The organism is Rahnella woolbedingensis (genome assembly GCF_003602095.1).
Taxonomy (GTDB): Bacteria; Pseudomonadota; Gammaproteobacteria; order Enterobacterales; family Enterobacteriaceae; genus Rahnella; species Rahnella woolbedingensis.
Genome location: NZ_RAHH01000003.1, coordinates 172,733 through 230,403 on the forward strand (window position 1 = coordinate 172,733; position 57,671 = coordinate 230,403).

Below are 57,671 nucleotides of genomic sequence, written 5' to 3' on the forward strand. Positions count from 1 at the left end.
GCCTTTTTGGGGTGGCATCAAATCGACTTCCTCGATGGACAGAGGTTGATTCGGGCCCCAGGCGACGGCCGCACGCGTTTTAATCATTTCCATTATGTAGCTCCAGTCAGGTGTTTTTAGCTAAATCAGATTCAGGTTAATAAGTCGGATGCAATGCCGGGTCATGTTCGCCGGCGAGCGGGTGTTTAAGTAACGGGATCACCCCGTCATTTTGTTCAATAATCAGTTCTTTCAGCGCCCGGACATTCGGGCTGAAGGCGTCCCTGCGCCAGATAAGCCAGGTGGCGGTATCGGCGAATTCATCCGGGATTTCGTGAATTTCTACCCGTTCGTGGCCGGGCAATTGTTCCAGCACCGAACGCGGGATCATCGCGATACCCGCACCGCTGGCGACGCAGGCCATCATCGAATGATAGGACTGAATCTCCATCGTATTGGCGACCGGCACACTCATATGCTTAATCCAGCCCTGCAAACGCTGGCGGTAGGAACAGCTTGGGCGGAACGCAAAAACGGTATGACCGCTGCGACCGGCGGGCACGTCGAGCGGTGATTCGCCCGGCGGACTAATGACCACCATGCGTTCGCGAAAAGAGATACAACCGTTGATATCGTCGAAATCTATCGGGCCATCGACCAGCGCTGCGGCGAGACGTCCGGCACGTACGCTGTCGATGGTTTCGCCGGAAGTGGCAGTCACCAGTGACAATGCCACCTGCGGAAATTTCTGATGATAGGCTGCCAGCAATGAAGGCAGGCGCGTGGCTGCCGTGCTTTCCATCGAGCCCAGTGCGAAATTCCCGGCAGGTTCTCCGGCATGCGTGATGCTCATGGCTTCGTCGCTCAGCGCCAGAATACGCTGGGCGTAATTAAGGAAGTTGTGACCCATCGCAGAAAGGCGGATGCGCTGTTTTTCACGGATGAATAAATCGGTGCCCAGTTCGAGTTCGAGCTGGCGCAGGCGGGTGGTCAGGTTTGATGGCACGCGGTGTAACTGCTCTGCCGCACGCGCCAGCGAACCGGTTTCCGCTACGCAGCAAAACATTCGTAACTGAGTCAGATCCATGAAAGGTCCCTATGTTCTCTTATCGTAAACAAGTTGGTTTGTATTATTCAGTTTTCGTGATTGTACCCATAAGGCATCATAGCGACAACTTTCAATTAACCTTCTTTTAAGAAATCTGCTGTTTTCATCCCCGGGCTTTGAGTATGTTTATTCATTGTTTCTAAGATGTTGCATCTCGGTTTCTTCAGACGGAGCAGTTATGGCTTTTCGTATTGCGCTAAGTGGTTTTCTGGCTTTTGTGGTCGCGATGGGGATTGGGCGCTTCGCTTTCACGCCTCAGGTTCCTTTAATGATAGCTGAACATCAGTTCAGCCTGACCGGCGCGGGACTGGTCGCCGCATTCAACTACCTCGGCTATCTGTGTGGCGCCTTCGACGGAATGCGTGCCGGCAAACATCTCGAACGCCGTCTGTGGCTGGGCGTGTGGGGCGGGGTGATCCTGACATTATTATCTGCGGTGATTTCCGGCGAAGTGCTGCACAGCATTGTGCGCTTTATGATCGGCTGGACCAGTGGCTGGGCGATGGTGATGGTGTCGGCGTGGTGTAACGAACGGCTGGCGCATTATGGCCGTCCGGCGCTGAGTGCTGCGGTATTCGCCGGGCCGGGCGCGGGGATTTTCCTCAGCGGCATGTTAGCGGTGGGCATCCACAGCTTACAGCTGACCTCGGCGCAGGCCTGGTGTGTATACGGCGTACTGGCGCTGATATTCGTGGCGATCATTACGCCGAACCTGCCGCGAAAAGGCGATTTGCACCGTTCCCATGTAGCGACGGGACCGCTGGTGATGACGCCGGCGCTCAAACGTCTGGTCTGGAGTTACAGTCTGGCGGGTTTTGGTTACATCCTTCCGGCGACGTTTTTGTCGCAGATGGCGAGTGCGCGTTTCCCTGACAGTCTGTTCGCGCAGTTCGTCTGGCCGGTGTTTGGCGGCGCAGCAGTCATCGGCATCGTTATCGGCATTCTGACCCGTCATTGTCTGACCACTCATAAACGTCTGGCGCTGACGTTATGGGCGCAGGGACTGGGAATTTTATGTGCGGAAGTGGTGCCGGGCGTGACCGGTCTGGTGCTCGGGGCATTGCTGACCGGCGGCGGTTTCTTAAGCGTGGTGCAGCTGGCCCTGCAGTGCAGTCGCGAACTGGCGCCAAATCACAGCCGTTACATGGCCGGATTGCTGACCACCGGTTATGCCGTCGGTCAGTTGTTCGGACCGGTTTTATCGGCGATTTCTACCGCGCTGACGCATCAGCTCGAACCTGCATTGTATGTCGCGCTGGCCGGTTTTATCATTGCGGGTGGATTAGTCTTCAGGCGTGATGCATAACTTGCAGCTATTTCATCCATCATGAAACACTATCACTGGATTATGAATCCGCACTCCACTACAGTAAGCCACCTCACTTTAGCGTGATCTGCGTCAAAGTGATTACATCTGCCGGAGAAAGAAAGAATGCCAACCCTGAGTAAAGAAGCCATTTTGGTTCACGAGGCCCTGTTAGCCCGTGGCCTGGAAACCCCTCTGCGTGAAGCTTTGCCGATCGACAATGAAACGCGCAAGCAGCGGATCCAGGAGCATATGACCGGTATTATGCAGCTTCTTAATCTGGATCTCTCCGATGACAGTCTGGCGGAAACGCCGCACCGTATTGCCAAGATGTATGTGGATGAAATCTTCTCCGGACTCGATTACGCCAACTTCCCGAAAATCACCGTCATCGAAAACAAGATGAAAGTGGATGAAATGGTCACTGTGCGCGATATCACTCTGACCAGCACCTGCGAACACCATTTCGTGACCATCGATGGCAAAGCGACCGTGGCGTATATTCCGAAAGACACTGTGATAGGCCTGTCGAAAATTAACCGTATCGTGCAGTTCTTCTCCCAGCGCCCGCAGGTTCAGGAACGTCTGACCCAGCAGATTCTGGTGGCATTGCAGACGCTGCTCGGCACCACCAACGTGGCCGTTTCTATTGATGCGGTGCACTACTGCGTGAAAGCGCGCGGTGTGCGTGATGCGACCAGCGCAACGACGACGACTTCTCTGGGCGGCCTGTTCAAGTCGAGCCAGAATACACGACAAGAATTCCTGCGCACGGTTCGCCATCCGTCGTAACTAAAGCCGTGGCGGCGTTCGCTGCCCTCGGAGACCCGAATCACTGACATCAGTCAGCTCATCGGGCTCTCCTTGCTGGCTGCTTTGCCGCAACTTCATTTACGCGGAGGGTGGTCACTCTGATTTTCTTCCCTTATTCTTAAATATCTCAATAATCTTTAAAAGGAATGTCAGGGTGCGCTCACGTATTGCCACGCTCGACTTTGCCCGTGGTCTTGCCATTTTTGGCATTCTTCTGCTCAATATCAGCGCCTTCGGTTTACCAAAAGCGGCCTACCTGAATCCGGCATTTGCCGGTACACCGTCGACTTCTGATACCTGGACCTGGGCGGTGCTTGACTCGCTGGCACAGGGCAAATTTCTGATGATGTTCGCCATGCTGTTTGGCGGCGGGCTGTATTTACTGCTGCCGCGTGGCAAACACTGGATCCAGGCGCGTCTTTCGATTCTGCTGTTGTGCGGATTTCTGCACGCGACTTTGCTGTGGGACGGCGATATTTTGCTGTCCTACGGGCTGATCGGTCTGGTGTGCTGGCGGATGGTGCGGGAAGGGCGCAGCAGTCAGTCGCTGATTTCCACCGGCATTATTTTGTATCTGATTGGCGTGGCGGTATTGGCGATGCTGGGCTTTATTACCTCGCCAAAACCCGGCAGCTACTGGCTTCCGGGACCGGCTGAAATTCAGTATGAGCAATACTGGCGGCTGAAAGGCGGCTGGGAAGCGATTCAGAACCGGCTCGATTTGCTGTCATCGAGTTTGCTGGCAATCGGCGCGCAATATGGCTGGGAACTGGCGGGTGCGATGCTTATCGGCTCCGGCCTGATGCGCAGCGGCTGGCTGAAAGGGGAGTTTCGCCCCTCGCATTACCGCAAAATTGCAGCGGTACTGTTACCGCTTTCATTGCTGATACAAATTCCGGCGATTTACCTGCAATACCGCACCGGCTGGGACTATCGCTGGAGCGGTTTTTTGTTGCAGGTGCCGCGTGAAATGGGCTCGCTGATGCAGGCCGTCAGCTATCTGGCCCTGTGCTATGGCTTCTGGCCGCAGATCTCCCGCTGGCGCCTGACACGCTGGGTATCACAGATTGGGCGCATGGCGCTGACCAACTATCTGTTACAGACTCTTATCTGCACCGCATTTTTCAACGTATTCGGCTTCTATCAGCATTTCGACCGCCTGCAACTGCTCGCGCTGGTGCCGCTGGTCTGGGCATGTAATTTGCTGGTGACGTTGCTCTGGCTGCGCTATTTCCGCCAGGGACCGGTGGAGTGGTTATGGCGTCTTCTTACGGCTAGAGCAGCCGGTGAAGAACTGAAAACTGCCTGAGCCTGACGTCAATACATCATCCTAAATGATAGATTTGGGATGAAGGTTGCAGAATTGTATGTAAACGTTTTCTTTCCTGTGACGAGATTCACGCAGGTGTTTTCACAAAATGATTAGGATAGCGGTCGTGCAACTCCGACGACCACTACACTAATAAAGGAAACGCCATGAGCACTTCACCTCGCTTCTCTTTGTCTGCATTTTTTACTTCCTGGGTCAAAAATTTCCGAATTCCTCCTTACCATTCTCTGGCAGATCATGGAGCGACGCATGGTCACCATTCGTGATGTCGCCCGGCTGGCGGGCGTTTCTGTCGCCACCGTTTCACGTGTTCTGAACAATCCGGCCATTGCCAGCAAAGAAGCGCGCGAACAGGTTTTACAGGCAGTCGCCACGCTGGGCTACCGGCCCAATGCCAACGCACAGGCGCTGGCCACACAAAGCAGCGACACCATCGGCGTGGTGGTGATGGACGTGTCCGATCCCTTTTTTGGCGCACTGGTTAAAGCGGTGGATACCGTCGCGCAGCAGCACCAGAAATACGTTTTGATAGGGAATAGCTATCATATTGCCGAAAAAGAAAGGCATGCCATTGAGGTTTTGATTCGTCAGCGGTGTAACGCACTGATTGTGCATTCCAAAGCACTGGGCGATGACGAACTTTCCCGCTTTATGGATCAGGTTTCCGGCATGGTGCTGATTAACCGGGTAATTCCGGGCTACGAACACCGCTGTGTCTGGCTTGATAACGTCAGCGGCGCGGAAATGGCGACCCGTTTGCTGCTTTCGCAGGGGCATCAGCGCATTGGTTATATCGGTTCCAGCCACGGGATCGAAGACGATTTGCAGCGCTATCAGGGTTACTCACAAGCAATGACGCAGGCAATGACGCAGTCACATCAGAGTGGTGATGCGCCACCTGCCGCATGGCGGGCACAAAGTTCGCCCGATTTGCAGGGCGGGGAAGCGGCAATGGTAGAACTGCTCGGCCGCAATTTACATCTGAGTGCGGTCTTTGCCTATAACGATTCGATGGCTGCGGGCGCGATGGCGGTGTTGAAAGAAAACGGAATTAACATTCCTGACGATTTTTCTTTGATTGGTTTTGATGATATTCCGATTGCCCGTTATACCAGTCCGAAGATGACGACGGTGCGATATCCGATCGTCTCTATGGCGACGCTGGCGACAGAACTGGCACTAAAAGGTGCGGCAGAACAGTTATCTACGGGCGTTTCGCATTGCTTTATGCCGACGCTGGTCAGACGCCATTCTGTATCACCGTGGCAAAATGTGGCACCCGTCACTTATTGATCAAATAACGCGATGTAACCGTTTTCAATCTGTGAGAACTTTCACAGTTTATTAACATCGCGCACATTATGATTCATTCGTTTTTAACATGATTCAATTTGGGTCCGCCTGGCGGACTTGTTTCACAGCGAGTCAGGACGTTATCAGTCAAGGATGGCAGGCACCCGCAAACATAGCGTGGAACTGTACTGCTCCCGCATGGATTTCCGGTGCCACATTCTGTAACACCCTACATAACCGGAGATACAAATGAATAAGAAGGTCTTCACCCTGGCGACTCTGGCTGCAAGCATGATGTTTGGTTTTGCCGCGCATGCTGCTGATACTAAAATCGGCGTCACTATCTATAAATATGATGACAACTTCATGTCAGAAGTTCGCAAAGCCATTGAGAAAGACGCAAAAGCTTCTCCAGATGTGCAACTGCTGATGAATGACTCGCAAAACAGCCAGTCCACCCAGAACGACCAGGTAGACGTTATGCTGGCGAAGGGTGTTAAAGCGTTGGCCATTAACCTGGTTGATCCGGCTGCGGCTCCGGTAATTATCGAGAAAGCCCGCGGTGCTGGCATTCCTGTTGTTTTCTATAACAAAGAACCTTCCCGTAAAGATTTAGACAGCTACGACAAAGCCTATTATGTCGGTACTGACTCTAAAGAATCCGGGGTTATCCAGGGTGAGCTGATTGCTAAACACTGGAAAGCTAACCCGGCCTGGGATCTGAACAAAGACGGCACCATCCAGTATGTGCTGATCAAAGGCGAACCAGGTCACCCGGATGCTGAAGCGCGTACCAAATACGTGATCAGCACTCTGAATGGCAAAGAAGGCCTGAAAACGGATCAGCTGCAACTCGACACCGCCATGTGGGATACCGCTCAGGCGAAAGATAAAATGGACGCATGGCTGTCCGGCCCTAACGCTAACAAAATCGAAGTGGTTATCGCCAACAACGATGCAATGGCAATGGGCGCTGTAGAAGCTCTGAAATCTCACAATAAATCCAGCATTCCGGTGTTCGGTGTGGATGCGTTGCCAGAAGCGCTGGCACTGGTTAAATCTGGCGCAATGGCCGGTACCGTGCTCAACGATGCAAACAACCAGGCTAAAGCAACATTTGAGCTGGCTAAAAATCTGGCTGAAGGTAAATCCGCAGCTGATGGCACCAACTGGAAAGTTGAAAATAAAGTCGTTCGTATTCCTTACGTCGCAGTAGATAAAGATAATCTGTCTACTTTCACGAAATAAGACTGACGCTTTAGTGTCTAAAGTAAGACCCGAAAGACTGACAGACAGCAATACAAAAACAAAGCTAAGCAGTGGCAATTAATATTGCGGTTAAGCCGTAAAAAACAAAGTAAGTGTTATAAGACGTTAATGCTTGTCTGACAGGATGTCATGCCATAATGCAGCCGGTAAGTTCGCTTGCCGGCTGCATTACTGATATCAGGTATTAATACATCCGTTTATTTTTATCTTTAGCCAGGTACAACTATGGCCGATATTTCGTTATCTGACACAAAAACAGAAAAGCCAGGTGAATTCCTGCTGGAAATGAGCGGCATTAATAAATCATTCCCAGGCGTTAAGGCATTAGATAATGTGAATTTAAAAGTGCGTCCGCATTCCATCCATGCCCTAATGGGTGAAAATGGCGCAGGTAAATCCACATTATTAAAATGTCTGTTCGGAATTTACAGCAAAGACTCCGGTACGATTCTTTTTCAGGGACAGGAAGTTAATTTTAAAAGCTCCAAAGAGGCGCTTGAAAAAGGTGTGTCGATGGTGCATCAGGAATTAAACCTGGTGTTACAGCGTACCGTCATGGACAACATGTGGCTGGGACGTTATCCGACCAAAGGCATTTTTGTCGATCAGGACAAAATGTACAAAGACACCAAAGCGATTTTTGATGAGCTGGATATTGATATCGACCCGCGTGATAAGGTCGGTAAATTATCTGTATCTCAGATGCAGATGATCGAAATCGCCAAAGCGTTTTCCTACAATGCCAAAATCGTCATTATGGACGAACCGACATCTTCCCTGACGGAAAAAGAAGTGAACCATCTGTTCACGATTATCCGTAAGCTGAAAGATCGCGGCTGTGGCATTGTGTATATCTCTCATAAGATGGAAGAAATTTTCCAGCTGTGCGATGAGATCACTATTTTGCGTGACGGACAGTGGATTATCACCCAACCGCTGGAAGGCCTCGACATGGATAAAATTATTTCCATGATGGTCGGCCGTTCACTGAGTCAGCGCTTCCCGGATCGTCAGAACGTGCCGGGTGAAGTGATCCTTGAAGTGCGTAATCTGACTTCACTACGTCAGCCTTCAATTCGTGATATTTCCTTTGATTTACACAAAGGGGAAATTCTCGGGATTGCCGGTCTGGTCGGCGCGAAGCGTACAGATATCGTCGAAACATTATTTGGCATCCGTGAGAAAGTTTCCGGCACCATTAAACTGCACGGCAAAAAAATTAATAATCACAGCGCCAATGAAGCCATTAACCATGGTTTTGCATTGGTGACTGAAGAGCGTCGTTCCACCGGTATTTATGCGTATCTGGATATCGGTTTTAACTCGCTGATTTCGAACATCCGTCAATATAAAAATAAAGCCGGATTGCTCGACACCACCCGTATGAAAAGTGATACCCAATGGGTTATCGATTCCATGCGCGTGAAAACACCGGGGCATAAAACCAGTATTGGCTCTTTGTCTGGCGGGAACCAGCAAAAGGTCATTATCGGGCGCTGGTTATTAACCAATCCTGAAATATTAATGCTGGATGAACCGACGCGCGGGATTGACGTTGGCGCTAAATTTGAAATTTACCAGTTAATCACCGAGTTGGCTAAAAAAGAGAAGGGGATCATTATTATCTCCTCTGAAATGCCTGAGTTGCTGGGTATTACTGACAGAATATTGGTTATGAGTAATGGACAGGTTGCGGGTATTGTTGAAACAAAAACGACTTCGCAGAATGAAATATTACGCCTGGCTTCCTTGCATCTCTAATTTTTAAGGGTTCTTATTATGAAAGCATTAAATAAGAAAAGTGTGCTCACTTATTTAAAAGAGGGCGGAATTTATGTGGTACTGCTGGTCTTACTGGCCATTATTATCATTCAGGATCCCAGCTTCCTCAGCCTGGTTAACTTAGGTAACATCCTTACTCAGTCTTCCGTACGCGTTATCATTGCGCTCGGTGTGGCAGGTCTGATTGTCACACAAGGTACTGACCTGTCAGCCGGTCGTCAGGTCGGTCTGGCAGCAGTCGTCGCGGCAACCATGCTGCAGGCGATGGATAACGTCAACAAGGTCTTCCCGCATCTGGACGTGGTACCGATCCCGCTGGTTATCCTGACCGTGTGTATCGTCGGTGCGCTGATCGGTCTGCTCAACGGGGTGATTATCGCTTACCTGAACGTGACGCCGTTTATCACCACGTTGGGTACCATGATTATCGTCTACGGGCTTAACTCCCTGTATTACGACTATGTGGGCTCCTCGCCGATTGCCGGTTTTGACCCGGGCTTCTCCAAGTTCGCACAGGGCTTCATCCACCTGGGTGGCCTGAAGCTTTCCTACATCACCTTCTATGCGGTGATTGCTATCGCCTTCGTCTGGGTGCTGTGGAACAAAACCCGCTTCGGTAAAAACATCTTCGCTATCGGCGGTAACCCGGAAGCGGCGAAAGTGTCAGGCGTTAACGTACCGTTAAACCTGATCATGATTTATGCGCTGTCAGGGGTGTTTTATGCCTTCGGTGGTTTGTTGGAAGCAGGGCGTATCGGCAGTGCGACCAACAACCTGGGCTTTATGTACGAACTTGATGCCATCGCAGCCTGTGTGGTCGGCGGCGTGTCATTCGCCGGTGGTGTGGGTTCTGTGGCAGGGGTGGTGACCGGTGTTCTGATCTTCACCGTAATCAACTACGGCCTGACCTACATCGGCGTTAACCCTTACTGGCAGTACATCATCAAAGGCAGCATCATCATTTTCGCGGTGGCGCTGGACTCTTTGAAGTACGCCAAGAAGAAATAAACTGCTCCGCAGTAAAACAAAAGGGCGCTTCGGCGCCCTTTTTGCGTAACTATGGCTTTCACAACTTCAATCTATAATTTATCAGGCGCGAATAAGATGAAAATAATGTCTTTTGAAAATGAAGGAGCATTCTGTAAATGAGTATAGAGATGGATATGAAAGTTCTGCGGGCGATACATTTACTCAGTACTTCCGGCAGCGTGACAAAAACTGCGGAAATCTTGCAAGTGACTCCGGGTGCGGTGAGTTATTTGATTAATAAAGCAAGAAAATCAACAGGATCTGCATTGTTTTTCCGCACACGCGACGGCATGAAACCCAATACTCTGGCTCTCGAACTCAGTCAGCGCTATCTGGGAGTGGCGGAACAATTCTCTGAAGGGAATATGCAAAAGTCCTTAAACGAAAGGACGATTGCCCTGAGTACTTACTCATTGTTCGAGTTGTTACTGTCGATCACTTTGCTGAATACGACCAAATTGAACTTCAGCAGGTCGTCTCATGATGATGCAGAACGCCTGATGAAGCTGCGCAATAAAGAGGTCGATATCGATATTGGTTCCCGGCTTGCCGTCGACAGTTCAATTGTTCAGCTAAAACTCTTTTCATCGGATTTAGGCGTGCTGGTCAGTAAAAATCATCCCACTATAAAAGAGACGTTCACCATGGATGACTGGCACCAGAACCGGCACATTATCTGGTCCCGTGGTATGCAATTTATCAGCGACAATATGGAACTGACGCACAGTTTTCGAGCGTTGTTCGACCAGCAGGAAATTGCTTTCGTAGCGAGCAGTTCGCTGAATGTGACTGCGCTGTGCGCGTACAGTGATCTGGTCATTCTTATACCTTTGCTTATCGGGAAAAAAGTTGAACCGCTTTTCCCGGTTAAAGCATTGCCGTTGCCTGCTGAGATGCGGATGAGTTTTGAATGTTATGTACACTATCATCACTCTTTTGCCAAAAATGAAAACTTCCATCAGCTGTTATCTGAGATCCAGAAAGTGACACAGAATCAAAATTAGTCCCGGGGATTAATCGACGTGGTAAAGGTCATTAGTTTGCGATGTGAGCTGTCGTGGCGGGCGTTAATTCTACGTAATCATTAATATTTTTCCATACGATATGGCATTGAGGAGCTAGCTGGTGGCACCAGGATGCCTCCCTGATGCTCCCGGGCGGCACAGTTCCTGCATTTTTATCTTGCGCCCGTTAATTTTCCGGGTTGAATAAATCAAGGCAGACGAAATACATGGCTGAAAGCTATGAAATCCTCTAACTTTTAAGTGAAAGAAAAAATGGCCCCGGCCAGGGGGCATGGTTTGCATTTAAATTTAAATGTATTTTTGAAATTAAATGAATAACCATCTCATTACTTTCAAATATTCCGATGGAGATACTGTTTCTGCGGTACGTCCCGGAGTTCATCTGCCACTCTGTTATTATCTCATTCATAAATTCTGTCTGAAATCGCTTTTTAGAATGAAAGTGATTCAACACTACGTGCGTTGCAGGTTTTTTATCTTTTTGATTGAAATTATGTGTATTCAATTATTTTAAATTAGCATTTGAGTTTTTCTGAAAGTACGCATAACCACATAAAATGAAAGGAGTTTAATATTTTAAATCACTATAAATGGTCTCTGGTTCCTGTGCAGGTATTTATATGCATTGTGAAAATCAATGGGTGGTATTATATTCATAGTATAAGTTTTTTTAAGCATTATGTTATGAGCTTACTTGATAATATTTTGTATGTGCAATCTCCAGGCTAAGCGAAGTTTATACCAATCCTTTCTGGGGTAATGCATGAGAAACAAAATCGAATTTAGGTTTTTAAAGATAATTAATATCCTCGTGATGACGGGAAGTGTCACGAAGACAGCACAGTTACTTAATCTTACACCTGGCGCGATAAGCTATTCACTGAAGATATTAAGAGGCATGACAGGTGAGCATCTTTTTATCAGAACGCGTCATGGAATGAAACCTGACACTACGGCTCTTGAATTAAGCCAGAGGTATGAGATATTCGCTGCAGGTAATGTGAAAAATGATAGTAAGTGGAATATGGAAACAAAAAGTGAGCTCAGGTTCATGACATTTTCATTAGTGGAAATGTTATTAGCTGATTCTGTATTTTGCTTAAAGAACATCGAGCCTCTGTATCGTTTCATTTTTTTGACTTACGCACCCGGTATCCATGATCGTATGAATCATCTTATAAACGGAACGGTTGATATCGATATCGGTGGTAGTTTGCCTCCGGACAGGCAGATCAGCCGGATAAAACTTTTCACCTCAAAGGTTTCATTGTTGGTGGGAGTGAATAACACATCATTACCTGATTTACTGACCGTTGATGATTTGCAAAAAACACGACATGCTATCTGGTCTGTTATGATGGATTATTATTCAGATAATATCTTGAGTTCAGTGAAAAATAATGAATATTTGCAAGGCCGGGATGTGGCTATTATTTCAGGTAGCATAGTTAATATGGTTGCATTTTGTGCGAGCACTCAATGTGTAATGCTGATCCCTGATATATTTGTCCCGATGCTGATAAAAAAATTCCCGGTTAAAAGGCTTTCACTGCCTGATGAACTTGATATTAATTACGACTGTTATATGCATTTCAATACAAGGCTTATCGATGATAATAAAGCAGCTCTCTATCTGAATGACATCGTGGAAGGATTGAAAGTATATAGCCATTCCTTCTAGTTGTTGTTGTGCCATAAGGTAGATTCGTAAGTTCTTTTTTGGTGATAAAATGAATGACATTAGTATAAAAAAACTTCAAGTGGTTAATGCATTGATTGAAAATGGCAGTGCAACGAATGCCGCAAAGATGTTAAATATATCCCCATCATCAATAAGCTACACATTAAAAAAGTTACAGGATCAGTTGGGCGTCCCTCTTTTTCGACGAGAGAAAGAAGGATTGAAACCGAATGTCGAGGCTTATTCACTTCAGGAGCAATACAATGAAGTGATGGGGCTGAATACCACCCGTAAAACCTTTATTATTACAACCTATGCTTTAGTTGAATTTCTGCTGGCTGATTACATTCATGACTTTATCCGCGAGAAAACGCTTCACTTCGTGCCAATGGATGTTTGTGAAAATGAGCGGTTGCGTAAACTGAAACACCGGGAAGTCGATATTGATATTGGCGGCAGGTTACCTGAAGATGTTTCCATCATATCAGAGCGGTACCTTTATTCTGATATGTGCATTCTTGTCAGGGAAAACCATCCTTCGATTAAAAATAAGTTTACGCTGGAAGACTGGCATCAAAATCAGCATCTTCGCTGGCAGCGTGACCGGGGCAGCATCAGCAATATGGTTGATGGCGTTGACGCTTCGGAGCGGTATTTTAATGAGCGTGACATTGCCTGGGAAAGCCCCAATTTACTGACATTGGCTTATTTATGTTCGGGGAGCGATCATATTATGATGGTTCCTGAGGTTTTTACCAAATCACTTATTTCTATGCTTCCACTTAAATCATTTGTACCACCGCCATCCTTCGAAATGAAATTCAAGTGTTATCTCCATTATCATCGTGCGCTTGAAAAGAAAATCAGTTCTCTGGGCCTTTATAATATTTTTAATACTCACTTAGATGACGTTTTAACTTAATTTCTTTGGTTATATATGCCCGGACAATGTTTCATTGGGCATTTTAACAGGAGCAGTGACCATGGCAAACATACTTATTTTTAGTCGAAACTTATTTCTCGCAAATGCACTAAACGCGCTTTGCTGCCAGATAAAAAACTCAGAGAGTTCGAATGTCATTATCTGTCACTCCTATAGAAAGATGATCTCTGAAATTAAAGATGTCGATTATCTGATCTACGATGATGAGGACGGTCTGTGGCTGACTATTAGAAAGTTTTTATTTATACGCGGCGTTAATCCTAACGTACGCTTGCTGTCAATGAAAAATGGTCTTGAATGTGACTTTCATCATTTATACCGAAGCGCAAAGTCGGATGGCAAAAATTTTAAAAAGATGGAAGTTGACGTTATTAAAGAACGACTGATAAGTGTGTTGTGGAGAAATAAGTCGGGTTGTCAGAAAGATGATTTCGTTTCAGATAATGAAATAGAATGGCTAACGGCAAGTGAAAATCGCGTCCTGAAATATATCCTAAAAGGATATAAGAATAATGAAATATCCAATCATTTATCAATAAATGAAAAGTCCGTCAGTTTACACAGGCGTAATATTTATAAAAAAACAAATGTGCGCAATGTTACCAGTCTGTGGAAAGTATTTATTCAAGCTGAATAATAATTATAAAGCACCAGTCCAGGGAATGTTGAGATTAATGTCATATGGCTATAACTTTTGCGGCAGTGAATATTCCCACTGCCGTTTTTAATATATTTATGTTGTCTGGATAAGAGGGGGCGTTGATTTTAATGATGTAACCTTTTCGACAGTTCACATGCTTTTACTTCTTTTTACACTTCTCTGACAGGGGATGATCACTTTCAGTTTATTTCAATTAGCATTTCAAAATTATGCAGATGTTTTCTGAGAAATATTCAGTGATAATGCTTCTGTAATATTGATAAATACAGCCATCCATTGGCGCGTAGGCTCCATTATCCGATTTGGCATCACATTCTCCTGTGTGATGCCTTTTTTTATGGTGTTTTTATGGTGTTTTTATGGTGTTTTTATGACTTTTTAGTATCCCATGTCATTTGAGAATTATTTTTTTGCTAAAAGGCTAATTTATTAAAGTGGATCTCAACGGATGAGTGGGCGCTTTGCAAAGCAGAGACCCTGCCGCATTGGATGTAGAAGAGCGGGGCGACGGTCGATAGAGGTATTTTGTTGCAGGGCGTTATTGTCGGAAAGGATTTTTGCCCACGGGTTTCGCGGGTTCAGGTGCCGGTGCGGCATCCTCGGTTTCAGCCTGAGCGGCTTCATTGGCTTCTTGTTCGGCTTTTAGCTTTGCGGCTTCTTCAGCGGCGGCTTTGTCCGCAGCCGCTTTGTCTGCTGCTGCTTTATCAGCCGCAGCTTTAGCGATAGCCGCTTTTTTCTCGGCTTCCAGCTGTTGTTGCAAAGCCAGTAACTGTTCCGGTGTCACTGCCGGATAGCCCTGAGCATCGTCGGGAATATTATGTACAGCAGGGATCGGGATCAGCGGTCCCAGGAAACGTGGTTCGCGTTTGAGCAGATACAAGTCCGTCAGCGCGCCCAGACGTGCAAAGATTTCGCGGCTGCGCACGCTGAGCATATTTTTCGGCGAAGGTACGGCAAAACATTGCGCCTGAATGCCCATGTGCAGCGCGATAAACAGCGCGCGTTCACAGTGGAAACGCTGGGTGATGATAATGAAATCGTTGGTGTCGAAAACTTTACGGGTACGCACGATGGAGTCGAGCGTGCGGAATCCGGCGTAGTCGAGCACGATATCGCTGGCAGGGATACCGGCGGCAATCAGATCACGTCGCATAGTGCTCGGTTCGTTGTAACTTTGCTGCGCATTATCGCCACTGAGCAGCAGGTATTTTACTTTGCCGCTGTTGTAGGCATTAATCGCGCCCTGAATGCGGTACAGATAATACTGGTTGATCACGCCGGTGCGATAATATTTTGCTGTGCCGAGTACCACGCCGACCTGACGGTGCGGCAGGGTTTGCACTTCGTCATAAATGTAGGGTTGGGTGCGTAAGCTGATCCATTGATCAAGCCCAATAGCGACCGCCAGCATCAGAATAATGATGCCGAAAACGCCAGCTATAAGTCGCTTAATCATAGGTATCCCTGTTATGACCGTATGGAAATCGGATCCAAGGCTACTTTACCTCTGCGGGGTTCGCAATACGTTGAACTCCGCTTCGACCGGCTTCGCGGGTTTTTTCAGCACTTTTCAGGTAATTACTTTCGGATCTGCGTAATGCGCTGCAATTTAGCCGAAAAAAAAGACCAATGCACAAGGCATTGGTCTGGATCATGGTCGGCCCGCTTTTGACAAAAATGCACTCAGAAAGAGGTGCGCTTATAGCTGCGGTACTGCGGTGCCCAGAAATTGTGTTCAATCGCTTTAGACAGCGTATCTTCCGATGTCACCATCGCTACCCCCTGTAACTGTGCGGCTTTACCGACTTCCAGCGCGATGCATTTGGACACGCCCTGAATATCGTCGACATCCGGCAGCAGGGAGCCTTTACCTTCGGTCGCCAGCGGAGAACATTCGGCCAGCGTACGGCTTGCGGCCATCAGCATGCCGTCGGTCACGCGTGTCGCGCCAGAGGCAATCACACCCAGACCGATGCCCGGGAAGATAAAGGAGTTGTTGCACTGGGCAATGGGATAGAGCTGACCTTTGTAGCTCACCGGTGCAAACGGGCTGCCGGTGGCAACCAGCGCTGCGCCGTCGGTCCAGTTCAGGATATCGGCAGGCGTTGCTTCAACGCGTGATGTCGGGTTACTCAGCGGCATCACCACCGGGCGGGCGCAATGCTTATGCATTTCACGAATGATTTCTTCGGTGAACAGGCCAGGCTGGCCGGATACGCCGATCAGCACGGTCGGTTTGGCGTGACGCACCACGTCCAGCAGGGAAATGCTGTCGTTAGTCATACCCCATCCGTTAAGTGAACTGCTTTTCTGCACCAGCCGGCTCTGGAAATCCAGCAGGTTAGGCAGTTTGTCGGTCAAAAGACCGAAGCGATCCACCATAAAGACTTTGGCGCGGGCTTCTTCTTCACTCAGGCCTTCAGATTTCATCTGCGCAACGATCTGCTCAGCGATGCCGCAACCGGCTGAACCGGCACCCAGGAAGGCGACTGTCTGGTCACTCAGCTTGCCACCGGCCGCCTTACTGGCGGCAATCAGGCTGCCCAGCGCCACGGAAGCGGTGCCCTGAATGTCATCGTTAAAGCAACACAGCTCGTCGCGATAACGTTCGAGGATCGGCATGGCGTTCTTCTGCGCGAAATCTTCAAACTGTAACAGCACGTTCGGCCAGCGGATTTTGACTGCCTGAATGAACTGATCCACAAAGGCTTCGTATTCTTCGCCGGTAATGCGCGGATGACGCCAGCCCATGTACAGCGGGTCATTGAGCAGTTGCGGATTGTTGGTGCCCGCATCCAGTACCACCGGCAGGGTGTACGCCGGGCTGATGCCGCCACAGGCGGTATACAACGACAGTTTACCGATAGGGATGCCCATGCCGCCGATGCCCTGATCGCCCAGACCGAGAATGCGTTCGCCGTCAGTCACAACCACGACTTTGACGTGTTGCTTGGTGGCGTTTTGCAGCATGTCATCAATGTGGGCACGGTTCGGGTAGGAAATAAACAGGCCACGGGCGCGGCGGTAGATATCGGAAAAGTGTTCGCAGGCTTCGCCGACGGTCGGGGTATAAATCACCGGCATCATTTCGCTGAGATGACCGTCCAGCAGGCGGTAGAACAGCGTTTCGTTGGTGTCCTGAATGTTTCTCAGATAGATGTGTTTATCGATATCGGTTTTGAAATTCTGAAACTGGCGGTATGCACGGTCGGCCTGTTCCTCGATGGTTTCAACCGCTTCGGGGAGCAATCCGTGGAGGTTGAAATTACTGCGTTCTTCTTCGGTGAACGCACTGCCTTTATTGAGCAGCGGGAATTCTAACAGGATCGGGCCAGCATGAGGGATGTACAGGGGACGTTTACTTTCGTATTCAAGTTCCATCGTTTTACTCTTCCGGGTTCAGAATGTTGTTTTTTATATTTCGGAGCGGTGAGGGTAACAGAGAGGAAATAAGGATTTCAAATGACAAATGTAATCACAATGTTATGTAACTAAAGACTCCGGAAACGGAGTCTTTAGTGTTAACCGGCTCACACTATCAGCAGGTCAGCGTGGTGACATCCTGGCATCCAAGCGCATTTAACGTGGCGCGAGTGGCATCGTTTTGGGTGATCAGTGCCTCTTTTTGCTCGACCAGCACTGCACGATGAACTTTCAGACAATCTTCCCCTGACATATTCAGCAGGATTAATGCTGCCTGTAACGGAGGAAGACTCGGGTTAAATGCCGCGTTTTCTGCGTACCGGCCAGCAAAGTGTTTACCGTTGGATGTTTCCAGCGCCACGCCGCTGTGGGATTTGCTGTAAGGCGCATGGCTCTGATTGCAGGCATCCAGCCCGAGCAATGCCAGCGCATCCGTGGTGTCGGTTTTGAAACCGTGATCCACTTTATCCATCAGCAGGGTGGTGATATCCAGATCCTTCGGCCCGAATGAATGCGGCAGATAATCACCCAGCGTGGCGACGTCTCTGTCCGGCAGATGGATATCCAGCGCTGTGCCGCTGGTCAGTTCATTCATAAACTGACGGCAATGACCACAAGGGGTGTAATTCACAGTGATAGACGCCAGACGGGTTTCGCCGCGCAGCCAGGCGTGGGTCACAGCGGATTGTTCGGCGTGAACCGTTTGTTGCATCGGTGCACCGGCGAATTCCATGTTGGCACCGAAATACAGATTGCCGGAAATACCGCGGGCAATAGCACCGACGTGGAAATGAGAAATTGGCGTAACGGAACAGGCGGCGGCTAGCGGCAGCAGAGCAAAGGCCAGCGCATCGTCATTTAATCCTGTCGCTTGTTTTATCTCTGCAACATCCGCCGCCGAGAACATTGCCGGAAAGTCGTCATGTCGCAGAAATGGCTCAAGTGCGGAGGATAAATTTTCAGGGAGTGCCGCAAAGGCGGTATGAAAACGTGCGTGCATAAACATTCGATCTCGACAGTGATTACGGTTAAACAGTGTAGAAGTCATCACATGAATGTAGTGTGACGAATATCACTTTTTTGATGTAATAAGTTTAGGCTTATTACATTTTTGAGAGATGTTACGCAGAACAGTCGCCTTTTTAGTCCGTTCCCCAGAATCTTTCGGGTTGAATCCAGGCGGCAACTGAGTGAACCCCCGGTCACATACATCAGTATGTGACCGGGGTGAGTGACCAATCTGCCGGGAGCAGATTGGAACGCTGCTTGCAGCGGCTCCTTTAGGAGCGAGGCCCATGGATGGGCCGAGTAACGCGGCCAACGCAGAGTCAGCTCGAAGGAAAAAGGGGAATCAGTGTGCCGGGAACCACTTGTCATTTATCTTCTGGAACTCGCCGTTGGCTTTGATGCCTTCAAGTGCCGTGTTCAGCCTGGTCAGGAGTGCCTTATTATCAGGACGCACCGCCATGCCTACGCCGGAACCAAAGTATTGCGGATCTTTAATCAGTTCGCCCACTTCACCGAGATTAGGATTGGATTTCAGCCAGCCGTTCAGCACCGCGGTATCCCCAAGCAGCCCGTCCAGACGACCACTTTTCAGGTCCAATATCGCATTCTGATAGCTGTCGTAACCGACGGTGGTGATTTCCGGATGCTTTTCCATCAGGTATTTCTGATGAGTGGTGCCGTTTTCCAGCCCGACACGTTTACCTTTCAGGTCAGCGATGGAAGCGAACTTGCCTTTCGGCCCGATGATCATCGCGGTATTGGCGTAGTAAGGCTGGGTAAAAGTGACCTGCTTGCTGCGCTCTTCGGTGATGTCCATGCCGGAAATAATCACATCAAAACGACGGAATTTCAGGGCCGGGATCAGACCGTCAAAAGGCTGATTAGTAAAGGTGCAGGTTTCCTGCATTTGCTTGCACAGCGCGTTCGCCAGGTCGATATCAAAACCAATAATCTGGTTATCCGCGCCGATCGATTCAAACGGTGGATAAGTGGCGGATGTGCCGAAACGGAGAGTATCCGCAGCGGTGGCAGCGAAAGCAGTGGCAGATAAGAGTGCGGCGAGGATCAGCTTTTTCATGCAATACATTCCTGTTTAAAAAATGACATTCCCTTCACGGTACAGTTTACTGATTTTATTCATGTAATCGGGTAACTGGCAGGAAGTGAGACCTGCAATTAAATTGCCATCAAATGAATTTGTATGCAATAAATTTGATTAAAAATTTATTAATTGGCATGATCGTGTTTTCTCAGGCATAAAAAAAGGGACGATTTCTCGTCCCTTCTGATATTTTCTTTTCAGTCAGTTGCGGCGTTCAAATGCCAGCGCACGGCGTTCAATCAGACGCATCATCAGGGTCAGTAATCCGTTCACACACAGATACACCAGACCGGCTGCGCCGAAGACCATCACGTCATACGTGCGGCCATACATCAGCTGGCTGTGGCCCATGACATCCATCAGTGTGATGGTGTAAGCCAGAGAGGTACTTTTAAACACCAGCACCACTTCGTTGGAATACGACGACAGCGCACGTTTAAAGGCATAGGGCAGCAGGATGCGCAGGGTCTGCGGTTTAGACATGCCCAGCGCTTCACAGGATTGCCACTGACCGGAAGGAATCGCGCGCACCGCACCGGTAAACAGCTGCGTGGTATACGCCGCGCTGTTCAGTGCCAGCGCAAACATCGCGCACAGCCACGGCTGCGACAGCACTTCCCATAACCACGGAATTTCACGAATCGACGGAAACTGACCCGGGCCGTAGTAAATCAGGAAGATTTGCACCAGCAACGGCGTGCCGGTAAACAGCGTGATGTAACCTTTCACAATATGGCTGGCGACCGGCACTTTCAGCGTCAGAATGACGGTGAAAATCATCGCCAGCAGCAGCGCCACAATCAGCGCCGCCACGGTCAGCGTCAGGCTGGTGTGCAATCCCTTGAGAACTTCAGGTAAATATTCCCACATCAGGAAGCACTCCGTTCAAAGCGGGTGGTACGCAGTTCGATGCGTTTAATCACGAACTGGCTGAACAGGGTGACAAGCAGATAAATGCAGGCGGCAATCACATACCAGGTAAACGGCTCCTGAGTACGGGTCGCAATGCTTTTGGTTTGCAGCATCAGGTCGTTCACGCTGATAAGCGACACCAGCGCGGTGTCTTTGAGCAGCACCAGCCACTGATTGCTCAGCCCCGGCAATGCATGACGCCACATTTGCGGCATGATCAGGCGAAAGAAAATCGCCGATTTTTTCATGCCCAACACCTGACCAGATTCCCACTGCCCTTGCGGCACGGCTTTGAGTGCGCCGCGCAGCGTCTGCGAGGCGTAAGCCGAATACAGCAGGGAAAGGGCGATCACGCCACAGACAAACGGGCTGACTTCGAAGTTCTCAATCGGCAGTTTTATCGGAATGGCAAACAAACCAAGGTTGAGACTAAAACCGTCGGCCAGCACCATCAGCAGCTGAGAAGAACCGAAATAGATGAACAGCACCACCAGAATTTCCGGCAGACCGCGCAGCACAGTGACCCACGCGGTGCCCAGCCAGCTAAGCGGCTTCCACGGCGCGGATTCCCAGACAGCGAAGATCATCGCCAGCACCAGGCCGAGGATCAGCGCACAAACGGCAAGGCCGACGGTCATCCCGGCGGCGCTTGCTAAAGGTTGGAATTCAGTCATTGATAGGCAAACTTATTGCTGGAACCATTTTGAATACAGCGTTTTGTAGGTGCCGTCTGCTTTCACTTTTGCCAGAGCATCATTCAGTTTAGTCAGCAATTCAGTATTGTTCTGACGAACTGCAACACCCAGACCGGTACCGAAGTATGTCGGGTCGGTGATTTTGTCACCCACGGCTGCCAGGTTTTTGTTCTGCTTCAGCCATTCGTTCACTACAGCGGTGTCACCGAATACGGCGTCAAGACGACCATTTTTCAGATCCAGCACGGCATTCTGATAGCTGTCGTAAGGTACGGCAGTGATTTCAGGATGCTTATCCATCAGGTATTTCTGATGAGTGGTACCGTTTTGCATACCGACACGTTTGCCTTTCAGCGCCGCAACGTCAGCGAACTGACCAGAATGCGCGATGAAGAGAGCGGAGTTGTCGTAGTAAGCGTTAGTGAAGGACACTTGTTTTTCACGTTCAGGCGTGATGTCCATACCGGAAATGACCGCGTCAAAACGACGGAATTTCAGGCTCGGGATCAGGCTGTCGAATGCCTGGTTCGTGAAGGTACAGGTCGCCTGCATCTCTTTACACATGGCATTAGCCAGGTCGACGTCAAAGCCCTGGATCTGATTGCTGGAGTCTACAAACTCAAACGGAGGATAAGACGCTTCCATCGCAAAACGGATGGTATCAGCAGCGCTGGCTGACAAACTGACGGTAGCCAGAACCGCGGCAATTACTAATTTTTTCATCGCTAACTCCGTAGAAAACATCAATCAATGTATTGGGAAAATACAGTTAATGGGAAAGATAGCTGGCAAACTCTTTGGTTTGCGGCTGGGCAAAAATAGAGGCATCACCTTGTTCAACGATGCGGCCATTTTCCATGTACACCACGCGGCTGGCGGTTTTACGCGCCACTTCAACCTCATGGGTCACGATAACCTGGGTAATCCCGGTGCCGGCCAGTTCGCGGATAATGCTGACGATCTGCGCGGTAATTTCCGGATCCAACGCCGCCGTCGGTTCATCAAACAGCAGAACCTGAGGCTCCATCATCAGCGCACGGGCAATCGCCACACGCTGTTGCTGGCCACCGGAAAGGTGCAGCGGAAAACGATCGGCATAATCGGTCAGACGCAGACGGGTCAGCAATTTCTGGGCACGTTGCATCGCGACATCTTTAGTCAGACCCAGAACACGTATCGGGGCTTCCAGTAAGTTGTCGAGCACGGTGCGGTGTGGCCACAGATTATATTGCTGGAAGACCATTCCGACATTCTGACGCAGTTCGCGAACGGCTTTTTCGTCCGGTTTGCGGGTGAAATCGAAGGTGTTACCGGCGATTTGCAAAGTGCCTGAACGCGGCATTTCCAGCAGGTTCAGAACGCGTAAAAGGGAGCTTTTACCTGCACCACTTGGCCCGAGTAAAACCAGAGTCTCACCGGCGGGGCAGTTAAGCTGAATGTCAAAAAGCGCCTGATGCACGCCGTAGAAGCAGTTGATGCTGTTTAGTTGAATACTCATGCGCAAATAGTGAATAGCCATTGATGCCGCAGATGGTAACTTCCACAGCATAGTTATGCAACGATCGCGGCTTAAAAATTATGTGTTGCCGCAGGAAGGCTAAAGTCTAGCACAACATATTGTTAACTATCTGTGACGGGAGTGTTGGTCAATGACGTTATTCATCACTGACCAACATTTTTTACGAGGTTTTTTTAAAACTGAGCAGGTTACTGGTTTTCTAAAACCTGGCGTAATGTGCCGCTGGAAGCGAAATCGAGATTGGCCATGTAGCGGACGTCATCGACGGTCCAGCATTTGCCTTCGCGAACCATCAACACTTCATCTTTCCAGCTGGTGGACGCGCTTTTGTCTTTCTCATGGGTGAACGTCACGCGCAGAGGAATATTGCGGGCGTCAGTGTTCGGAATGGTCGAGGCGCTGTCCACGGAAGCGGACGTTGGGGCATCAAACTGACTGGAGAAAAGATCGCCATCGCCTGCGCCAGTACCGGATTTTTCATTCGGTGTGGCCGCGATATCGACTTTCGGCTGGGTCTGCGCTTTGAGCAGGGCATTATACAGCGCGGTACTCAGGTAAGGGCGGTAAGCTGCCAGCTGGCTGGAGTTCGGTAAACCACTGCCACCTTGTTTGATGCGAAAATCATAGAATTGCTGAGCCACGCTGTCCGGGCCGCCGTCGACACAGGGCGCGGTACGGCTGCCAATGTCCTTGTATGCAGGTTCGACCGTGGTGCAGGCATTTAACATGAATACCAACGGGATTGCGGCGACAAGAGTTTTCTTTTTCATCGTATTCCTTACTGAAAGATTGAACATTTTCACCATGACTTTCTTTACCATACAGTATAAAACCGATTTGGCTTAATGCATGGCAAAGAGAAAATCAGTCACCGGCTGATACCTTGATCCCGCACGCATGGTTTATGCTGTAAATGAAATTAATGCCAGGCTCCGGACGACAACTGATAAGGAATACTCATGCAAGTTTCAACCACTCCGACCCTCGAAGGTTTCACTATCGCTGAATACTGTGGCGTGGTGACAGGCGAAGCGATTTTAGGCGCGAACATTTTTCGCGATTTCTTTGCCGGTGTCCGCGATATCGTTGGCGGGCGTTCAGGCGCGTATGAAAAAGAGCTGCGTAAAGCGCGCGAAATTGCCTTCCGTGAACTGGAAGAACAGGCGAAAGAGCGCGGCGCGAATGCCGTTGTAGGCATCGATATCGATTATGAAACTGTGGGCAAAGACAGCAGCATGCTGATGGTGAGCGTCTCCGGCACGGCTGTCATTGTGCATCGCAAATGATCGGCAAGCCGGTCAGACAAGGATTGTTAACCGCCGCATTATTACTGCTGGCGGGATGTCAGGGCGCCAGCCATCCGGCCACAGACCCGGCTTTCCGCTTAGAAACTACGCGACAGGCCCAGGGGGCGGATCAGCGGATCCGTTTTCTGGTCATTCACTACACCGCTGAAGATTTCCACAACGCATTAAATACGCTAACTGATGAACACGTCAGCGCGCATTACCTGATCCCGGCGATACCGCCACTTGAAAACGGTAAACCGGTGGCGTGGCAACTGGTACCGGAAAGCATGCGGGCGTGGCATGCGGGCGCCAGCGGCTGGCGCGGCCGCAACAATCTCAACGATACGTCGGTAGGGATTGAGCTGGAAAACAAAGGCTACAGCCATTATTTACTGGGCAAAAAGTTCTATCCGTTCCCGCCTGCGCAAATTGATTTACTGGCAAATCTGAGCAAAGAGATTGTGGAGCGTTATCAGATTGAGCCACGTAATGTCGTGGGGCACAGCGATATTGCGCCGCAGCGCAAGGACGATCCGGGGCCGTTATTTCCGTGGCAGGAAATGGCGGAGCGCGGCGTGGGTGCCTGGCCGGATGCGAATTTAGTGAAACAGTATCTGGCAGGTCGCAATCCGCAGGAGCCGGTTGAGCAGGCGCAGCTATTGGCGTTGCTGAAAGCGTACGGATATTCAGTGGACGATAATATGACGGCGCAACAACAAAAGCGGGTGATTGCGGCGTTCCAGATGCATTTCCGGCAGAGTGATTATCGCGGGAACGCAGATGCCCAGACTGAAGCGATTGTCCGGGCGCTGTTGCAACAGTTCCCCGACAAAAACGACTGAAATCAGCGACTGACCATGGCGGTCAGTCGCGTTTCGGACCGATGCCGTGCAGCCCCTGAAGTTTACCGTGATCGCGCAGCCAGTCGGCAGTGCGGATAATCCCCTGATCAAGCGAAATTACCGGCACATAGCCGAGTTCTTTCTGCGCGCGTTGGGTATCCAGCGTCAGGTCAAAATTCAGTTTTGCCACGCTGTAATGCGTCAGCACGGGTTCTTTATGTGAGCTTTTGCTAATGCGCTCCATGCCCCGCGCCATCATATCCAGCAAAGGATAGGGCACCGAACGGATGCGATATTTGATATCCAGATTTTCCATCAGCTGTTTGACCAGCGTGCGCAGCGGGCGCGGTTGCTGATTAGTGATATTGAACGCGCGGCCAGATTCTGTCGCCTGCGACTGCGTTGCCAGCCACATCGCATGGACGGCGTTTTCGACGTACGTCATGTCCACCAGCGCATCACCGCCACGCGGCAGCATCAGCGTGCCGCCATATTTCAGCATTTGCAGCAGGCGCGGCAACAGCACGTTATCGTGCGGGCCGAAAATACCCTGCGGTCGCAAAATGGTGAAATGGGTTTGTGGATTTGACAGCGCCAGCGTGTGGATCACCTGCTCACCGGCGGCTTTGCTGCGTGCAAAAGAGTTGGCAAAACGGTGCGGACGGAAGTCTTCCTGAATATCCCGATGATGATGAAAATCGAAATAGATGGCCGGTGAGGAAATATGGACAAAGTTTTCTACGCCATATGCAGCAGACCACTCACCCAGGCGTCGCGTCGCGCGCACATTCGCCAGTTCGAATTCCTGTTCACTGCCCCACGGCGACATCAGCCCCGAACAGTGCCAGACAGTATCGATATCGGCCAGCAGAGCTTTTGCCTGCGAGGAGATAAGCGTGGTGAGATCGGCATGTATAAATTCTGCGCCCATTTTCTGCAAAAGTGAGCCCATAGCGGCATTACGGCCTGTCGCTCTGACTTTAATACCTTTATTTCGCAGAAACTCGACGGCGTTACGACCTAAACCGCTGCTCGCGCCGGTAACCAAAACCTTCATATACAGGCCAATGCCTTCATAAATAGAGAAAAAATGTTTTCAGCGTCCGAGGTCTGGCACCCCTGAGCAATAAGGGTGCCATTCTTTCGTGAAATTGTGCAGGTTGCAATGAGAATGGGTGCAAGCTGCGTGCGAAAGCGGATTAATTAACCCTCTTAGCGTCCGCAACGGTCTTTCTGACGGGCCAGACTGGCGATACGCTTTGCCATGCCACGAAAAATAAACTGATGAGCGGGCATCATACTGAACCAGTACAGCAAACCGCTGAATCCTGCCGGATGCCACCACGCGCGCACATCCAGACTACGGCTTTCACCGTTATCGGTGATAGTGAAGGTCAGACGCCCTAAACCTGGCGCTTTCATGCCAAACAGCAGCGCCAGTTCGCGCTGAGGTTTCAGGCCGATAACCTTCCAGCCATCAATTTTATCGCCGATTTTCAGGAAGTCCCGATCCGGACGGCCATATGTCACGCCGCCGCCGAGTAAATCGTCAATGCGCGCACGGGTTTTCCATAATCCGTTGGCATAAAAATAGCCTTCCTGACCGCCAAGTTGCTGCACGACTTTCCACAGCGAGGCTTTGGTTGCCGAGGTTTCCAGCGTGAAACCGGCTTGCTTCGGGTAATAACCATAGCCGGGACGCCAGCGCGCACGGGCATCCGGGTCGTATCCCCAGTCCGGCGAATCCATCACCTGTTGTTGTTCTTTTGCAAGCGTGCTGCGTATCGCGTCATCAATTGAAATCAGGTCCTGCGGAATTAATCTTTGCAGCTCCGCGCTGTCGGCGGGAAGGTCATGATTCAGTCCCTGAATCAGTGCCTTGGCCAGCGACGTCGGTACCGAAGTGATCAGACTGAGGAAATACACCGAAACAAAAGAAGTCGGCAGGGGAATGGGGATCAGCCAGCGGCGCTTTCCGCTCATAGCGACGAAGCGTTCAAACAGGGTCTGATAGCTGATGTACTCCGGTCCGGCAGCTTCCAGGATACGGTTCTCTGTGGCCGGTAACGTCACCAGCCCCTGTAAATAATTGAGCAGATTTTCCAGCGCGACCGGTGAGGATTTCGAGCGCACCCAGCGTGGCGGTGTCAGCACCGGCAGATTATACACCATGTCCCGCATCACTTCGAAAGCAGCTGATCCTGCGCCAATGACAATGCCAGTGCGCAGTTCGGTCACCGGAATGTTACTCATGCGCAGCAAATCGCCGGTCAGTTTTCTGGCCTGTAAATGTGGAGAGTGATTATCTTCCGGCTGCATCGAACCGAGATAAATGATGTGCTTTATCGGGGAGTCTTTGAGCGCGAGAAGGGTGTGTTGCGCGGCCTGCCGCTCTTTTTCCAGCAGGTCGTCATCTTCGGTCATGGCATGAACCAGATACACCAGCACGTCAGCGTTTTCAAAGGCAGCGGCCAGGGTTTTACTCTGATAGACATCGGCAAAGCAGCAACGGACATGCGGCCATTTTTGCTGTTGCAGCCACTCTATACGGCGCGCAGCTGCCGTCACCTGGAAACCGTTACGGCTCAGGTGGGCGGTGAGATGTTGCCCGATATATCCGCTGGCACCGAGAATGACGACCCGGCCGGTTTGTGTCGAGATTGGCATTTCCATTTGCTCAGTCAGTAGAGAGGGGGATGTAGAAAGCACGGCGATATTGTGCAGACTATCGCCGTGAGCAGGTCTGGCTATCAGGCGTGCTGGTGCAGGAATTCCTGCCACAGCGTGACAACTTTCTGCAGATCTTCGCGGCTGATGTTGATGTGCGTCAGCACGCGGGTCACGGCTCCTGCACTGATGATCACACCGCGCTCGCGCATCCACGGGCCCATTTTAGCCGCCAGTTCCGCGCTCTGTTTGATATACAGCACGTTGGTCTGTGCGCCGGGCTCCGCGATTTCCACCCCGATTTTGCTCAGTTCTTCTGCCAGCCACTGCGCATTGTCGTGGTCATCTTTCAGACGCGCCACGTTATTTTCCAGGGCATAAATTGCCGCCGCCGCCAGAATACCTGACTGGCGCATACCGCCGCCGGTCATTTTACGCCAGCGGTTCGCACGCTGAATGTACTCTTTGCTGCCGACCAGCAGGGAACCAATTGGCGCACCCAGACCTTTCGACAGACAAATGGTCAGCGTGTCGCAATACTGTGTAATCTCACGCAGTTCAACGTTCTGCGCCACGACCGCATTCATGATGCGTGCGCCGTCGATATGCAGCGCCAGTCCTTTCTCGCGGGTGAAAGCGTAGGCCTTTTGCAGATAATCCAGCGGAAGCACTTTGCCGCTGTGGGTGTTTTCCAGGCTCAGCAGGCGGGTGCGGGCGAAATGGATATCATCGGGTTTGATGGCTGCCGCCACTTTATCCAGCGGGATAGAGCCGTCGGCATCCATGTCCAAAGGTTGTGGCTGAATGCTGCCAAGTACCGCAGCGCCGCCCGCTTCATACATATAGTTGTGGGCTTTCTGGCCGACGATATATTCTTCCCCACGCTGACAATGTGTCAGCAGTGCGACCAGATTAGCCTGCGTGCCGGTCGGTAAAAACAGTGCCGCTTCTTTGCCACACATTTTTGCCGCCATATCCTGCAAGGCATTTACCGTTGGGTCATCGCCGTAGACATCATCGCCGACTTCAGCGCGGGCCATGGCCTGACGCATAGCTTCACTGGGGCGGGTTACGGTATCACTGCGTAAATCGATCAACGTAGGCTTCCTCTTCTGTGGGATTATTTTGAGATGCAGATCAGGCGAGCCAATCGCCCGCCTGATTCACCACTATAGCCTTGTCGGGGTTATCGCAGCCAGTTGGTTTTTGCCAGATCGACCACTTCGTCGCCGCGGCCGCTGATCACCGCGCGCAGCATGTAGAGACTGAAGCCTTTTGCCTGCTCGAATTTGATCTGCGGCGGCATCGCCAGTTCTTCGGTGGCGGTGATCACGTCAATCAGCACCGGCCCTTCGTAGGCGAAAGCGTCCTGCAAGGCGGTGTCGATATCAGACGCCTTTTCCACGCGGATCCCTTTGATACCTGCGGCTTCAGCAATGGCGGCAAAATCCGGATTTTTCAGCTCGGTGCCGTCGGTCAGATAACCGCCGGATTTCATTTCCATCGCCACAAACCCCAGCACACTGTTGTTGAAAATGATGATTTTCACCGGCAGTTTTTGCTGCGCCAGCGTCAGGAAATCGCCCATCAGCATGGCGAAACCGCCGTCGCCGCACAGCGCCACCACCTGGCGCGAACGGTCGATGGCCTGCGCGCCAATCGCCTGTGGCATGGCATTCGCCATCGAGCCGTGGTTGAAGGAACCGAGCAAACGCCGCTGACCGTTCATTTGCAGATAACGACAGGCCCACACGGTCGGCGTACCGACATCGCAGGTAAAAATAGCATCGGCAGCAGCAAAGCGGCTGATCTGTTGCGCCAGATATTGCGGATGAATGGCCTGTTTGTCGTTGGGCGTCGCCAGCCCGTCAAGATCTTTACGCGCTTCTTCGTAATGCCTGAGCGCTTTATCGAGGAACTTGCGCTCGGTTTTCACCTGCAACTGCGGCAGAAGGGCGGTCAGGGTAGAGTTGATATCGCCGACCAGCGCCATATCCACGTGACAATGCGCGCCGATGCTGCCCGGATTAATATCAATCTGAATGATTTTGGCATCGGTCGGATAAAACGCGCGATACGGGAATTGCGTGCCGAGCAGGATCAGCGTATCGGCATTGAGCATAGCGTGATAACCGGAAGAAAAACCAATAAGCCCGGTCATCCCGACGCTGTACGGATTATCCCATTCGATATGTTCTTTGCCACGCAGCGCATGGACGACCGGAGCTTTCAGCGTTTCAGCCAGCTTAATCACTTCGTCGTGCGCACCCGCACAACCGCTACCACACATCATCGTAATGTTGGTTGAACCGTTCAGCAGTTCTGCCAGTTTTTGCAGTTCGGTTGGCTGTGGCGTCACTTTAGGCAACACCGGCGGATACCAGCTGACTTTGGCGTCTTCCGGCGCAGGCTTGAGTGCCACATCACCCGGCAACACAATTACCGACACGCCACGGTTGAGAATGGCTTTGCGCATGGCGATGGCCAGCACCTGCGGAAGTTGCTCAGGGTTACTGATCATCTCACAGTAGTGGCTGCATTCGCGGAATAATTCGGTCGGATGGGTTTCCTGAAAATAGCCGCTGCCGATTTCGCTCGACGGAATATGCGCGGCAATGGCAACAACCGGAACGTGATTGCGATGACAATCGAACAGGCCGTTGATCAGATGCAGGTTGCCGGGCCCGCAGGAACCGGCGCATACCGCCAGTTCGCCGGTGATTTGTGCTTCGGCACCGGCGGCAAAGGCCGCCACTTCTTCATGGCGCGTGCCCAGCCATTCGATGGTGCCCATGCGGTTTAGGCTGTCGCTTAGCCCGTTCAGGGAATCGCCGGTGACGCCCCAGATCCTTTTAACGCCTGCGGCTTCAAGGGTTTTCGCCAAGTATGACGCTACACTTTGTTTCATTATTGAATCCCTCCGGTAGATGCTGAAAAAATAACTGCGTTAAGCATAGTCCACTGATTACATCCTTGAATGTTCAGCCTTAGACCATACAAAAATACGCGAAGGAGGGGAGTGAAGATTTGTAAAGCTGCCCGTGCAGACTGTAAAAAGTCATGTGCGGGCAGGGCGTTAACGCGGGGGTCAGGCGAGGGTGACGTCGCCCTGAAGCTGACAGCTACAGGCCAGTACATAACCTTGAGCGACTTCCTCATCGGTGAGCGTCATGCGGCTGGTGGTCTGGTAATCACCCGAAATAACGCGGGTTTTGCAACTGCCGCACACACCTGCACGGCAGGCCGCCGCCACCGGTAACTTGTGCTGTTCCATGGCGGCCAGCAAAGTAGCACCGACCGGTACGCGGTAATTCTGCAACGGCGTCAGGCGGGTCAGTGTCAGGTGCTGCCCGGCAGAAACTTCTGAAGGCGTGGCCTGGAACTGCTCTTTAATGATGTCAGCCGCTGTCACGCCCAGCTCTTTCGCCCAGTCGCCCGCCAGATGCATGTACGGCGCAGGGCCGCAAATCATCACGCGTCGGGCCCAAATATCCGGCACCCTGCTTTGCAGTAAATCCTGACTCAGACGACCGGCGATATGCACCGGTTGTGCATCATTTTCAGCAAGAAGGGTCAGATTCAGTTGCGGATATCGCGCCGCCAGTTGCTGCCATTCATCGGCAAAAATGATGTCCTGCGGGCTGCGCACGCTGTAAAACACCTGCACGCTTTGCGCAGGATGATTCGCCAGAATATCGCGGGTGATGGACATCACCGGTGTTACGCCACAGCCCGCGGCCAGCAATAATAACGGCTGCGCGCTTTCGCAGGTAAATTCGCCCTGCGCGTCGCTCAGCCACAGATAATCACCAGGTTTTACCTGCTCCGTCAGCCATTGCGAGCCTTCGCCCCCTTCGATACGGCGCACCGTCAGCTGGATAAAACGGCTCTGACCCGGCGTGGAAGACAGCGTATAAGCGCGCTGAATGTCACCGCTCTGGCCGATATTGACCAGCGCAAACTGGCCGGGACGATACGGATAGAAGTCGTGATTAATCAGTGACAGCGTGCGGACATCAGGTGTTTCCTGCGTGACGGAATACACCTGCATGCGGTTCTGGCAAAGCGTGGTCGGCTGATCGGGAAATAAAGGAAAATTCATTTCAGCTTACTCCGCCAGCATGGTTTGCAAGTCCTGCTCAACCGACGTGATTGCGCGCAGGCCAAATTTCTCATTGAGGATCGCCAGCAGATTATCGGTCAGGAATGCCGGTGCGGTCGGGCCGGTGGCGATATTTTTCACGCCGAGCGACAGCAGGGTCAGCAGGATCACAATGGCTTTCTGTTCGAACCATGACAGCACCAGACTCAGTGGTAAATCATTCACGCCGCAGCCTAATTTTTCGGCCAGATTCACCGCAAGGATAATGGCGGAGTACGCGTCGTTACACTGACCGACGTCCAGCAGGCGCGGCAGGCCTTCGATCGTACCAAAATCCAGTTTATTGAAGCGGTATTTACCGCAGGCCAGCGTCAGGATCAGGCAATCCTGCGGCACGCTGCGCGCCAGATCGGTGAAGTAGCTGCGTTCGCCACGGCTGCCGTCACAGCCGCCAATCAGGAAGATGTGACGCAGTTTTTTAGCGGCGACGAGATCAATCACCGTATCCGCGGCGCCGAGCAGAGTCTGGCGGCCAAAGCCGACCGTGATTTCCTGTTCAATCTCGCTGTAAGGGAAGCCCGGCTGCTGCAACGCCTGCACAATGACCGGGGCAAAATCTTCGCCTTCCAGATGTTGTACGCCCGGCCAGCCGACGATGCTGCGCGTCCAGATGCGGTCGCCATAGTTGCCGACATTCGGGTCAATGATGCAGTTGGAGGTCATCACCACCGGCCCCGGGAATTTGGCGAATTCCACCTGCTGATTCTGCCAGCCGCTGCCGTAGTTTCCGGCCAGATGCGGGAATTTTTTCAGTTCCGGATAACCATGCGCCGGCAGCATTTCGCCGTGGGTATAAATGTTGATACCGGTACCGGCGGTTTGCTCGAGCAGCATCTGCAAATCTTTCAGGTCGTGACCGGAAATCAGAATCGCTTTGCCCGCCAGCGGACGGACATTGACGTTGGTCGGCAGCGGATGGCCGTAGGCATCGGTTTCGCCTTTATCCAGGATCGCCATCACGCCAAAGTTCATTTTGCCAATCGCCATCGCGTTTTCGAGCAGCTCGCCCATGTCGGCAGGCTGTGTGCCGAGCCACGCCATCAGACGATGATATTCGGCGTAAATGGCAGTATCCGACTGACCGAGAACGTGCGCATGTTCCATATATGCTGCCGCCCCTTTCAGACCGTACAAACACAGCATCCGCAGGCCATGAATGTCATCGCCGATCTGCGCTTTGTCACCGTTGAGCGCAAACTGCTGCGCCTGCTGTTGCAGCTCGATGAGGTTATCGCTGACCAGTTCCAGTGCGGCCAGCGGATGGCTGACGGTGATTTGCGGATCCATCAGCCGGCAGCGAACGGCCAGAGATTCACGGTGGATAATCGCTTCACGGGCGTAACCGACAATGCGGTCAGAATCGAAGTTCACATTGGTCAGGGTGGAGAAAAAGGCGCGGGGAGCGAAGCTGTCGATTTCTTCATCAACAATGCCGTAGCCGCGCGCGGTCAGCGCCCAGGCGGATAAGCCTTCCAGCACTGCGACCAGCAAGTCTTGTAAATCAGAGGTTTCTGCCGTTTTGCCACACATTCCCTGCGCGTAAGCGCAGCCATTGCCCGCCGGGGTACGGACTGTTTGTTCACATTGCACACAAAACATAATGAGGTCCTTTTAAAGTTGCATTTTAAATGCTTGTTTTAATGCAAGCCTAAAACTGGCAGGGAAAGAAATGAAGGTGTTTTTGAGTTAAGTGAAGCGGAGTTGATTTATCGCAAGTTTTACAGGGAAGTGCCCGCTGCCGGGAAGCAGCGGGATAGCAGACGTCAGGCGGAGAAGAAAGCCATCAGTACAGGGGCTATCAGGCTCAGCACAAAACCGTGCACCACGGCGGGCGGAACCATATCCAGGCCGCCGCTGCGCTGCAAAACCGGCAGGGTGAAGTCCATCGACGTGGCTCCGCACAGGCCAAGCGCCGTCGAACGGCTGGTGCGCACCAGCGTCGGGATCAGCATGATGGCGCACAGTTCGCGGGCCAGATCGTTAAAGAACGCGGCGCTGCCAATCACCGGCCCGAATGAATCGGTGAGCACAATCCCGGAAAGCGAATACCAGCCGTAGCCTGAGGCGAGCGCCAGACCGGTTTTCAGCGGCAGGCCGAGCAATAATGCGGCGAGTGCGCCACCGGCTAATGCGCTGACGGCAACCACCAGTCCGACCATCATTCCGCGGCGGTTGAGGATTATCTGGCGCAGCGTCATGCTGCTGTTGCGAAGCTGTATGCCGACCAGTGCCAGCAGGAATAACAATGCAATTTCGCTGGCCTGTGAGGCGAAAGTCAGCCAGTGCCATTGGGTCAGACCGAGGGCGAAACCGCCGATCACCACACCGCATAATTTCAGAGATTCCAGCGCCATGTGAATGCGCGACGGCAGTTTTTCCTGTTTGTGCTCCGTCTTCCACGGACGGCGGCGCTCAAGCAGCCACAGTGCGGCGTAGTTCATCACAAAAATACACAGGAAACAGACGGCAGCATATTTGAAAATCAGCAGCAAATTTGCGCTCAGATTGTCGAGAAACGCCAGACTGATGCCCATAATGAAAAGGATGACATAGACCATCCAGCTGAGCAGCTGATTAACAATATGCAGCAGGGGCCGGTTTTTGAGCGGAATAAGGTAGCCGGCAATCAGCGGCAGGAGAATAATTAACAGCCCGGAATACATGATGCAAAAGTCCCTGAAAAGTGAAATCCCAAGAGTGGAACGCGACGCAGAAAAGCTCGCCCGCCACGCTAACGAAAAGTTATCTGACTGTAAAGCAGCTTCGGTACGCAGAGATATCTTTGACTGCTTGACCTGAACCAATTTTTAACGCCATGCTCAGGAACGTTTTGAGCGCACAGGAGGCGTCTGATGTATCTGGAACGTGTTGATATTGTAGGTTTTCGCGGGATTAACCGCCTGTCTTTGACGCTGACGCAGCCCGCACAACGTGGCGCATCAATTACCGGAACCTCCCAACAGGGGCAGGGCGAGTCCGTCCTGACTAACACCGTACTCATTGGTGAGAACGCCTGGGGTAAATCCAGCCTGCTTGACGCATTAACTTTGCTGCTTTCTCCAGAACCCAAACTCTATTGTTTTAAAGAAGAGGATTTCTATTTCCCGGCGGGCGAGGAGGAATCCAAATCCCAGTATCTGCACGTGGTCTTTACCTTTTGTGAGAATCAGGCCGGACATCATATGTCGCCGCGCTTTAATTCGCTCTCACCGCTTTGGGTGAAATGCGCCGATAAGCTGAACCGTATTTATTACCGGCTGGAAGGTGAACTCGATGACGATGGCAGCGTAATGACGCTGCGCAGTTTCCTGTCATCTAACGGTCAGCCTTTAAATCTGACGACGATTGATCCGCTGGCGCAGGCACTTATCCGTCTGAGTCCGGTTCTGCGTTTACGCGATGCGCGTTTTATCCGCCGTCTGCGCAGCGAAACGCTGGCACCGCGCCTGGGCGTCAATAATGAAGAACTGGCGAAGCAGTTGGATGACCTGACACGGGAACTGGTCCACAGCCCGCAGACGCTGAAAAACAGTGAACTGCGCAGCGGCCTTTCAGCGATGCAGCAGTTGCTGGAACACTATTTTGCCGAGCAGGGCACGTCGAACAGTGCGCCGTGGCAGCAGAAACGTCATGGCCGCGCGGAGAGCCGCCGCGCATGGCGATCTCTCGATAACATCAACCGCATGATTGCCGAACCGAACAGCCGCAGTATGCGGGTAATGCTGCTCGGCATGTTCTCGACGTTATTGCAGGCCAAAGGTTCCGTGGTGTTGCACCCCGACGCCAGACCCCTGCTGCTTATTGAAGACCCCGAAACCCGTCTGCATCCGATCATGCTGTCTGTGGCTTGGGGATTACTGGATCAGCTGCCGTTGCAGCGGATCACCACCACCAATTCCGGCGATTTACTTTCTCTGGTACCGGTCGAACAAATTTGCCGTCTGGTGCGTGAGTCCGGGCGTGTGGCGGCTTACGGTATTGGCCCGGAAGGGCTGAGCATGGAAGACAGCCGCCGCATTGCGTTTCATATCCGCTTCAACCGGCCTTCTTCCCTGTTCGCCCGCTGCTGGCTGCTGGTGGAAGGGGAAACGGAAGTCTGGTTGCTGAACCAGCTGGCGCGACAATGTGGTTATCATTTTGAATCTGAGGGGATCAAGGTGATCGAGTTTGCGCAGTGCGGCCTGAAACCGTTGCTGCGTTTTGCCCGGCAAATGGGCATTGAGTGGCATGCGCTGGTCGATGGCGATGAGGCAGGGCGTAAATATGCGGCGACGGTGATGGCTAACGTGGAAAACCACGAAGATACTCTGCGTTACCGGCTGACCGCGTTACCTGCGCAGGATATTGAATACTTCCTGTATCGCGAGGGCTTTGAAGATGTTTATCGTAAGCATGCGGCGATACCGGAAAACGCGCCGATGTCGCCGAGGCGTATTATTGATAAAGCGATTCACCGCAGTTCGAAGCCGGATCTGGCGATTGACGTGGCAATGGCGGCATCTTTGCGGGGAACCTCATCGATTCCGCCCCTGTTGCGGCAGATGTTTTCCCGCGTGGCCTGGCTGGCACGCGGGAGAGCCGATTAAGCGGCCTGACTTTGGGCGACGGTGACTGGATTGCCATGTCCGCGGGTGAATGTCTGGCGGATCTGGCTTTCCAGGTCGTCTAACAGCAGATAACGGCGGCGGTACTCGGAACGGCGTTTGCTGGCGATCTCTTCCAGCGGACGGTGAGCTATCTGGCGCGGCAGATGGAAATATCCGTCTTCGCCCTGTCTGGCATCCAGCGTTTCCCAGAAGCTGTCGTAATCGGCAAACACCATCCCTTTGCGTTTTTTATAACGCGGATCCTCATAAATATGGGTGTGATTACCGACTGCAATCAGTTGCGTCATACCGGTCACATCCGCCAGCGTCGTCAGCGCCTCAATCACCAGACGTTTCGGGAACAAACCGTGACAGGCTTTGGTGGCCGACTGAATTTCCTGATGATCAACATGCGCGCGCGGCCCCTGCAATGCGCCGATAAACAGCGTCGGTTTCCCCTGATATTCAATAAAAGAGAACGTCACGATAGCAATCGGTTCGCCCTGCGGATTATTGAAAGACAGCGTGGCTTCGCCTTCTTTATCCAGACGGCTGACGGCGTTCAGGGTAATGGCGTAACGTTGTTCTTCTTTACCTGTCAGGGTGGCAATCGCCATCGGCTTTTTACTCAGATAGCCGTGATTAATGGCGTCCGGCAGGCAATGCTGAATCATGTCGTAATGATCGGTGATCCGTTTCAGAGCCTGCACCTGCGTGATATTGGCCGCCTGATAGGTGCGATGTAATTTCGCCGGCAGGGCGGGCATGGCGAACAAAATTTCATCACGCTGCGGGTGCTGCGCCAGATAATCGAGCAGCGCAAACGTTCTGCGCGGCTGCGTCAGGGTGCGGAAAAGGAATTTAAGGCGATAACGCGGTAATTTCCACGACGGTCCCGGCGTGATGCGGTTGGTGAGAAGTGCCTTCATCAACTGTAAGCCTGAAAGCGGGGCTTTTTCTACGCCAGGGTAGTGGAGAGTCGTCATGGTTTTTACCTGTTATTGACTGCCGGAATTTTGTTACCGACATTTCAACAGGAGATGGATAAACGACTGTGCAACGGGGGAAAATAGGGAGAAATTGAACGTGATTTGTTGAGATTGTGTTTAGATTTGATTTTATTTATGTCATGTCTTAGCAATCGGTGTCTAAAAAATGTACTTTATTTTCGTCAAGAGGACTTGAAGCCTGAGTCATTCTCCCCCATAAATAAAAATGCCAGTCAGTGAGTGACCGGCATTTGCAGTAGACGTGTTGTTTGATACGTGACGCTGAACCGGTCAGGCGACCGCTTCACTTTCCACTGGAATAATGAGACTGGCATGATCCCCCTTTGGGCCTTCATGAACGTCGAAATTGACCTGCTGGCCGGCTTTCAGAGTCCGGTAACCCTCCATCTGGATTGTGGAGTAGTGAGCGAAGATGTCTTCACCGCCATTTTGCGGGCAAATGAAGCCAAAGCCTTTAGCGTTATTGAACCATTTAACAGTACCCGTCTGCATGCTTCTTCATCCCTCTCATGACTAGTCTGGTAGTAAATAGATAAAGCCAGTTGAGTGAGCACGAAGGCCGAAACGTAGCGGATAAGCGCCTGTTCAGGCCGGACTAATCCCCGTTCTGCTCACGAATTTACACTCTAGTGGAATAGAGTTAGACGTCAAGGAATCGGCATTTGTCGCGGGGGAGCAGATAACCAAAGTTTGAAGCAGGTAACGCTATTGACATATTTTGTTAAATTTTCATCGGCGTTATCTGTTGCACGTAAGACATTTTGTGCAGCGGCAAGGTGAGGCCAGAGATGGTAAAATACGGTAATAACAACGTGAGGCTCTGCAGAAAGCTTTCATGTTGTGTCTCTGGCTTCCAATACGATCTTCACAGGTGATGAACAGGCAATGGGCAATAATCAAGACTGGCTAAATTTTGAGCATTTGGCGGCGGATAAGCAAAAGGATGAGGTAAAACCGCCATCTATGTATAAAGTTATATTAAACAACGACGATTACACTCCAATGGAATTTGTGATTGACGTTCTGCAAAAGTTCTTTTCTTATGATATTGAACGTGCAACGCAACTGATGCTCCAGGTGCACTATAGAGGCAAAGCGATATGCGGTGTTTATACAGCCGAAGTCGCGGAAACCAAGGTCGCACACGTAAATGAGTACGCCAAGGAGAATGAGCATCCGTTGCTGTGTACGCTGGAAAAAGCCTGATTAAGGCAATCTATTTGGGAGGTGCCTATGCTCAATCAAGAACTTGAACTCAGTCTCAACATGGCTTTCGCAAGAGCCCGTGAGCACCGGCATGAGTTTATGACCGTGGAGCACCTGTTGCTGGCGTTGCTCAGCAACCCTGCTGCCCGTGAAGCGCTTGAAGCTTGTACAGTCGATCTGGTGGCGTTACGCCAGGAGCTGGAAGCCTTCATCGAGCAAACCACACCCACCTTACCTGCCAGTGAAGAGGAACGTGACACCCAGCCTACGCTGAGTTTCCAGCGCGTTCTGCAACGTGCGGTATTCCACGTGCAATCTTCTGGCCGCAGCGAAGTGTCCGGCGCCAACGTTCTGGTCGCGATTTTCAGCGAACAGGAATCTCAGGCGGCCTATCTCCTGCGCAAACATGATGTCAGCCGCCTTGATGTGGTGAACTTTATTTCGCATGGCACCCGTAAAGATGAATCGGGCAGTCAGGCGCAAAACAATGCGGAAAACCCAGTTAACGAAGAGCAGTCGGCGGGGGAAGATCGTATGGAGAACTTCACCACTAATCTTAACCAATTAGCGCGTGTAGGTGGTATTGATCCGCTGATTGGCCGTGACAAAGAACTGGAGCGCGCCATTCAGGTGCTCTGCCGTCGCCGTAAGAACAACCCGCTGCTGGTGGGCGAATCCGGCGTAGGTAAAACCGCGATTGCCGAAGGTCTGGCATGGCGAATCGAGCAGGGCGATGTGCCGGAAGTGATGGCCGACTGCACCCTGTATTCTCTGGATATCGGTTCGTTGCTGGCAGGTACTAAATACCGCGGCGATTTTGAAAAACGTTTCAAATCTCTGCTTAAGCAACTGGAGCAGGATAAGAACAGCATCCTGTTTATTGATGAAATCCACACGATCATAGGTGCCGGTGCGGCATCGGGTGGTCAGGTGGATGCGGCAAACCTCATCAAACCATTGCTGTCGAGCGGGAAAATCCGCGTGATCGGTTCCACCACGTATCAAGAATTCAGCAATATCTTTGAGAAAGACCGTGCCCTGGCACGACGTTTCCAGAAAATTGATATTACTGAGCCAAGCGTGGAAGAAACGGTTCAGATCATTAACGGCCTGAAAACCAAATACGAAGCGCATCACGATGTGCGTTACACCGCCAAAGCGGTGCGTGCGGCGGTCGAGCTGTCGGTCAAATACATCAATGACCGTCATCTGCCGGACAAAGCCATCGACGTCATCGACGAAGCGGGCGCGCGCAGCCGGTTAATGCCGGTCAGCAAACGCAAGAAAACCGTTAACGTCAGCGATATCGAAAGCGTTGTGGCGCGTATTGCCCGCATTCCGGAAAAAACCGTGTCTGCGACTGACCGCGATGTGCTGAAAAATCTGGGCGACCGTCTGAAAATGCTGGTCTTCGGACAGGATCCTGCGATTGAAGCACTGACCGAGGCGATCAAAATGAGCCGCGCCGGTCTGGGTCAGGATCATAAGCCTGTCGGTTCGTTCCTGTTCGCCGGTCCGACCGGTGTGGGTAAAACGGAAGTCACGGTTCAACTGGCGAAAGCGCTGGATATCGAACTGCTGCGCTTTGATATGTCCGAATACATGGAGCGTCACACGGTCAGTCGCTTGATCGGCGCGCCTCCGGGATATGTCGGCTTTGATCAGGGGGGGTTGCTGACGGATGCGGTCCTTAAACATCCTCACGCCGTTGTGTTGCTCGATGAAATCGAGAAGGCGCACCCGGATGTCTTCAACCTGCTGTTGCAGGTGATGGATAACGGGACGCTGACCGATAACAACGGGCGCAAAGCGGACTTCCGTAACGTGATTCTGGTGATGACTACTAACGCCGGTGTGCGTGAAACGGAACGTAAATCGATTGGTCTGGTTCATCAGGATAACAGCCCTGATGCAATGGAAGAGATCAAACGTACCTTTACGCCGGAATTCCGTAACCGTCTGGACAACGTTATCTGGTTCAACCATCTGTCTACGGACGTTATCCAGCAGGTTGTCGATAAGTTTATCGTAGAACTGCAGGCGCAGCTGGATGCGAAAGGCGTTTCTCTGGAAGTCAGCGATGAAGCTCGCGACTGGCTGACCGTGAAAGGCTATGACCGTGCGATGGGTGCGCGTCCGATGACCCGTACCGTTCAGGAAAACCTGAAGAAACCCCTCGCCAACGAACTGCTGTTTGGTTCACTGGTAGACGGCGGTTCTGTCTCTGTGGCGCTGGATAAGGCGGCTGACAAGCTCACTTATCACTTCATGAGTGCGCAGAAGAAAAAACCGGAAGGTGCGGTGCATTAATTTTCATCTGTGATGAAAAAACAAAAGGCGATGTGAAAACATCGCCTTTTTTCTTTCTGAAACGCTTTATTAATTCAGGAATTAGTGGGGGATTTCAGAAAGGGTAGTGGAGCAAATAATAGAACAAAATGCCGGATTGCGGATACCACAAAACGCCCTTGCAACAGCAGGAAGGGCGAAGAGGGTATCCTCAGGTATCGCCAGAAAATCAGCGATGAGTGAGCCGCTTATTAACGGCTACGGAAGACAATGCGGCCTTTGCTCAGGTCGTACGGGGTCAGCTCAACAGTGACTTTGTCGCCCGTCAGGATGCGGATGTAGTTCTTACGCATTTTACCGGAGATGTGAGCGGTAACTACGTGTCCGTTTTCTAATTCTACGCGGAACATAGTGTTTGGCAGCGTATCAAGTACGGTGCCTTGCATTTCAATGTTGTCTTCTTTGGCCATCGAATCCTCTAGGTCTAACTACCATAGTTTTTAACCGGCAAGATAATGCCGAAAAACCCACATTATGTAAAGAAGTATGGTCCATGACCGCACCTATTCCCTATCCTTCGGGAACACCGGCAGGTCTTCATCATGTGGGGATAAGTCTTGTGGCAACCAGCAATCCGGCGCTAACGCGCGTTGCGAAAGTTCGGATAACTGCTGCAAAAATTGGCGGCGGGGGATCTCTCTCGCACCCAGCGACGCAGTGTGAGGGTTGAGCACCTGACAGTCAATCAGTTCTCCACCATTGCGGGAAAAATGTTGGCAAAAAACCATCAGTGCGGTCTTTGAGGCGTTTTCACGACGACTGAACATCGATTCCCCGCAAAACAATCCCCCCACTGATACACCGTATAATCCGCCAACCAGTTCATTACCTTCCCAGACTTCCACCGAATGCGCGCGTCCGGCTTCGTGTAATTCCTGATAACCGCGCTGAACCAGCGGGCCAATCCAGGTTCCGTCTTCACGCTGCATCGCACACGCACGGATCACCTTTTCAAACTGCTGGTTAAGCGTGAAACGAAAAGGCATTTTGCGCATAAACCGTTTCAGGCTCTTGCTGATATGGCGTTCTTCGGGAACTAAAATCGCGCGCGGATCAGGGGACCACCAGAGGATCATTTCGCCCGGTTCAAACCAAGGAAATACCCCATGCTGATATGCAGAAAGCAGCCGTGGAGCCGTCAGATCGCCCCCGATAGCCAGCAGGCCATTTGGATCCTGCAACGCAGTGTCAGGATCGGGGAAATGAACAGAATTGGCCTCAAGCTTAACTAACCGCATAGATCTCCTTATCCGGCGGCACGCTGGCCGCCGCTGAACTGGCAACTACGACGTCAGGTGCGTGACAAAAACCGCGCGTACCGGCCCTGTGCAGCAATTAACGACGTGTGATCACCTTGCTCCACAATCTGGCCTTCTTCCATGACGCAAATTCTGTCGAAAGTTTCCAGGCCGTGCAGCCGGTGCGTCACTAAGAGTAGCGTCTTATTCTGACAATGCTTGTGCAGCAGTGCCAAAATATGTTGTTCCGTTTCGGCATCCAGCCCTTCCGTCGGTTCGTCAAGCAGCCACAGCGGCGCGTTATGCAGCAAAGCACGCGCCAGCCCGATACGGCGCTGTTCGCCCCCGGAAAGCTGACGTCCGCCTTCACCCAGCCAGGCGTTCAGGCCTTCGTTTTCCAGCAGCACATGCAAATCCACTTGTCTCAGTGCGTCCGCGATTTGCTCATCGGTGCTTTGCGGCGCGGCCATGCGCAGGTTTTCGCGCAGCGTGGTGTTAAAGACGTGCGCGCGCTGGCTGACGACGGTGATCATCTTGCGCAGTGTCGCTTCGTCGTAATCGCCAATCGCCTGACCGTTGATTTCCAGCGTGCCGCTGCTGATATCCCAGCCGCGGGTCAGCAATTGCAGCAGGGTAGATTTACCACAACCGGTCTGGCCGAGCAGGGCGATATGTTCTCCGGCACGCACATCCAGTGTGATGTCTTTCAGCACCGGCAACGGTTGTCCCGGATAGGTGAAGTTCACATTTTGCAGCGACAGACTGACGTGTTCACCGGCAATCGGACCCTGCGCCGGGAAAGTCACATCGGCAGGCTGGTCGATAATCTGGCTGACGCGCTGAGCAGACGCGATGACTTGTCCCAGATGCTGGAATGCGGCAGCGACCGGCCCCAGCGCTTCGAAGGCGGCCAGAGGAGTAAACACGAACAAAGCAATCAGCGCGCCGGGTTGGGCAATGTTACCGATCCCGCCAGCGGCGAGCCACAGCATCAGCGTGACCGTCAGGCCGGCTGCTGCAATCACCATCGCCTGCGACAAACCGGTCAGTTTTGCCTGCTGCTGCTGGCGCAACATCCAGCGACGTTCGATATCGTTCATCTGCTGGCGGAACCGCTTCTGAGCGCCAAAGACCACCAGCTCGGACTGACCCTGTAACCAGGACGTCAGTTGCATGCGGTAATCACTGCGCAGCGCCGTCAGTTCACGGCCAGCGGGTTTACCTGCACGGTAGAAAATGACCGGCAGAAGCAGCATCAGCACCAGCATGATCGCGCCGAGCGTCAGCGCCAGTTTCACGTCGAGGAAACTCAGGCCAAACGTCACCAGCAGGATCACCACCAGCGCACTCACCAGCGGAGAAATCACCCGCAGGTATAAGTGATCCAGGGTATCGACATCAGCCACCAGTCGGTTCAGCAAATCGGCCTGACGAAAACGGGTAATACCACCCGGCGACAGCGGCATGATTTTGGTGAATGTAAATACGCGCAGATGCGCCAGCACGCGAAATGTCGCATCGTGGCTGACCAGACGCTCAGCGTACCGGCCTGCGGTACGAAATATCGCGGCCCCGCGTACACCCGCGGCAGGAAGCATGTAGTTGAAACTGTATAAACCGGCGGCACCTACAACGGCAGAGGCCGCCAGGAACCAGCCGGAAAGGGTCAGCAGCCCGATGCTTGCCAGTAAAGTGACGATAGCCAGAATGACACCGAGAGACAGGCGGAACCAGTGACGGCGATACAACGCGAGATAAGGCAGAAGAGTTTTCATGATTACAGCTCCTTATTTCGCTGAGAAAGCAGGCTGGCGAAGAGGCCCTTCTGAGCCACCAGCTGCGCGAAGGTTCCGCGCTCGGCGATCAGCCCTTTATCCATCACCCAGATTTCGTCGTAGTCTCGTGTATCTTCCAGCTGATGGGTCACCAGCAGGGATGTCTGCGCTTTTGAGGCGTCGCTCAGCGCACTCATCACCCGTTTTTCGCTGTGCGCATCGAGGCTGGCGGTCGGTTCATCGAGCAGTAATAAGCTGCACGGAGAGAGCAGGGCGCGGGCCACAGCGACACGCTGCGCCTGTCCGATAGATAACCGCGCCGCGCTGTCGCCCAGTTCGGTTTCCAGCCCCAGCGGTAACAGCGGCAGGAATTCATTCACATACGCCCGCTCAAGAGCAGACTGAAGCTGCTCATCGCTGACATCCGGGTGATTAAGCAAAATGTTGGTGCGTAAGGTCTGTTCAGGCAGATGTGGATTCTGGCCGACCCAGCTCAGTTGCTGACGCCATTGTTCGTTGCGCAATGATTTCAGTTCCATCCCGCTGGCGGTAACGGAGCCCTGATAAGGCAGGAAACCGAGCAGGACGTTCAGCAATGAACTTTTACCCGCACCGCTAAGTCCGACGATGGCGATTCGTTGTCCTGCCGGAATGCTGAAGGTCAGCGGGCCAGCCAGCGTTTTGCCTTGTGGCGACTGAACGATCAGGTCGCGGGCTTCCAGTTCGACGGTCTTTCCGGCCGGGAAATCCTGGTCACCGTCGCCCATATCGGCGCTTTCAGCGCTCAGGAACGTCACCAGACTTTCTGCTGCGCCGACAGCCTGCGCTTTGGCGTGATAAAACGCGCCCAGATCACGCAGAGGCTGGAAAAACTCCGGAGCCAGTATCAGTACCAGAAAACCGGCAAACAGGGTGACAGGTGTGCCGTAGCTGCCGAAATTGAGTTCGCCGAGATAGGAAAAACCAAAGTAAACCGCGACCACCGCGATTGAGATAGAGGCGAAGAATTCAAGTACCGCAGAAGATAAAAAGGCCAGCCGCAGGACGTCCATCGTGCGGGCACGAAAATGTTCCGTTGAGCGTTTAATCTGGCCAATTTCCGCTGTACCGCGATGAAACAGGCGAAGCGTATCCAGACCGCGCAGGCTGTCGAGGAAATTACCACTCAGGCGTGCCAGCGCCACAAAGTTACGACGGTTAGCATCGGCCGCACCCATACCGACCAGGGCCATGAACAGCGGAATAAGCGGCGCGGTAACGAGAAGAATCATTCCGGCAGCCCAGTTAATCGGGAAGATGCTGACCAGGATCAGCAGAGGAATAATACCGGCAAGGGCGATTTGGGGCAGATAGCGGGAATAGTAATCCTGCATATCTTCGATTTGTTCAAGAATGATGCTCGCCCAACTGCCCGCCGGTTTGCCCCGGATCCACGCAGGTCCGAGTTTTTCCAGACGATCCAGCACCAGTTTGCGCATTTCCTGACGGATAACGCGTCCGCAGATAAAGCCCACCTGTTCACGCAGCCAGGTGACGACAGCACGCAGCACAAATGTCAGTGCCATTAACAGGAAGCTTTGCAGCAGGGCATCACGCGGTGTGTGTTCAATGATCAGGCTGTGCAGTAATCCGGCCATCAGCCAGGCCTGTGCGAGGATCAGTAAACCAGAAAGCAGACCCAGCATCATAGACAGGCGGATCCAGCCTTTAGCGCGGGAGCTTTGTTGTTTTAACCAGCGGGTAAGTTCTTGTTGTCGTGTTTTATTCATCAGGCTTCAGTCTGTGCAGCAATCCGGATGGGAGGGCGCTCATGTTACATGCTCAGACCACAAACTGAAAATAAACTGAAAATAAGAAGAAGGCGGCCATTAAGCCGCCTCGTTTAAGGGCAATTTCCGCAGGGATGCTTATAGATCCGGGGCTTGCGATAAACCGTCCAGATAGCGTTCGGCATCCAGCGCGGCCATACAACCGGTTCCGGCAGAAGTGATCGCCTGACGGTAGATATGATCCATCACATCGCCCGCAGCGAAGACGCCCGGAATGCTGGTTTGTGTCGCATTGCCATGGGAACCGGACTGCACTTTGATGTAGCCGTCTTTCAGTTCCAGCTGACCGTCGAAAATGCCGGTATTCGGGCTGTGACCGATAGCGATGAACACACCGGCTACATCCACCTGAGATTTCTCGTCAGTACGAACATCCATCAGGCTGGCGCCGGTCACACCCATCTGATCGCCGACCACTTCGTTCAGGGTTTTGTGGGTATGCAGAACAATATTGCCGCTCGCCACTTTATCGTTCAGACGGTCTACCAGGATTTTTTCTGCACGGAAACTGTCGCGACGGTGGATCAGATGCACTTCAGAGGCAATGTTCGCCAGATAAAGCGCTTCTTCAACAGCAGTATTCCCGCCGCCTACGACTGCGACTTTCTGGTTACGGTAGAAGAAACCGTCACAGGTGGCGCAGGCTGACACGCCGCGACCCTTAAATGCTTCTTCTGAAGGCAGACCGATATAACGTGCGGATGCGCCGGTGGCGATGATCAGCGCGTCACAGGTGTATTCGCCGCTGTCACCGGTGAGGCGGAACGGACGGTTCTTCAGATCGACCTTGTTGATGTGGTCGAAAATAATCTCGGTATTAAATTTGGTCGCATGTTCGTGCATACGTTCCATCAGAGCCGGACCGGTCAGACCTTCAGGATCGCCTGGCCAGTTTTCGACTTCGGTGGTTGTGGTCAGCTGACCGCCTTTTTCCACACCCGTAATCAAAACCGGATTGAGGTTGGCGCGTGCTGCATAAACAGCTGCGGTATAACCCGCCGGACCCGAACCTAAAATCAATAATTTACTGTGTTTAACCGTACTCATGCGTAATTCATCTCCGCGGTAGCGACAAGCGATAGACCGATTGTAGGGAAAACGGCGCAGTAAAAAAAGCAAACTCAGATGTTGTTAACGATTTGTCTGATAGTTTTTACAGTGAAAGACGGGTAAAAAGGTTTCCGTCCCTGATTATCAGAGAGTTAACTGTTTGATGAACAGAGTGAAAAAACAACAGCGGGGGAGTTAGCCGCTGTGGAAGTTGTTTAACAGAGTGCGGACTTTTAGTCACATTTCACGGCAGGTTGTGGGGTTTTGACTGAAATATTTCGCGCACTGAGTTGTTATTGTTCATAGATAAAAGGTAGCTAAAAAGGGGGGTTCAGCTTTTCAGGCTGGCACGTTCTTCTGATTTTGCTTCTTTTACTTTGACAATCCGCTGTGCATTTGCGAAAACATCAGGGGAAGAAGAAATTAACTGCCTGTCTGCGACTTGAAATTATGCAATTGGCTGCTACCGGACCCGTTCTGGTGTCGCTTTTATGCGTTTTTGTTGCTGCAGGGTTTAGTGAATCTGGTTGGTTGTATGCAATCTATTAATTTCACAGGGTTATTTCTTTTGAGTATCCGTTTCATGGCCGTGTTCCTTTTGACAGGGGATCAACGCGGCTTTTGGATGCGTAAACCTTAATAATCGGGTCTTCGCTTGGGACAACCCTTAGACATTGAAGTTGGCTGGGGTATGGCAGGTGCAGGGAAGGACAGCAGAGAGACAATAATAATGGTAGACAACAAAAAGCGTCCGGGAAAAGATCTCGACCGTATTGACCGTAACATCCTCAACGAATTGCAAAAGGATGGCCGGATTTCAAACGTCGAGCTTTCCAAACGTGTGGGATTATCTCCAACTCCATGTCTGGAGCGCGTTCGTCGTCTGGAACGTCAGGGCTTCATCAATGGTTATACCGCATTGCTTAACCCGCATTATCTGGATGCCTCGTTGCTGGTGTTTGTTGAGATTACCCTCAACCGTGGCGCGCCGGATGTGTTTGAGCAATTTAACGCGGCAGTACAAAAACTCGAAGATATTCAGGAGTGTCACTTGGTTTCAGGGGACTTCGACTACTTATTGAAAACCCGCGTACCTGATATGTCCGCCTACCGTAAACTGTTAGGTGAGACTTTACTTCGTCTTCCAGGTGTTAACGACACCCGTACCTATGTGGTCATGGAAGAAGTAAAACAAACAAATCGCCTGGTCATCAAAACCCGGTAATTGTTCAGGTGCAAAACCTTGTAATTTTAGCTACACTCCTGTGTATCTATACAGCTATGGCGCCGGGGACTCTCGGCGCTGTTGCTTTTTCTCAGTTCACAGGAACCTGGAGAGCCTTTCTTGAGCCAGGAATATACAGAAGATAAAGAAGTTACCCTTAAAAAGCTGAGCAACAGTCGCCGTCTTCTGGAGGCTTTGCTGGTGGTGGTAGCGATTTTTGCTGCTTATTTAATGGCGGCATTAGTGAGTTTTAACCCCTCTGATCCAAGCTGGTCTCAGACCGCATGGCATGGGCCAATTCACAACTGGGGCGGTGGTGTGGGTGCCTGGATGGCCGACACGCTGTTCTTCATTTTTGGCGTATTTGGTTACGCTATTCCACCTATTATTCTGTGTCTTTGCTGGGCGGCGTTTCGTCAGCGAGACAATCAGGATTTCGTCGATTATTTTGCCCTTTCGCTGCGCCTTATCGGGACGCTGGCGCTCATTGTCACGTCTTGTGGTCTGGCATCAGTCAATATTGATGACCTTTACTACTTCGCTTCAGGCGGCGTGATCGGCAGTTTGTTAAGTACCGCAATGACGCCGTATTTTAACAATGTCGGTGCGACGCTGGTGCTGTTGTGCGTATGGGCGGCCGGACTGACTCTGTTTACCGGCTGGTCATGGCTGACGATCGCCGAGAAAATTGGTGGTGCCGTGCTCGGTGTTACCAATATCGTGACCAACCGCTCCCGTCGTGACGATGATTATGAGTACGACGAGCAGGATGATCCGTTACTGGAAGACGACGAAGCGAAACCGGTGGCTAAAGTGGCTCCGGCCGTCGCAGGCGCAGCGGCAACAGCAGCGATTCCTGCCGCCGCAGTGGCTGCTGAAACAGACGACGATGACGTGCTGTTCTCTGCGCCTTCTGTGAATGAACAACCGGTGGCACCTGTGCAATCGGCTACTGCTTCTGAACCGGCAGCGCCTGTCGCTGAACCCGCTGCGGTCGCGGATCCGGCGCCAGCAGCAGATCCTTACGCTGCACAACCGCCAGTGGCTGAGATTTCACCTTATCCGTCCACGCCGGTTTCAACTGCGCCGCCGCTCTACAACTTCGAAATCCCGGAAGAGACACCTGTGCCGCGCCATCCGCAGCCAGTGCAGCAATCGCCTTCTCCTGTGCCGGTTGAGCGTAATCAGGAAGATGGTCCGAGTCTCGGGAACTGGCAAACAGCGGTCGAACCTGGGCGTTCACCGTTTGATTTCAGTTCGCCGGTACCTGACGCCGCGCAGGCCGCCAGCGTCGCGGCTACGGCTGCACTTGCTACCGGTCTGGCTCAGGCCGGGCAGTCCGCGACATCTTCTGCTGCCAATACCTTTATGCCTGCTTTCAGCGCGGTGAGTGATGAAAACCCGCAGGTGAAAAAAGGCTTTGGTCCTGAATTGCCGCGTCCAAATCCGGTGCGTATTCCAACGCGTCGCGAACTGGCATCGTATGGCATTAAACTGCCGTCTCAGCGTATGGCTGAACAGCAGGAAAATACGCAGGCAACGGCACAGCAAAATACCGGACAGGAAACCTGGCATAACGATCCTCTGGCTCAGGCCGACGAAGAAGCTATGCAGGAAGCCGCATTGCAGCAGGCGTTTGCCGCTCAGCAGCAAGAGCGTTACGGCGATGCAGCGACTGAAAATGAACCGGATGCTGAAACCGCCTTGCAGGAAGCTGAATTACGCAATGCGTTCGCTGCCCGCGAGCAGGCGCGTTATCAGCAAGAGGTTGAACCGCAAAGTGGTCTGGTTCAGCATCATCATTCGCAGCAAAATCAGGAAGAAATTTCCCATTCTGCTGCCGATGACTTTGCTGCTGCCGCGATGAAACTCAGCCAGCACGATGCTTTCAGCTTCTCGCCAATGGCCGATTTGGTGGACGATACGCCTTCAGAGCCATTGTTCACGCTGCCAGCACAAGCGGAAGAAGAACCACAGCCTGCGGCATTTGCGCAGCAGCCTTATCAGCGCGCAGCGGCTTCTGAGCCGGTGCAACATGCGCAGGAATATACGGCACCTCGCCAGTCATCGCCATCGGCGCGGCCTGATATGGACAGCCTGATCCACCCGTTCCTGATGCGTAACGAACAGCCGCTGGTGAAACCGACCACGCCGCTGCCGTCGCTGGATTTGCTGACCTCGCCTCCGGCTGAAGCTGAGCCTGTGGACGAGTTCGCGCTGGAGCAGATGGGTAACCTGATTGAAGCCCGCCTGAACGATTACCGTATCAAAGCGGATGTCGTCGGGAAACTGCCTGGTCCGGTCATTACACGTTTCGAACTGGATCTGGCGCCGGGCGTTAAAGCCGCGCGTATTTCTAACCTTTCGCGAGACCTTGCACGTTCATTGTCTGCCGTTGCAGTTCGTGTTGTGGAAGTGATCCCAGGCAAGCCTTATGTCGGTCTGGAATTGCCAAACAAAAAGCGTCAGACCGTGTATCTGCGTGAAGTGCTGGACTGTGCGAAATTCAAAGAAAGCACGTCTCCGTTGACGATTGTGCTGGGTAAAGACATTTCAGGTGAGCCGGTTATCGCCGATTTGGCGAAAATGCCTCACTTGCTGGTGGCGGGTACAACCGGTTCAGGTAAGTCCGTCGGCGTGAACGCCATGATCCTGAGTATGCTGTATAAGTCCACGCCGGAAGATGTGCGCTTCATTATGATCGACCCGAAAATGCTCGAGTTGTCGGTATATGAAGGCATTCCGCATTTGCTGACGGAAGTCGTCACAGACATGAAAGATGCAGCCAATGCGCTGCGCTGGTGTGTCGGCGAGATGGAGCGTCGCTATAAACTGATGTCGGCGCTGGGCGTGCGTAATCTGGCGGGCTATAACGAGCGAATTCTGGAAGCGGAAGCGATGGGACGTCCAATCCCTGATCCGTTCTGGAAGCCGGGCGATGGCATGGCCGCAGAGCCGCCGTATCTGCAAAAAGAACCGTTTATCGTGGTGATGGTCGATGAGTTTGCCGACCTGATGATGACCGTCGGTAAAAAAGTTGAAGAACTGATCGCGCGTCTGGCCCAGAAAGCCCGTGCTGCCGGTATACACCTGGTGCTGGCGACGCAGCGTCCTTCTGTCGATGTCATTACCGGTCTGATTAAAGCAAACATCCCGACCCGTATTGCCTTTACGGTGTCGAGTAAAATCGACTCCCGTACCATTCTGGATCAGGGCGGCGCGGAATCGCTGTTGGGGATGGGTGACATGTTGTACATGGCGCCGAACTCCTCAATTCCGGTGCGTGTTCACGGGGCGTTTGTCCGTGACCAGGAAGTGCATGCGGTGGTTCAGGACTGGAAAGCACGCGGTCGTCCGAAATACATCGAAAGCATTGTTTCCGGTGGTGACGACGGTGAGGGTGGCGGTTTAGGTCTGGACGGCGATGAAGAACTTGATGCGCTGTTCGATCAGGCCGTCGCGTTCGTGGTCGATAAACGTCGTGCTTCGATTTCAGGCGTTCAGCGGCAGTTCCGTATCGGTTACAACCGCGCGGCGCGAATCGTTGAGCAAATGGAAGCGCAGGGCATTGTCAGCACACCGGGCCATAACGGCAACCGTGAAGTACTGGCACCTCCTTCGCACGAATAAATCGGTTCTGAAATGCCGGTATTTTGTTAAGAAGGGTCGCGAATGCGGCCCTTGTGCAAAGATGCGTAAAACTATTGTTTTTCAGATGATTGAGCTACCACCGGAGCGCTGCCTCGGATAGAGTTCGCACCATACGTCTTTTGCCTGTGTAAAAGGCATCGTCTGAAGTTTATGGATTTCTGAGGTAAGTATAAGAATGAAAAAATTGTTAATGGTAGGGTGTTTACTGACCGCATTTACCTCCGCTTCCGTATTAGCGGACGCCAGCAGTGATCTCAAATCCCGTCTGGGTAAACTCAATACTTTCCACGCCAGCTTCACGCAGACCGTCACCAGTGATGACGGTGCTGCCGTTCAGCAAGGCGAAGGTCAGCTGTGGGTAAAACGTCCGAACCTGTTTAACTGGCATATGACGACGCCGGATGAAAGCATTTTGGTTTCCGACGGTAAAACCCTGTGGTTCTACAACCCGTTCGTTGAACAGGTCACGGCGACCTGGTTGAAAAACGCAACCGGCAATACGCCGTTCATGCTGATCACCCGTAACGACAGCAGCGACTGGGCCAAATACAACGTGAAGCAAAAAGGCGATGACTTTGAATTAACGCCTAAAGCCGCGACCGGCAATCTGAAACAATTCGCGATCACAGTCACGCCAACCGGCACCATCAAAAGCTTTACTGCAGTTGAGCAGGATGGTCAGAAAAGTGCTTATACCCTCAAGGGTGAGCAAAACGCTGCTGTGGATGATGCTAAATTTAAATTTACTCCACCGAAGGGTGTGACGGTGGATGACCAGCGTCAGTGAGGTTAGTTTGAGTAATCTGTCACTCGATTTTTCCCAAAACGAATTTCAGCCACTGGCCGCCCGTATGCGGCCAGTTACCCTTGCAGAATATATCGGACAGCAGCATCTTTTAGCGCCGGGCAAACCATTGCCGCGGGCGATTGAAGCAGGCCAGTTGCATTCGATGATTTTGTGGGGACCGCCGGGCACCGGGAAAACGACGCTGGCAGAACTGATTGGCCGCTATGCTGACGCCGATGTTGAGCGTATCTCGGCGGTCACATCAGGCGTGAAAGATATTCGTGAAGCGATTGAACGCGCCCGGCAGAATCGTGATGCCGGGCGTCGTACGATTTTATTCGTCGACGAAGTCCATCGCTTCAACAAAAGTCAGCAGGACGCTTTCCTGCCGCATATCGAAGACGGCACTATTACGTTCATTGGTGCGACGACAGAAAACCCTTCGTTCGAACTCAATTCTGCATTGCTTTCCCGCGCCCGTGTTTATCTGCTGAAATCACTGACAGCGGAAGATATTGAGAAAGTGATTGATCAGGCACTGACCAACGCTGAGCGCGGTTATGCCAATGAAAAAATTCGTGTTCCGCCGGAAACCCGCCGCATGCTTTCAGAGCTGGTGAATGGTGACGCGCGCCGTGCGTTGAACAGTATTGAAATGATGGCCGATATGGCTGAAATCGACGCCAAAGGTTACCGGACATTAACGCCGGAATTGCTGACGGAAATTGCCGGTGAGCGCAGTGCGCGTTTCGATAATAAAGGCGACCGTTTTTACGATTTAATCTCTGCGTTGCATAAATCGGTACGGGGTTCATCGCCTGATGCGGCACTTTACTGGTACGCCAGAATTATCACCGCCGGTGGCGATCCGCTGTATGTGGCGCGCCGTTTGCTGGCGATTGCCTCCGAAGATGTCGGCAATGCAGATCCGCGTGGCATGCAGGTGGCGCTGGCTGCCTGGGATTGTTTTACCCGTGTTGGTCCGGCGGAAGGTGAGCGGGCGATTGCCCAGGCGATTGTGTATCTGGCATGTGCGCCGAAAAGTAATGCCGTATATACCGCGTTCAAATCGGCGATGCGCGATGCGCGCGAAATGGCCGATTTCGATGTACCAGAACATCTGCGCAATGCCCCGACAAAATTGATGAAAGAAATGGGGCTGGGTGCGGAGTACCGTTACGCGCATGACGAACCGAATGCCTATGCGGCGGGCGAAGACTATTTCCCACCTGAAATGGCCCGTACGCAGTATTATTACCCGACGTCACGCGGGCTTGAAGGTAAGATCGGCGAAAAGCTGGCCTGGCTTGCAGAACAAGATCAAAATAGCCCGACAAAACGCTACCGCTAACTTTATCGTTGCGGTAAGGTTACCCGTGATAACTCTTTGACACGCTGCCGTTTCAGTGAGCGTGCATCGTCAAAATAACATTCAATAAGACACGTACAGGATTAGCATGCTCGATCCCAATATGCTGCGTAATGAGCTAGACGCAGTTGCAGAAAAACTCGCTCGCAGAGGTTTTAAACTCGATGTGGAAACGCTGCGCTCTCAGGAAGAACGCCGCAAAGTCTTGCAGGTAGAAACGGAAACTCTCCAGGCTGAACGTAATGCACGATCGAAATCAATCGGTCAGGCAAAAGCCCGTGGCGAAGACATCGAACCCCTGCGTCTTGAAGTGAATACGCTGGGTGAGAAGCTGGATGCCGCAAAGGCTGAACTGGACGCATTGCAAAACGATATCCGTGATATTGCTTCTGCTATTCCGAACCTGCCAGATGATTCCGTGCCTGCCGGTAAAGACGAAAACGATAACCAGGAAGTAAGCCGCTGGGGTACGCCGCGTCAGTACGATTTCACTGTGCGTGATCACGTATCGCTGGGCGAAATGGCCGGTGGTCTTGATTTTGCCGCAGCCGTAAAACTGACAGGTGCGCGCTTTGTCGTGATGAAAGGGCAAATCGCTCGTATGCATCGCGCGCTGTCCCAGTTCATGCTGGACTTGCACACAGAAAAGCACGGCTATCTGGAAACGTACGTTCCGTATCTGGTCAATCAGGAAACGCTGTACGGTACCGGTCAGTTGCCTAAGTTTGGCGAAGATCTGTTCCATACCAAGCCGCTGGACGAAGAAGCGGGCAGCAGCAACTATGCGCTGATCCCGACGGCTGAAGTACCACTGACCAACCTGGCCCGTGATGAAATTCTTGAAGAAGAATCTCTGCCACTGAAGATGACGGCGCACACGCCGTGCTTCCGTTCAGAAGCCGGTTCTTATGGTCGTGATACCCGTGGTCTGATCCGTATGCACCAGTTCGACAAAGTCGAAATGGTACAGATCGTTCGTCCGGAAGAATCGATGGACGCGCTGGAAGAACTGACCGGTCATGCAGAAAAAGTACTTCAGTTGCTGAATCTACCATACCGTAAAGTGCTGCTGTGTACCGGTGACATGGGCTTTGGTTCATGCAAAACCTACGATCTGGAAGTCTGGCTGCCAGCGCAGGATACTTACCGCGAGATCTCCTCATGTTCAAACATGGGCGATTTCCAGGCTCGTCGTATGCAGGCACGTTGCCGCAGCAAAACCGACAAAAAACCGCGTCTGGTTCATACCCTGAACGGTTCTGGTCTGGCAGTGGGTCGTACGCTGGTGGCTGTGCTGGAAAACTATCAGCAAGCTGACGGCCGTATAGAAGTGCCGGAAGTATTACGTCCATATATGGGTGGTTTAGAATATATCGGCTAATCCCGCTATATATGCAGTAATATAACGAAAAAGCGCCTGCGGGCGCTTTTTTTATGCATAAAATCGTGCGTTGCGTTAAGAATTCCTCATTTGCCCCAATTCAACCCCTCCTTTATTGATAGCAGACAAAGTTTCCTACCTCCTTATTAGTAGTATCCATGCATTCTGAGTGGGTAACTACTTCATGACCGGAGCGGGAAAATGTCGGAAACAGAACCAGAAGTCATCACGATAAAAAGTGGTATCAGCCGCCGGACGCTGATGAAAACATCAACCCTGGCAGGGCTGGCCATTGCTGCGGGCGGCGTATCGCTGCCTTTTAGCCGTAAGGCACTGGCACAGGCCGTGGGGGATGCGAAAAACCCGGCAACTGAAGACAAAGTGGTCTGGGGAGCCTGTTCGGTCAACTGCGGCAGCCGCTGCGCACTGCGTTTGCATGTGCGTGATGACGAAGTTTATTGGGTTGAAACGGATAACACCGGACATGACGTCTACGGCGATCACCAGGTTCGCGCCTGTCTGCGTGGCCGCTCTATGCGTCGCCGCATGAACCATCCGGAGCGTTTGAATTACCCGATGAAGCGTGTCGGTAAACGGGGTGAAGGTAAATTCAAACGCATCAGCTGGGAAGAGGCCTTTGATGAAATCGCCAATAACCTGAAGCGTATTATCGCCAAATATGGCAACGAGGCCGTTTACATTAACTATACCTCCGGCGTCGTCGGCGGCAATATCACCCGTTCATCCCCTTACGCTTCGCTGGTTGCCCGCCTGATGAACTGCTACGGCGGCTTCCTCAGTCATTATGGTACTTACAGTACCGCGCAAATTTCCTGTGCGATGCCATACACTTACGGCAGCAATGACGGTAACAGCACGTCAGATATTGAAAACAGCAAGCTGGTGGTTCTTTTCGGTAATAATCCGGCTGAAACGCGTATGAGCGGCGGCGGGATCACTTATTACCTCGAGCAGGCGCGCCAGCGTTCTAACGCCCGTATGATCGTTATCGACCCACGTTATACCGATACCGCCGCCGGCCGTGAAGATGAATGGATCCCGATCCGTCCGGGTACCGATGCTGCGCTGGTCGCCGGTCTGGCGCACGTGCTGATCACCGAAAACATGGTCGACCAGCCGTTTCTCGATGCCTGTTGCGTGGGCTATGACGAGAAAACATTACCAGCGGATGCGCCTGCCAACAGCCATTACAAAGCGTACATTCTCGGACAGGGCGCAGATGCCACGGCTAAGACGCCGGAATGGGCATCGCGTATTACCGGTATTCCCGTGGATCGCATCATTAAACTGGCGCGGGAAATCGGGCAGGCAAAACCTGCTTATATCTCTCAGGGCTGGGGCCCGCAGCGCCAGGCCAATGGTGAACTGACCTCTCGCGCCATCGCCATGTTGCCAATTCTGACCGGCAACGTCGGGATTAATGGCGGCAACAGCGGCGCGCGTGAATCGACGTACACGATTACCATCGAACGCATGCCAGTGCTGGAAAACCCGGTGGAAACGCAGATTTCCTGTTTCAGCTGGACCGATGCAATTGCGCGCGGCCCGCAAATGACCGCCAAAGCCGACGGCGTTCGCGGTAAAGACAAGCTGGATGTGCCGATCAAGTTCATCTGGAACTATGCCGGTAACGCCATCACCAACCAGCATTCCGATATCAATAAAACCCACGACATTCTGCAGGATGACACTCAGTGCGAGATGATCGTCGTGCTGGAAAACTTCATGACTTCATCGGCGAAATACGCCGATATCCTGCTGCCGGATCTGATGACCGTCGAACAGGAAGACATTATCCCTAACGATTACGCCGGGAATATGGGGTACCTGATTTTCATTCAGCCGGCGACGTCTGCCAAATTTGAGCGCAAAGGCATTTACGAGATGATGAGCGAAGTGGCGCGTCGTCTTGGCCCGGATGTCTATAGCAAATTCACTGAAGGTCGTACGCAAAGTGAGTGGTTACAGTATCTCTACGCCAAAATGCTGGCGAAAGACCCGGCATTACCGGCTTACGAAGAACTGCGCAAAATGGGGATTTATAAACGTAAAGACCCGGCCGGGCATTTCGTGGCGTATAAAAAATTCCGCCAGGATCCTGCCGCCAATCCGCTGAAAACGCCTTCCGGAAAAATCGAAATTTACTCTTCCGCACTGGCGAAAATAGCCAGTGAATGGGAACTGCAAAAAGACGAAACCATCAGCCCGCTGCCGGTCTATGCCTCAACTTTCGAAGGTTGGGATGACCCAAAACGCAGCCAGTTTCCGCTCCAGATGTTCGGCTTCCACTACAAAGCCCGCACTCACTCTACCTACGGCAATATCGACATCTTACAGGCCGCCTGTCGCCAGGAAG

General features: G+C 52.0%; 47 protein-coding genes (2 of these 47 running past the window's edge). 22 read left to right on the forward strand and 25 right to left on the reverse strand.

From position 1 onward, the window contains the following. On the reverse strand, positions 1-93 hold the start of the coding sequence (locus D6C13_RS03220; RefSeq protein WP_120131399.1) for an S-(hydroxymethyl)glutathione dehydrogenase/class III alcohol dehydrogenase. Its footprint begins 1,032 nt before the window's first position; only the first 93 of its 1,125 coding nucleotides appear in the window; its start codon is at positions 91-93; its stop codon lies off the left edge, out of view. 43 nt (positions 94-136) lie between these two features. Then, positions 137-1,066 (reverse strand): putrescine utilization regulator PtrR, encoded by a 930-nt coding sequence (ptrR, locus tag D6C13_RS03225; protein WP_120131400.1) that lies wholly within the window; start codon positions 1,064-1,066, stop codon positions 137-139. Positions 1,067-1,265: 199 nt separating this feature from the next. On the opposite strand from ptrR, the gene D6C13_RS03230 reads away from it, so the two are divergent. From D6C13_RS03230 to D6C13_RS03280, 11 genes are all read left to right on the forward strand, one after another. Further along, positions 1,266-2,393 carry a YbfB/YjiJ family MFS transporter gene (locus tag D6C13_RS03230; protein WP_120131401.1) on the forward strand — a complete coding sequence of 376 codons (1,128 nt, stop codon included), beginning with the start codon at positions 1,266-1,268 and terminating at the stop codon, positions 2,391-2,393. A 126-nt stretch (positions 2,394-2,519) separates the two neighbouring features. After that, positions 2,520-3,185 carry a GTP cyclohydrolase I FolE gene (folE, locus tag D6C13_RS03235; protein ID WP_095922690.1) on the forward strand — a complete coding sequence of 222 codons (666 nt, stop codon included), beginning with the start codon at positions 2,520-2,522 and terminating at the stop codon, positions 3,183-3,185. 175 nt (positions 3,186-3,360) lie between these two features. Continuing rightward, positions 3,361-4,515: a DUF418 domain-containing protein YeiB gene (gene yeiB, locus D6C13_RS03240; protein WP_120131402.1), complete on the forward strand. Its 1,155-nt coding sequence runs from the start codon at positions 3,361-3,363 to the stop codon at positions 4,513-4,515. Between the two features lie 270 nt (positions 4,516-4,785). Further along, positions 4,786-5,829, forward strand: a complete 1,044-nt coding sequence (gene galS / locus D6C13_RS03245) for an HTH-type transcriptional regulator GalS (protein WP_120131403.1) — start codon at positions 4,786-4,788, stop codon at positions 5,827-5,829. Between the two features lie 249 nt (positions 5,830-6,078). Then, positions 6,079-7,077 (forward strand): galactose/glucose ABC transporter substrate-binding protein MglB, encoded by a 999-nt coding sequence (mglB, locus tag D6C13_RS03250; RefSeq protein WP_120131404.1) that lies wholly within the window; start codon positions 6,079-6,081, stop codon positions 7,075-7,077. 246 nt (positions 7,078-7,323) lie between these two features. Beyond that, the gene (gene mglA, locus D6C13_RS03255; protein WP_120131405.1) at positions 7,324-8,859 is read left to right on the forward strand and encodes a galactose/methyl galactoside ABC transporter ATP-binding protein MglA; all 1,536 of its coding nucleotides are present in this window, start codon (positions 7,324-7,326) and stop codon (positions 8,857-8,859) included. Between the two features lie 18 nt (positions 8,860-8,877). Further along, positions 8,878-9,888 (forward strand): galactose/methyl galactoside ABC transporter permease MglC, encoded by a 1,011-nt coding sequence (mglC, locus tag D6C13_RS03260; RefSeq protein WP_120131406.1) that lies wholly within the window; start codon positions 8,878-8,880, stop codon positions 9,886-9,888. Positions 9,889-10,025: 137 nt separating this feature from the next. Continuing rightward, on the forward strand, positions 10,026-10,913 hold the full coding sequence (locus tag D6C13_RS03265) for a LysR family transcriptional regulator (protein ID WP_120131407.1): 888 nt from the start codon (positions 10,026-10,028) through the stop codon (positions 10,911-10,913). A gap of 784 nt (positions 10,914-11,697) precedes the next feature. Beyond that, entirely contained in the window at positions 11,698-12,615 is a 918-nt protein-coding gene (locus D6C13_RS03270) for a LysR family transcriptional regulator (protein WP_120131408.1), read from the forward strand. 49 nt (positions 12,616-12,664) lie between these two features. Continuing rightward, positions 12,665-13,537, forward strand: coding sequence for a LysR family transcriptional regulator (locus D6C13_RS03275; protein ID WP_120131409.1), 873 nt, complete (start codon positions 12,665-12,667; stop codon positions 13,535-13,537). A gap of 61 nt (positions 13,538-13,598) precedes the next feature. After that, positions 13,599-14,195 carry a helix-turn-helix transcriptional regulator gene (locus D6C13_RS03280; protein ID WP_120131410.1) on the forward strand — a complete coding sequence of 199 codons (597 nt, stop codon included), beginning with the start codon at positions 13,599-13,601 and terminating at the stop codon, positions 14,193-14,195. Positions 14,196-14,757: 562 nt separating this feature from the next. Here D6C13_RS03280 and sanA read toward each other — a convergent pair. The 9 genes from sanA to D6C13_RS03330 all read right to left on the reverse strand — a co-directional run bounded on the left by sanA (position 14,758) and on the right by D6C13_RS03330 (position 23,648). Continuing rightward, complete coding sequence (sanA, locus tag D6C13_RS03285) at positions 14,758-15,675, reverse strand: outer membrane permeability protein SanA (RefSeq protein WP_120131411.1); 918 nt, start codon at positions 15,673-15,675, stop codon at positions 14,758-14,760. A gap of 227 nt (positions 15,676-15,902) precedes the next feature. Next, positions 15,903-17,600 (reverse strand): NAD-dependent malic enzyme, encoded by a 1,698-nt coding sequence (locus D6C13_RS03290; RefSeq protein ID WP_120131412.1) that lies wholly within the window; start codon positions 17,598-17,600, stop codon positions 15,903-15,905. A 157-nt stretch (positions 17,601-17,757) separates the two neighbouring features. Continuing rightward, positions 17,758-18,642, reverse strand: a complete 885-nt coding sequence (gene cdd, locus D6C13_RS03295; protein ID WP_120131413.1) for a cytidine deaminase — start codon at positions 18,640-18,642, stop codon at positions 17,758-17,760. Positions 18,643-18,993: 351 nt separating this feature from the next. After that, on the reverse strand, positions 18,994-19,728 hold the full coding sequence (locus tag D6C13_RS03305; protein ID WP_120131415.1) for an arginine ABC transporter substrate-binding protein: 735 nt from the start codon (positions 19,726-19,728) through the stop codon (positions 18,994-18,996). 225 nt (positions 19,729-19,953) lie between these two features. After that, a complete protein-coding gene (artM, locus tag D6C13_RS03310; RefSeq protein WP_101075962.1) occupies positions 19,954-20,622 on the reverse strand; it encodes an arginine ABC transporter permease ArtM in 669 nt (222 codons plus the stop codon). Continuing rightward, positions 20,622-21,338, reverse strand: a complete 717-nt coding sequence (gene artQ / locus D6C13_RS03315; protein ID WP_120131416.1) for an arginine ABC transporter permease ArtQ — start codon at positions 21,336-21,338, stop codon at positions 20,622-20,624. The genes artM and artQ overlap by 1 nt, the downstream gene beginning before the upstream one ends. Positions 21,339-21,350: 12 nt before the next feature. Next, positions 21,351-22,082: an arginine ABC transporter substrate-binding protein gene (gene artJ, locus D6C13_RS03320; protein ID WP_120131417.1), complete on the reverse strand. Its 732-nt coding sequence runs from the start codon at positions 22,080-22,082 to the stop codon at positions 21,351-21,353. Between the two features lie 46 nt (positions 22,083-22,128). Beyond that, complete coding sequence (gene artP, locus D6C13_RS03325; protein ID WP_120131464.1) at positions 22,129-22,857, reverse strand: arginine ABC transporter ATP-binding protein ArtP; 729 nt, start codon at positions 22,855-22,857, stop codon at positions 22,129-22,131. Between the two features lie 209 nt (positions 22,858-23,066). Beyond that, on the reverse strand, positions 23,067-23,648 hold the full coding sequence (locus D6C13_RS03330) for a lipoprotein (RefSeq protein WP_120131418.1): 582 nt from the start codon (positions 23,646-23,648) through the stop codon (positions 23,067-23,069). A gap of 189 nt (positions 23,649-23,837) precedes the next feature. Between D6C13_RS03330 and D6C13_RS03335 the strand changes: the two genes are divergently transcribed. Together D6C13_RS03335 and D6C13_RS03340 are read left to right on the forward strand one after the other, a co-directional pair. Further along, positions 23,838-24,164: a heavy metal-binding domain-containing protein gene (locus D6C13_RS03335; protein ID WP_112287284.1), complete on the forward strand. Its 327-nt coding sequence runs from the start codon at positions 23,838-23,840 to the stop codon at positions 24,162-24,164. After that, a complete protein-coding gene (locus D6C13_RS03340) occupies positions 24,161-25,009 on the forward strand; it encodes an N-acetylmuramoyl-L-alanine amidase (RefSeq protein WP_120131419.1) in 849 nt (282 codons plus the stop codon). The genes D6C13_RS03335 and D6C13_RS03340 overlap by 4 nt, the downstream gene beginning before the upstream one ends. A gap of 22 nt (positions 25,010-25,031) precedes the next feature. On the opposite strand, the gene D6C13_RS03345 is transcribed toward D6C13_RS03340, so the two are convergent. The 7 genes from D6C13_RS03345 to D6C13_RS03375 all read right to left on the reverse strand — a co-directional run bounded on the left by D6C13_RS03345 (position 25,032) and on the right by D6C13_RS03375 (position 34,501). Further along, positions 25,032-26,066: an NAD-dependent epimerase/dehydratase family protein gene (locus D6C13_RS03345; protein ID WP_120131420.1), complete on the reverse strand. Its 1,035-nt coding sequence runs from the start codon at positions 26,064-26,066 to the stop codon at positions 25,032-25,034. A gap of 155 nt (positions 26,067-26,221) precedes the next feature. Continuing rightward, positions 26,222-27,676, reverse strand: coding sequence for a DUF2867 domain-containing protein (locus tag D6C13_RS03350; protein WP_120131421.1), 1,455 nt, complete (start codon positions 27,674-27,676; stop codon positions 26,222-26,224). Positions 27,677-27,759: 83 nt separating this feature from the next. Continuing rightward, a complete protein-coding gene (ltaE, locus tag D6C13_RS03355; protein WP_120131422.1) occupies positions 27,760-28,773 on the reverse strand; it encodes a low-specificity L-threonine aldolase in 1,014 nt (337 codons plus the stop codon). 89 nt (positions 28,774-28,862) lie between these two features. After that, entirely contained in the window at positions 28,863-30,584 is a 1,722-nt protein-coding gene (gene poxB, locus D6C13_RS03360) for a ubiquinone-dependent pyruvate dehydrogenase (protein ID WP_120131423.1), read from the reverse strand. 180 nt (positions 30,585-30,764) lie between these two features. Continuing rightward, positions 30,765-31,778: an NADH oxidoreductase gene (hcr, locus tag D6C13_RS03365; RefSeq protein ID WP_120131424.1), complete on the reverse strand. Its 1,014-nt coding sequence runs from the start codon at positions 31,776-31,778 to the stop codon at positions 30,765-30,767. A 6-nt stretch (positions 31,779-31,784) separates the two neighbouring features. After that, positions 31,785-33,437: a hydroxylamine reductase gene (hcp, locus tag D6C13_RS03370; protein ID WP_120131425.1), complete on the reverse strand. Its 1,653-nt coding sequence runs from the start codon at positions 33,435-33,437 to the stop codon at positions 31,785-31,787. Positions 33,438-33,601: 164 nt separating this feature from the next. Beyond that, positions 33,602-34,501 (reverse strand): LysO family transporter, encoded by a 900-nt coding sequence (locus D6C13_RS03375; RefSeq protein WP_120131426.1) that lies wholly within the window; start codon positions 34,499-34,501, stop codon positions 33,602-33,604. A gap of 189 nt (positions 34,502-34,690) precedes the next feature. Here D6C13_RS03375 and D6C13_RS03380 point away from each other — a divergent pair, with 189 nt between their 5' ends. Beyond that, on the forward strand, positions 34,691-36,424 hold the full coding sequence (locus D6C13_RS03380; protein ID WP_120131427.1) for an ATP-dependent nuclease: 1,734 nt from the start codon (positions 34,691-34,693) through the stop codon (positions 36,422-36,424). Here D6C13_RS03380 and D6C13_RS03385 read toward each other — a convergent pair. Then, entirely contained in the window at positions 36,421-37,410 is a 990-nt protein-coding gene (locus D6C13_RS03385) for a VirK/YbjX family protein (RefSeq protein WP_120131428.1), read from the reverse strand. The genes D6C13_RS03380 and D6C13_RS03385 overlap by 4 nt on opposite strands. Before the next feature lie 294 nt (positions 37,411-37,704). After that, positions 37,705-37,926 (reverse strand): cold shock-like protein CspD, encoded by a 222-nt coding sequence (cspD, locus tag D6C13_RS03390; RefSeq protein ID WP_120131429.1) that lies wholly within the window; start codon positions 37,924-37,926, stop codon positions 37,705-37,707. Positions 37,927-38,319: 393 nt separating this feature from the next. On the opposite strand from cspD, the gene clpS reads away from it, so the two are divergent. Both clpS and clpA read left to right on the forward strand, forming a co-directional pair. After that, a complete protein-coding gene (gene clpS, locus D6C13_RS03395) occupies positions 38,320-38,640 on the forward strand; it encodes an ATP-dependent Clp protease adapter ClpS (protein ID WP_013574769.1) in 321 nt (106 codons plus the stop codon). 27 nt (positions 38,641-38,667) lie between these two features. Further along, positions 38,668-40,950 (forward strand): ATP-dependent Clp protease ATP-binding subunit ClpA, encoded by a 2,283-nt coding sequence (gene clpA, locus D6C13_RS03400; protein ID WP_120131430.1) that lies wholly within the window; start codon positions 38,668-38,670, stop codon positions 40,948-40,950. A gap of 230 nt (positions 40,951-41,180) precedes the next feature. Here the strand turns inward: clpA and infA are convergent, their stop codons facing one another. The 5 genes from infA to trxB form a co-directional block, all read right to left on the reverse strand. Beyond that, a complete protein-coding gene (gene infA / locus D6C13_RS03405) occupies positions 41,181-41,399 on the reverse strand; it encodes a translation initiation factor IF-1 (RefSeq protein ID WP_002211347.1) in 219 nt (72 codons plus the stop codon). Between the two features lie 93 nt (positions 41,400-41,492). Continuing rightward, positions 41,493-42,227, reverse strand: a complete 735-nt coding sequence (aat, locus tag D6C13_RS03410) for a leucyl/phenylalanyl-tRNA--protein transferase (RefSeq protein ID WP_120131431.1) — start codon at positions 42,225-42,227, stop codon at positions 41,493-41,495. Positions 42,228-42,280: 53 nt separating this feature from the next. Continuing rightward, positions 42,281-44,002 carry a heme ABC transporter ATP-binding protein/permease CydC gene (gene cydC / locus D6C13_RS03415; protein WP_120131432.1) on the reverse strand — a complete coding sequence of 574 codons (1,722 nt, stop codon included), beginning with the start codon at positions 44,000-44,002 and terminating at the stop codon, positions 42,281-42,283. Between the two features lie 2 nt (positions 44,003-44,004). Continuing rightward, on the reverse strand, positions 44,005-45,771 hold the full coding sequence (gene cydD / locus D6C13_RS03420; RefSeq protein ID WP_120131433.1) for a heme ABC transporter permease/ATP-binding protein CydD: 1,767 nt from the start codon (positions 45,769-45,771) through the stop codon (positions 44,005-44,007). A 138-nt stretch (positions 45,772-45,909) separates the two neighbouring features. Next, on the reverse strand, positions 45,910-46,878 hold the full coding sequence (gene trxB / locus D6C13_RS03425; protein WP_120131434.1) for a thioredoxin-disulfide reductase: 969 nt from the start codon (positions 46,876-46,878) through the stop codon (positions 45,910-45,912). A gap of 733 nt (positions 46,879-47,611) precedes the next feature. On the opposite strand from trxB, the gene lrp reads away from it, so the two are divergent. The 6 genes from lrp to ynfE form a co-directional block, all read left to right on the forward strand. Then, complete coding sequence (lrp, locus tag D6C13_RS03430; RefSeq protein ID WP_013574775.1) at positions 47,612-48,106, forward strand: leucine-responsive transcriptional regulator Lrp; 495 nt, start codon at positions 47,612-47,614, stop codon at positions 48,104-48,106. A 120-nt stretch (positions 48,107-48,226) separates the two neighbouring features. Continuing rightward, positions 48,227-51,736: a DNA translocase FtsK 4TM domain-containing protein gene (locus D6C13_RS03435; protein WP_120131435.1), complete on the forward strand. Its 3,510-nt coding sequence runs from the start codon at positions 48,227-48,229 to the stop codon at positions 51,734-51,736. 196 nt (positions 51,737-51,932) lie between these two features. Next, on the forward strand, positions 51,933-52,544 hold the full coding sequence (gene lolA, locus D6C13_RS03440; RefSeq protein ID WP_120131436.1) for an outer membrane lipoprotein periplasmic chaperone LolA: 612 nt from the start codon (positions 51,933-51,935) through the stop codon (positions 52,542-52,544). Positions 52,545-52,551: 7 nt separating this feature from the next. After that, positions 52,552-53,895 carry a replication-associated recombination protein A gene (locus D6C13_RS03445; RefSeq protein WP_120131465.1) on the forward strand — a complete coding sequence of 448 codons (1,344 nt, stop codon included), beginning with the start codon at positions 52,552-52,554 and terminating at the stop codon, positions 53,893-53,895. Between the two features lie 106 nt (positions 53,896-54,001). Next, the gene (serS, locus tag D6C13_RS03450; RefSeq protein ID WP_120131437.1) at positions 54,002-55,294 is read left to right on the forward strand and encodes a serine--tRNA ligase; all 1,293 of its coding nucleotides are present in this window, start codon (positions 54,002-54,004) and stop codon (positions 55,292-55,294) included. Positions 55,295-55,495: 201 nt separating this feature from the next. Further along, positions 55,496-57,671: the 5' portion of a selenate/tellurate reductase subunit YnfE gene (gene ynfE / locus D6C13_RS03455; RefSeq protein WP_120131438.1), read on the forward strand. The gene runs 281 nt beyond the window's last position; the window shows 2,176 of its 2,457 coding nt (coding positions 1-2,176); it begins with the start codon at positions 55,496-55,498; its stop codon lies off the right edge, out of view.

Excerpts from the sequence above, each read along its gene's own strand:
- ptrR (WP_120131400.1), bottom strand. The coding sequence starts at position 1,066 with ATGGATCTGACTCAGTTACGAATGTTTTGCTGCGTAGCGGAAACCGGT.
- D6C13_RS03230 (WP_120131401.1), top strand. The coding sequence starts at position 1,266 with ATGGCTTTTCGTATTGCGCTAAGTGGTTTTCTGGCTTTTGTGGTCGCG.
- folE (WP_095922690.1), top strand. The coding sequence starts at position 2,520 with ATGCCAACCCTGAGTAAAGAAGCCATTTTGGTTCACGAGGCCCTGTTA.
- galS (WP_120131403.1), top strand. The coding sequence starts at position 4,786 with ATGGTCACCATTCGTGATGTCGCCCGGCTGGCGGGCGTTTCTGTCGCC.
- mglB (WP_120131404.1), top strand. The coding sequence starts at position 6,079 with ATGAATAAGAAGGTCTTCACCCTGGCGACTCTGGCTGCAAGCATGATG.
- mglA (WP_120131405.1), top strand. The coding sequence starts at position 7,324 with ATGGCCGATATTTCGTTATCTGACACAAAAACAGAAAAGCCAGGTGAA.
- mglC (WP_120131406.1), top strand. The coding sequence starts at position 8,878 with ATGAAAGCATTAAATAAGAAAAGTGTGCTCACTTATTTAAAAGAGGGC.
- D6C13_RS03265 (WP_120131407.1), top strand. The coding sequence starts at position 10,026 with ATGAGTATAGAGATGGATATGAAAGTTCTGCGGGCGATACATTTACTC.
- D6C13_RS03270 (WP_120131408.1), top strand. The coding sequence starts at position 11,698 with ATGAGAAACAAAATCGAATTTAGGTTTTTAAAGATAATTAATATCCTC.
- D6C13_RS03275 (WP_120131409.1), top strand. The coding sequence starts at position 12,665 with ATGAATGACATTAGTATAAAAAAACTTCAAGTGGTTAATGCATTGATT.
- D6C13_RS03280 (WP_120131410.1), top strand. The coding sequence starts at position 13,599 with ATGGCAAACATACTTATTTTTAGTCGAAACTTATTTCTCGCAAATGCA.
- sanA (WP_120131411.1), bottom strand. The coding sequence starts at position 15,675 with ATGATTAAGCGACTTATAGCTGGCGTTTTCGGCATCATTATTCTGATG.
- D6C13_RS03290 (WP_120131412.1), bottom strand. The coding sequence starts at position 17,600 with ATGGAACTTGAATACGAAAGTAAACGTCCCCTGTACATCCCTCATGCT.
- cdd (WP_120131413.1), bottom strand. The coding sequence starts at position 18,642 with ATGCACGCACGTTTTCATACCGCCTTTGCGGCACTCCCTGAAAATTTA.
- D6C13_RS03305 (WP_120131415.1), bottom strand. The coding sequence starts at position 19,728 with ATGAAAAAGCTGATCCTCGCCGCACTCTTATCTGCCACTGCTTTCGCT.
- artM (WP_101075962.1), bottom strand. The coding sequence starts at position 20,622 with ATGTGGGAATATTTACCTGAAGTTCTCAAGGGATTGCACACCAGCCTG.
- artQ (WP_120131416.1), bottom strand. The coding sequence starts at position 21,338 with ATGACTGAATTCCAACCTTTAGCAAGCGCCGCCGGGATGACCGTCGGC.
- artJ (WP_120131417.1), bottom strand. The coding sequence starts at position 22,082 with ATGAAAAAATTAGTAATTGCCGCGGTTCTGGCTACCGTCAGTTTGTCA.
- artP (WP_120131464.1), bottom strand. The coding sequence starts at position 22,857 with ATGAGTATTCAACTAAACAGCATCAACTGCTTCTACGGCGTGCATCAG.
- D6C13_RS03330 (WP_120131418.1), bottom strand. The coding sequence starts at position 23,648 with ATGAAAAAGAAAACTCTTGTCGCCGCAATCCCGTTGGTATTCATGTTA.
- D6C13_RS03335 (WP_112287284.1), top strand. The coding sequence starts at position 23,838 with ATGCAAGTTTCAACCACTCCGACCCTCGAAGGTTTCACTATCGCTGAA.
- D6C13_RS03340 (WP_120131419.1), top strand. The coding sequence starts at position 24,161 with ATGATCGGCAAGCCGGTCAGACAAGGATTGTTAACCGCCGCATTATTA.
- D6C13_RS03345 (WP_120131420.1), bottom strand. The coding sequence starts at position 26,066 with ATGAAGGTTTTGGTTACCGGCGCGAGCAGCGGTTTAGGTCGTAACGCC.
- D6C13_RS03350 (WP_120131421.1), bottom strand. The coding sequence starts at position 27,676 with ATGCCAATCTCGACACAAACCGGCCGGGTCGTCATTCTCGGTGCCAGC.
- poxB (WP_120131423.1), bottom strand. The coding sequence starts at position 30,584 with ATGAAACAAAGTGTAGCGTCATACTTGGCGAAAACCCTTGAAGCCGCA.
- hcr (WP_120131424.1), bottom strand. The coding sequence starts at position 31,778 with ATGAATTTTCCTTTATTTCCCGATCAGCCGACCACGCTTTGCCAGAAC.
- hcp (WP_120131425.1), bottom strand. The coding sequence starts at position 33,437 with ATGTTTTGTGTGCAATGTGAACAAACAGTCCGTACCCCGGCGGGCAAT.
- D6C13_RS03375 (WP_120131426.1), bottom strand. The coding sequence starts at position 34,501 with ATGTATTCCGGGCTGTTAATTATTCTCCTGCCGCTGATTGCCGGCTAC.
- D6C13_RS03380 (WP_120131427.1), top strand. The coding sequence starts at position 34,691 with ATGTATCTGGAACGTGTTGATATTGTAGGTTTTCGCGGGATTAACCGC.
- D6C13_RS03385 (WP_120131428.1), bottom strand. The coding sequence starts at position 37,410 with ATGACGACTCTCCACTACCCTGGCGTAGAAAAAGCCCCGCTTTCAGGC.
- cspD (WP_120131429.1), bottom strand. The coding sequence starts at position 37,926 with ATGCAGACGGGTACTGTTAAATGGTTCAATAACGCTAAAGGCTTTGGC.
- clpS (WP_013574769.1), top strand. The coding sequence starts at position 38,320 with ATGGGCAATAATCAAGACTGGCTAAATTTTGAGCATTTGGCGGCGGAT.
- clpA (WP_120131430.1), top strand. The coding sequence starts at position 38,668 with ATGCTCAATCAAGAACTTGAACTCAGTCTCAACATGGCTTTCGCAAGA.
- infA (WP_002211347.1), bottom strand. The coding sequence starts at position 41,399 with ATGGCCAAAGAAGACAACATTGAAATGCAAGGCACCGTACTTGATACG.
- aat (WP_120131431.1), bottom strand. The coding sequence starts at position 42,227 with ATGCGGTTAGTTAAGCTTGAGGCCAATTCTGTTCATTTCCCCGATCCT.
- cydC (WP_120131432.1), bottom strand. The coding sequence starts at position 44,002 with ATGAAAACTCTTCTGCCTTATCTCGCGTTGTATCGCCGTCACTGGTTC.
- cydD (WP_120131433.1), bottom strand. The coding sequence starts at position 45,771 with ATGAATAAAACACGACAACAAGAACTTACCCGCTGGTTAAAACAACAA.
- trxB (WP_120131434.1), bottom strand. The coding sequence starts at position 46,878 with ATGAGTACGGTTAAACACAGTAAATTATTGATTTTAGGTTCGGGTCCG.
- lrp (WP_013574775.1), top strand. The coding sequence starts at position 47,612 with ATGGTAGACAACAAAAAGCGTCCGGGAAAAGATCTCGACCGTATTGAC.
- lolA (WP_120131436.1), top strand. The coding sequence starts at position 51,933 with ATGAAAAAATTGTTAATGGTAGGGTGTTTACTGACCGCATTTACCTCC.
- serS (WP_120131437.1), top strand. The coding sequence starts at position 54,002 with ATGCTCGATCCCAATATGCTGCGTAATGAGCTAGACGCAGTTGCAGAA.